General features: G+C 48.8%; 49 protein-coding genes and 1 tRNA gene (2 of these 50 only partly in view). 25 read left to right on the plus strand and 25 right to left on the minus strand.

The genetic code is table 11. The features are described 5' to 3' along the window. Positions 1-1,079 carry the 5' portion of an MATE family efflux transporter gene (locus B7991_RS05270; RefSeq protein ID WP_088629913.1) on the minus strand. It extends 256 nt beyond the left edge of the window, so the window shows 1,079 of its 1,335 coding nt (coding positions 1-1,079); its start codon is at positions 1,077-1,079; the stop codon falls past the left edge of the window. Between the two features lie 138 nt (positions 1,080-1,217). Further along, positions 1,218-1,703, minus strand: a complete 486-nt coding sequence (locus B7991_RS05275) for an acyl-CoA thioesterase (protein ID WP_088629914.1) — start codon at positions 1,701-1,703, stop codon at positions 1,218-1,220. A 61-nt stretch (positions 1,704-1,764) separates the two neighbouring features. On the opposite strand from B7991_RS05275, the gene B7991_RS14810 reads away from it, so the two are divergent. The 5 genes from B7991_RS14810 to ftsE are packed head-to-tail and all read left to right on the plus strand — an operon-like array spanning position 1,765 to position 8,798. Then, entirely contained in the window at positions 1,765-1,905 is a 141-nt protein-coding gene (locus B7991_RS14810; protein WP_012820363.1) for a hypothetical protein, read from the plus strand. A gap of 13 nt (positions 1,906-1,918) precedes the next feature. Next, a complete protein-coding gene (gene hrpA, locus B7991_RS05280; protein ID WP_088629915.1) occupies positions 1,919-5,983 on the plus strand; it encodes an ATP-dependent RNA helicase HrpA in 4,065 nt (1,354 codons plus the stop codon). Positions 5,984-6,020: 37 nt separating this feature from the next. Further along, a complete protein-coding gene (locus B7991_RS05285) occupies positions 6,021-6,824 on the plus strand; it encodes a hypothetical protein (RefSeq protein ID WP_235002831.1) in 804 nt (267 codons plus the stop codon). Next, a complete protein-coding gene (locus B7991_RS05290; protein ID WP_088629917.1) occupies positions 6,824-8,107 on the plus strand; it encodes a peptidylprolyl isomerase in 1,284 nt (427 codons plus the stop codon). Before B7991_RS05285 ends, B7991_RS05290 begins: the two co-directional genes overlap by 1 nt. A gap of 1 nt (position 8,108) precedes the next feature. Beyond that, entirely contained in the window at positions 8,109-8,798 is a 690-nt protein-coding gene (gene ftsE, locus B7991_RS05295; RefSeq protein ID WP_085491894.1) for a cell division ATP-binding protein FtsE, read from the plus strand. Between the two features lie 367 nt (positions 8,799-9,165). Here ftsE and B7991_RS05300 read toward each other — a convergent pair whose 3' ends face one another. The 4 genes from B7991_RS05300 to B7991_RS05315 all read right to left on the minus strand — a co-directional run bounded on the left by B7991_RS05300 (position 9,166) and on the right by B7991_RS05315 (position 12,848). Continuing rightward, the gene (locus B7991_RS05300) at positions 9,166-11,706 is read right to left on the minus strand and encodes a DNA gyrase/topoisomerase IV subunit A (RefSeq protein WP_088629918.1); all 2,541 of its coding nucleotides are present in this window, start codon (positions 11,704-11,706) and stop codon (positions 9,166-9,168) included. 99 nt (positions 11,707-11,805) lie between these two features. Then, entirely contained in the window at positions 11,806-12,042 is a 237-nt protein-coding gene (locus B7991_RS05305) for a hypothetical protein (protein WP_088629919.1), read from the minus strand. 254 nt (positions 12,043-12,296) lie between these two features. After that, complete coding sequence (locus B7991_RS05310; RefSeq protein ID WP_088629920.1) at positions 12,297-12,620, minus strand: hypothetical protein; 324 nt, start codon at positions 12,618-12,620, stop codon at positions 12,297-12,299. Positions 12,621-12,623: 3 nt separating this feature from the next. After that, complete coding sequence (locus B7991_RS05315) at positions 12,624-12,848, minus strand: DUF4258 domain-containing protein (RefSeq protein WP_088629921.1); 225 nt, start codon at positions 12,846-12,848, stop codon at positions 12,624-12,626. 337 nt (positions 12,849-13,185) lie between these two features. On the opposite strand from B7991_RS05315, the gene B7991_RS05320 reads away from it, so the two are divergent. Beyond that, positions 13,186-13,455: a type II toxin-antitoxin system RelB/DinJ family antitoxin gene (locus B7991_RS05320; RefSeq protein WP_088629922.1), complete on the plus strand. Its 270-nt coding sequence runs from the start codon at positions 13,186-13,188 to the stop codon at positions 13,453-13,455. After that, a complete protein-coding gene (locus B7991_RS05325; protein WP_088629923.1) occupies positions 13,452-13,745 on the plus strand; it encodes a type II toxin-antitoxin system YafQ family toxin in 294 nt (97 codons plus the stop codon). Before B7991_RS05320 ends, B7991_RS05325 begins: the two co-directional genes overlap by 4 nt. 26 nt (positions 13,746-13,771) lie before the next feature. Here the strand turns inward: B7991_RS05325 and B7991_RS05330 are convergent, their stop codons facing one another. Continuing rightward, positions 13,772-16,027 carry an endo-1,4-beta-xylanase gene (locus tag B7991_RS05330; RefSeq protein ID WP_088629924.1) on the minus strand — a complete coding sequence of 752 codons (2,256 nt, stop codon included), beginning with the start codon at positions 16,025-16,027 and terminating at the stop codon, positions 13,772-13,774. 167 nt (positions 16,028-16,194) lie between these two features. On the opposite strand from B7991_RS05330, the gene queF reads away from it, so the two are divergent. After that, positions 16,195-16,671 carry a preQ(1) synthase gene (gene queF, locus B7991_RS05335; protein ID WP_072827383.1) on the plus strand — a complete coding sequence of 159 codons (477 nt, stop codon included), beginning with the start codon at positions 16,195-16,197 and terminating at the stop codon, positions 16,669-16,671. Positions 16,672-16,673: 2 nt separating this feature from the next. Further along, a complete protein-coding gene (locus tag B7991_RS05340; protein ID WP_176421760.1) occupies positions 16,674-17,384 on the plus strand; it encodes a queuosine precursor transporter in 711 nt (236 codons plus the stop codon). Positions 17,385-17,530: 146 nt separating this feature from the next. Here the strand turns inward: B7991_RS05340 and B7991_RS05345 are convergent, their stop codons facing one another. Further along, positions 17,531-18,409, minus strand: a complete 879-nt coding sequence (locus B7991_RS05345; protein WP_088629925.1) for a hypothetical protein — start codon at positions 18,407-18,409, stop codon at positions 17,531-17,533. A 137-nt stretch (positions 18,410-18,546) separates the two neighbouring features. On the opposite strand from B7991_RS05345, the gene B7991_RS05350 reads away from it, so the two are divergent. The 8 genes from B7991_RS05350 to B7991_RS05385 all read left to right on the plus strand — a co-directional run bounded on the left by B7991_RS05350 (position 18,547) and on the right by B7991_RS05385 (position 29,513). Next, positions 18,547-21,282, plus strand: a complete 2,736-nt coding sequence (locus B7991_RS05350; RefSeq protein ID WP_088629995.1) for a TIGR02171 family protein — start codon at positions 18,547-18,549, stop codon at positions 21,280-21,282. 76 nt (positions 21,283-21,358) lie between these two features. Then, a complete protein-coding gene (locus B7991_RS05355) occupies positions 21,359-21,787 on the plus strand; it encodes a hypothetical protein (protein WP_088629926.1) in 429 nt (142 codons plus the stop codon). Continuing rightward, positions 21,787-22,911, plus strand: a complete 1,125-nt coding sequence (locus tag B7991_RS05360; RefSeq protein ID WP_088629927.1) for an NAD-dependent epimerase/dehydratase family protein — start codon at positions 21,787-21,789, stop codon at positions 22,909-22,911. The genes B7991_RS05355 and B7991_RS05360 overlap by 1 nt, the downstream gene beginning before the upstream one ends. A gap of 20 nt (positions 22,912-22,931) precedes the next feature. Continuing rightward, positions 22,932-23,696: a glycosyltransferase family 2 protein gene (locus B7991_RS05365; RefSeq protein ID WP_088629928.1), complete on the plus strand. Its 765-nt coding sequence runs from the start codon at positions 22,932-22,934 to the stop codon at positions 23,694-23,696. 110 nt (positions 23,697-23,806) lie between these two features. Next, positions 23,807-25,063 carry an FISUMP domain-containing protein gene (locus B7991_RS05370; RefSeq protein ID WP_176421761.1) on the plus strand — a complete coding sequence of 419 codons (1,257 nt, stop codon included), beginning with the start codon at positions 23,807-23,809 and terminating at the stop codon, positions 25,061-25,063. A gap of 40 nt (positions 25,064-25,103) precedes the next feature. Further along, entirely contained in the window at positions 25,104-26,015 is a 912-nt protein-coding gene (locus tag B7991_RS05375; protein ID WP_088629930.1) for a MoxR family ATPase, read from the plus strand. A 139-nt stretch (positions 26,016-26,154) separates the two neighbouring features. Continuing rightward, on the plus strand, positions 26,155-27,486 hold the full coding sequence (locus tag B7991_RS05380) for a DUF58 domain-containing protein (RefSeq protein ID WP_088629931.1): 1,332 nt from the start codon (positions 26,155-26,157) through the stop codon (positions 27,484-27,486). Further along, on the plus strand, positions 27,483-29,513 hold the full coding sequence (locus tag B7991_RS05385; protein WP_088629932.1) for a transglutaminase-like domain-containing protein: 2,031 nt from the start codon (positions 27,483-27,485) through the stop codon (positions 29,511-29,513). Before B7991_RS05380 ends, B7991_RS05385 begins: the two co-directional genes overlap by 4 nt. Here the strand turns inward: B7991_RS05385 and B7991_RS05390 are convergent. Next, complete coding sequence (locus B7991_RS05390) at positions 29,495-30,043, minus strand: hypothetical protein (protein ID WP_088629933.1); 549 nt, start codon at positions 30,041-30,043, stop codon at positions 29,495-29,497. The two genes, B7991_RS05385 and B7991_RS05390, sit on opposite strands and share 19 nt — an antisense overlap. Before the next feature lie 154 nt (positions 30,044-30,197). Between B7991_RS05390 and B7991_RS05395 the strand changes: the two genes are divergently transcribed. Then, positions 30,198-31,424, plus strand: a complete 1,227-nt coding sequence (locus tag B7991_RS05395; RefSeq protein ID WP_088629934.1) for a sialate O-acetylesterase — start codon at positions 30,198-30,200, stop codon at positions 31,422-31,424. Positions 31,425-31,780: 356 nt separating this feature from the next. Here B7991_RS05395 and tsaA read toward each other — a convergent pair whose 3' ends face one another. From tsaA to B7991_RS05415, 4 genes are all read right to left on the minus strand, one after another. After that, positions 31,781-32,458 carry a tRNA (N6-threonylcarbamoyladenosine(37)-N6)-methyltransferase TrmO gene (tsaA, locus tag B7991_RS05400; RefSeq protein ID WP_088629935.1) on the minus strand — a complete coding sequence of 226 codons (678 nt, stop codon included), beginning with the start codon at positions 32,456-32,458 and terminating at the stop codon, positions 31,781-31,783. A 144-nt stretch (positions 32,459-32,602) separates the two neighbouring features. Further along, on the minus strand, positions 32,603-35,182 hold the full coding sequence (locus B7991_RS05405) for a 1,4-beta-glucanase (RefSeq protein WP_088629936.1): 2,580 nt from the start codon (positions 35,180-35,182) through the stop codon (positions 32,603-32,605). A gap of 230 nt (positions 35,183-35,412) precedes the next feature. Next, the gene (locus tag B7991_RS05410) at positions 35,413-36,477 is read right to left on the minus strand and encodes a histidine phosphatase family protein (RefSeq protein ID WP_088629937.1); all 1,065 of its coding nucleotides are present in this window, start codon (positions 36,475-36,477) and stop codon (positions 35,413-35,415) included. Between the two features lie 94 nt (positions 36,478-36,571). After that, a complete protein-coding gene (locus B7991_RS05415; RefSeq protein WP_088629938.1) occupies positions 36,572-37,360 on the minus strand; it encodes a hypothetical protein in 789 nt (262 codons plus the stop codon). A gap of 58 nt (positions 37,361-37,418) precedes the next feature. Here B7991_RS05415 and rfbD point away from each other — a divergent pair, with 58 nt between their 5' ends. Continuing rightward, complete coding sequence (gene rfbD, locus B7991_RS05420; protein WP_088629939.1) at positions 37,419-38,339, plus strand: dTDP-4-dehydrorhamnose reductase; 921 nt, start codon at positions 37,419-37,421, stop codon at positions 38,337-38,339. Between the two features lie 66 nt (positions 38,340-38,405). On the opposite strand, the gene mqnE is transcribed toward rfbD, so the two are convergent. From mqnE to B7991_RS05455, 7 genes are all read right to left on the minus strand, one after another. Continuing rightward, on the minus strand, positions 38,406-39,446 hold the full coding sequence (mqnE, locus tag B7991_RS05425; RefSeq protein ID WP_088629940.1) for an aminofutalosine synthase MqnE: 1,041 nt from the start codon (positions 39,444-39,446) through the stop codon (positions 38,406-38,408). Positions 39,447-39,492: 46 nt separating this feature from the next. After that, a tRNA-Met gene (locus B7991_RS05430) sits at positions 39,493-39,566 on the minus strand. A 116-nt stretch (positions 39,567-39,682) separates the two neighbouring features. Further along, entirely contained in the window at positions 39,683-40,843 is a 1,161-nt protein-coding gene (pgsA, locus tag B7991_RS05435; protein ID WP_088629941.1) for a CDP-diacylglycerol--glycerol-3-phosphate 3-phosphatidyltransferase, read from the minus strand. Then, a complete protein-coding gene (gene recN / locus B7991_RS05440) occupies positions 40,840-42,489 on the minus strand; it encodes a DNA repair protein RecN (protein ID WP_088629942.1) in 1,650 nt (549 codons plus the stop codon). Before recN ends, pgsA begins: the two co-directional genes overlap by 4 nt. A gap of 18 nt (positions 42,490-42,507) precedes the next feature. Next, positions 42,508-43,260 carry a tRNA (guanosine(46)-N(7))-methyltransferase TrmB gene (locus tag B7991_RS05445; RefSeq protein ID WP_088629943.1) on the minus strand — a complete coding sequence of 251 codons (753 nt, stop codon included), beginning with the start codon at positions 43,258-43,260 and terminating at the stop codon, positions 42,508-42,510. A 130-nt stretch (positions 43,261-43,390) separates the two neighbouring features. After that, on the minus strand, positions 43,391-44,278 hold the full coding sequence (locus tag B7991_RS05450; RefSeq protein ID WP_088629944.1) for an MBL fold metallo-hydrolase: 888 nt from the start codon (positions 44,276-44,278) through the stop codon (positions 43,391-43,393). Positions 44,279-44,407: 129 nt separating this feature from the next. Then, on the minus strand, positions 44,408-44,992 hold the full coding sequence (locus B7991_RS05455) for a hypothetical protein (protein ID WP_235002830.1): 585 nt from the start codon (positions 44,990-44,992) through the stop codon (positions 44,408-44,410). 193 nt (positions 44,993-45,185) lie between these two features. Here B7991_RS05455 and B7991_RS05460 point away from each other — a divergent pair, with 193 nt between their 5' ends. After that, entirely contained in the window at positions 45,186-45,992 is an 807-nt protein-coding gene (locus B7991_RS05460) for an exodeoxyribonuclease III (RefSeq protein ID WP_088629996.1), read from the plus strand. A gap of 214 nt (positions 45,993-46,206) precedes the next feature. Then, positions 46,207-47,052 carry a porin family protein gene (locus B7991_RS05465; protein ID WP_088629946.1) on the plus strand — a complete coding sequence of 282 codons (846 nt, stop codon included), beginning with the start codon at positions 46,207-46,209 and terminating at the stop codon, positions 47,050-47,052. Between the two features lie 75 nt (positions 47,053-47,127). Here B7991_RS05465 and B7991_RS05470 read toward each other — a convergent pair whose 3' ends face one another. The 4 genes from B7991_RS05470 to B7991_RS05485 form a co-directional block, all read right to left on the minus strand. Then, on the minus strand, positions 47,128-47,766 hold the full coding sequence (locus tag B7991_RS05470) for a hypothetical protein (protein ID WP_141099840.1): 639 nt from the start codon (positions 47,764-47,766) through the stop codon (positions 47,128-47,130). A gap of 238 nt (positions 47,767-48,004) precedes the next feature. Further along, positions 48,005-49,306, minus strand: a complete 1,302-nt coding sequence (locus B7991_RS05475; protein WP_088629948.1) for a pyridoxal phosphate-dependent aminotransferase — start codon at positions 49,304-49,306, stop codon at positions 48,005-48,007. A gap of 464 nt (positions 49,307-49,770) precedes the next feature. Further along, entirely contained in the window at positions 49,771-51,189 is a 1,419-nt protein-coding gene (locus B7991_RS05480) for a sensor domain-containing diguanylate cyclase (protein WP_088629949.1), read from the minus strand. Next, positions 51,190-52,602, minus strand: a complete 1,413-nt coding sequence (locus tag B7991_RS05485; protein WP_088629950.1) for a GGDEF domain-containing protein — start codon at positions 52,600-52,602, stop codon at positions 51,190-51,192. A 146-nt stretch (positions 52,603-52,748) separates the two neighbouring features. On the opposite strand from B7991_RS05485, the gene B7991_RS05490 reads away from it, so the two are divergent. After that, a complete protein-coding gene (locus B7991_RS05490; protein WP_088629951.1) occupies positions 52,749-53,165 on the plus strand; it encodes a type I restriction enzyme HsdR N-terminal domain-containing protein in 417 nt (138 codons plus the stop codon). A gap of 59 nt (positions 53,166-53,224) precedes the next feature. Here the strand turns inward: B7991_RS05490 and xseA are convergent, their stop codons facing one another. Then, a complete protein-coding gene (xseA, locus tag B7991_RS05495) occupies positions 53,225-54,523 on the minus strand; it encodes an exodeoxyribonuclease VII large subunit (protein ID WP_088629952.1) in 1,299 nt (432 codons plus the stop codon). A gap of 190 nt (positions 54,524-54,713) precedes the next feature. On the opposite strand from xseA, the gene B7991_RS05500 reads away from it, so the two are divergent. From B7991_RS05500 to B7991_RS05510, 3 genes are all read left to right on the plus strand, one after another. After that, positions 54,714-54,914: a type II toxin-antitoxin system Phd/YefM family antitoxin gene (locus B7991_RS05500; protein ID WP_233138364.1), complete on the plus strand. Its 201-nt coding sequence runs from the start codon at positions 54,714-54,716 to the stop codon at positions 54,912-54,914. Between the two features lie 186 nt (positions 54,915-55,100). Further along, positions 55,101-56,030 (plus strand): Rpn family recombination-promoting nuclease/putative transposase, encoded by a 930-nt coding sequence (locus B7991_RS05505; RefSeq protein ID WP_088629954.1) that lies wholly within the window; start codon positions 55,101-55,103, stop codon positions 56,028-56,030. A 232-nt stretch (positions 56,031-56,262) separates the two neighbouring features. Further along, positions 56,263-57,671, plus strand: the 5' portion of a protein-coding gene (locus tag B7991_RS05510; protein ID WP_088629955.1) for an FISUMP domain-containing protein. It continues 391 nt past the right edge of the window; only the first 1,409 of its 1,800 coding nucleotides appear in the window; its start codon is at positions 56,263-56,265; its stop codon lies beyond the right edge, outside the window.

Raw genomic sequence — 57,671 nt, forward strand, 5'->3', positions numbered from 1 at the left:
GCGACGTCGCACCAGAGGCAGATTTTGCCGAGGCGGAGGACTTCGGGGTTGTCGGTGTAGAGCCTGAGCAGGTGTTCGCCGAGGAGCGCAACTGCGACGGATAGCAAGAATCCGCTGGTGATGCCCACGGCGAGAGTTTGGTGCACGCGGCGGTTTGCTTTTACGTAGTCATGTGCGCCAACGAGGTGTGCTACGAGAATCTGGTTTCCGCTGCCGAGGCCGACTCCGAGAATGACGGAAAGCGCGGCAAAGTTCCCTGCGAACACGCGGGCGGTCATTGCGGTTGTGCCGATATAGACGACCATCGCGGTGATGAACACCTGAAAAAGCTGGAAACTGATGGGTTCTGCGGCGGCGGGGAGTCCGATGCGAATCCAGTCGGGCAAAAGAACGCGGGTGCGTTTCCAGTCGCGAATTTTGCTGTGGTGGTGTACTTTGAACTTGAGCACAAGCCAAAGGATGCCCGAAGAAATGAGCCAGGAAAGTGCGGTCGCGAGGGCGACTCCGTGAACGCCCATTTTTGGAAGTCCAAAAAGTCCTTCGAGGAACACGACATTCAAGGCCGCGTTTGTGGCAATCGTGAGCGTGTTCCCGACAAAGTTCCAAATGGTAAGGCCGTGTGTCGCGATGAGGGCGGTCAAAATGGTTTGCAAGGCGCGGAAGGCGAAACCGAATGAAACAACGCTTAAAAATTGCGTGGCATATTTGGCGGGCTCATCGGTGAGTCCCATCCATTGCGGAATGTTACCGGAAAGCGGATAAATGATGAGCGTGAGCGCGATGCCGAGAAGGATGCTCCCGAAAAGGACCATCGTCTGAGTGCTGCTGGCGTGGCTGTTCTGTTTCGCGCCAATGTATTGCGAGACGATGCTTGCGCCGGATTGCGCAAAAGCGTGGAGCGCGGTGAAAAGAGCCCCGAGAATCGGGAGCATGGCGCCAACGCCCGCGGCTGCGGTTTCGGAAGTGCGCGACAAAAACCAGCTGTCCATCATGGGCTGGATCATGCTCACGGCAAACGTGAGGATTAGCGGCCACGAAAGGCTGATGAGCGAACGGTCTTTGACGTCGATCTGTTTCATGTGTAAAAATCTAGAAACAACAAAGGCCCCGTCAAAGGGCCTTTTTGATGAAAATGTTTTCAAGTGTATCCAGTGTTTTTTAGACGAGAGAATAAAATTCTTTTGTCATCCCGGACTTGTTCCGGGATGAGAGCGAATTTATTTGTTTTCTAGAGCTGCCAAAAGTTTTTTCTTAGCATCGCGGCGGATGCCGGCTTCTTCGTAGCGGCGGATTTCGTCCTCTGTTTCGGGGATGACGGAAGGAATCGGGGTCGGTCTTCCGTTATCATCAATCGCGACAAATGTCATATAAGCGTGGCAGATGACTTCGGGCTGCCAGGATACTTGCGGGTCGATTCCCAAGACCTTCACTCCGATTTCCATGGAGGTGTTGAAGGCGCGGTTTACGGAGGCCTTGATGGTGAGAATGGTTCCGACGGTCGCGGGTTTGAAAAAGCGCACGTTGTCGATCGAGACCGTTGTGACTTTGCGTCTGGAATGGGTGCAGGCGGCAATGCAGGCTGCCTTGTCGAGGAGCGATGTCAGGTGTCCGCCGAATACAAAATTGTAGGCGTTGACGTCGGAAGGGTGAACGATGTCGCGGGTTTCGACTTGAGATTGCTTGACTGTCTTTGCGTTTTCCATATCCGAAAAATAAATATTGTCGTGGGCAAGCAGGGCCTTGAATTTCTATATTCAGTGCATTATGGAAGAAAAAAAGACTTACAGAGAAGTGATGCCGGGCGAACTCCCGTGCGAAGTGCCGGAATGTGACGGCGTGATGGTCGTAGACCCCGATAACAGCTATAAACTCACCTGCGATAAGTGCGGGCATATTAAAGAGTAATTGTTATCTCGTAATGCAATTAACCGACTTGAAAATTGAGTACCCGGAGCTTCCCGTTGTTGAACATCGGGAGGAGTTTTTTGAGCTTTTAGAAAAACATCAAGTTATCATCGTCAAGGCTGATACCGGTTCCGGCAAATCCACGCAATTACCGAAGTTTTTGCTAGAGTGGTTTGTTGGGTGTAGTTCGAAGTCGAAGGATCCAGTCAAGTTCAAAATCGGTGTGACGGAACCTCGGCGTTTGGCGGCGATTTCCATTGCGGACCGCTTGCGCGAAGAACTCAAGGACGAAGAACTTGTCTCGACGAAAATTCGTTTCTGGGAACAAGGTACAAATGAAGCCCCCATCAAGGTGATGACGGACGGTATCTTGTTGCAGGAGTTCCGCAAGGACCGCTTGTTCCGGCAGTATAATGCTATCATGATTGACGAAGCGCACGAACGCTCGTTGAACATCGATATCTTGCTTGGCATTTTCAAGACGGTACTTTCTCGTCGTCCGGACTTCAAGTTGATTGTTGCATCGGCAACGCTTGACGCAAAACTTTTTGAAGAATTTTATGACAACAGCTGCGTGATGGAGGCTGAAGGCCGCACGTACCCTGTTGATGTGGAGTATTATTTCGGCGGTTCGGCAGGCTCACCGACCTTCAGTTCCCTGAGCTTGTCGAAGGGAAATGAGTCGAAGGATCTCCGCGATATCAGTGGCAAGGGCGATTCGGGGTTGATTGAAGAAGCTCGTGATGCGATTCTCGATTTGGAAACGCGCCATCGCGACCACTTGCTTTGCTTTTTGCCGACGGAACGCGACATTCAGGATTTGGCGGGCGAACTTGCGCACGAACTAGATGCCGCATCTTTTGATGTGCTCCCGCTTTACGGGCGTATGAGCCCTGACGAGCAACGCCGCATTTTCAAGCACACGGGCAAGACGCGAGTGGTCTTGGCGACGAACATTGCTGAAACATCGCTTACGATTCCGGGAATTGCTTACGTTGTCGATACGGGTATGGCTCGAATCTCGCGCTACAATGCGCAGGCGAGAATCCAAGGGCTTCCCGTCGAAGAAATTTCGAAGGCCAGCGCGCGGCAGCGCACTGGACGCGCGGGGCGCGTGAAGCCCGGCGTGTGCATTCGCCTTTACTCTCCCGAGAATTTTGAAAAGCGCGATGAATTCACGGAGCCTGAAATTCGCCGTAGCAATTTGGCAAATGTCGTTTTGCAGTTGCGCAGTCTCGGGCTGGAGCTCGAAAACTTTCCGTTCTTGCAGTCGCCTCCGCATTCGGCATTCCGTGGCGCTTACAAGACGTTGTTTGAACTTGGCGCACTCACGGCTGACAATTCTAGCGGTCATGTGACCAAGCTTGGCCGCGATATGACGCGCCTCCCGATGGACGTGTCGCTTTCGGCGGTGCTTTTGCGAGCTCGCGATTTGGGCGTTTTGCAGCCTGCACTTATCGTGTGCTCGGCTCTTAGCATCCAGGATCCGCGTGTGGTGCCGAATGACGAACCTGAACGCACCCGCATCCGTCAGCTGCATCGCAAATTCTGCGGTCATAAGAGCGATTTCCTCGTTTACGTTTCGATGTGGAATGCTTTCTGCACGGACTGGGACGGCAAAACTTGGAACAAACTCCGCAAGTTCTGTGATAAAAACAGTTTGCATTTTTTGCGCTTGCGTGAATGGGTGGATTTGTACGAACAGTTCAGCCGCATTCTCGAAGTGAAGTTTGAAAATAAAGTTTGTCCGTTCGATTCGTTCCATCGCGACAATTTGCACATTGCGCTCCTTTCTGGATTCTTGGGCGGAATTGCGCACCGTGATATTGAAAACGGCTGCTACCGCTTGGTGAGCGGTCGCGAAACGCATGTGTTCCCGGGTAGCGATTTGTACGCCAAGAGCGTGGAATGGCTTTTCAGTGCCGAAGTGCGCGAAACGAGTCGCACGTTCCTCACGAAAGCTGCCGAAATCAAGCCGGAATGGATTTTGCAAGTGGCAGAACCGTTCTGCACGCGTCGTTGGTTTGAACCGACGTGGAACAAGGAACGCGGCTTTGTAGAAGCGGTCGAAGAAGTGAGCTTTAGAGGGCTTGTGATTAGCCGTGGCCATCGTGTGGATTACGCTCGCGTGAATCCCGAAGACTGCGCCCAGATTTTCTGGCGCGAAGCGGTAGTGATGGGCGAGGTGGCAAGGCCTTTCGATTTCATGCAGCACAACGACCGTGTCGTTGAAAATCTGCATGCTCTCGAAGCGCGCAAACGACAGTTCGGGCTTGCTCCGAGCGAAGATGCACTTGTGGAATACTACACGCGAATTGCGGGTAAAGTCAATTCTATCAAGACGCTTAAAGATTACATCCGCGAGCACACCGACCAGTTCTTGAAATTCGATGAAAAGTATTGGCTGGATCAGTTGGATGGCGGCACGAGTGGAACAACCTGGACAAGTGATGCTGACGGGTTCCGCACTGGATCCTTCGCTGCGCTCAGGATGACGAATGCTGGCGATGTCATTCTGAACCCTGAAAGGGTGAAGAATCCAGTCAAGTCTAAGGATGCGGCTCCAGCTCCAACTTTAGGCGGTTCCATCGAGCATTTCCGCATTGGCGAGCGCGTTGTCACAGGTGAAATGGTCTTTGACGCCACTCGCGATTGCGATGGCATTACGCTCAATTTGCCATACGACCTTTTGACGGAAATTTCGCCGGCGAAGTTTGCCATGAGCATCCAGCAGTGGCGCGAATGGATGATTGAATCTGTGATTCGCGAAATGCCGAAGAGCGTTAAGAAATCGCTCGAAGCCAAGCGTACTGCAATCGATGACGAGTTCTATGCGGCGCTGGAAAACTTCCCGCATAAGGCTCCGCTTCTGCTTCTTTACGAAGTGCTTTCGAATACAAAGGAAATCCGCTCGGGTGCAAACGGCGCTAGTATTGACGTTCCGACGGTGAACCCTGACAAAGAAAACCATTTGCGTCTGCATTTGGTCGTCTCGAAGCCGGGCTTCCCGGAACCTTATAAACTCGAAATTTCTCCAGAATGGGGCTCTTACCGCATGTTCCTTGCGGTGCGCCCGGCGTTGGTGACGTTTGGCATTGACTTTCCGCTTGAAGGGATGCGCTTTGGCTGGCGTCTTGGGCAATCGGCGTTGATGGTGTCGGATGAATCCCGTTTTTGGCAAGCTTTCCGCAAGCGTGTGGAAGGCGCGCATCTCGAAAAAGCACTGCATCTTGAATCCGCAGCGCATCCCGAGACTGCGGTGTATCCCGCATCGCAAAAGACTTCACTCTCCGAAGAGAAAAAACAGCTCATTGCCGACCGCTTGAACTTGCTTGAAATGGGCGGTGTCTTTGCGGATAACTTTGAAACGGCTCTCAAGATTTGGGTCGCAAAATCGCTTGCTGCTGATAACCTTGATGCGACTCGCTGTGTACGCTTTACGGGGCTTGAATTCTCGCGTGGCAAAAAGATTCGCGACTTCAAGAGCCTTGCTGCCAATACCCGCAGCGAAGATGAAGAAATCCGTCTCTCGCTCGTGCGCGCTACATACGAATCGGGCCTTATCAGTGCCGAAGCTTTTGTAAAGAACTGGAATTTGCTTAAAGATTTCAGCGTGGAAATGCGCAATGGGTGCGGTAAGTCAACCGTAAAAAATAAAACCATAATTGCGATCCATACGGCGTACCAAAAAGAACTTACTTTATTTGAACGTCTGTGTGTTCTTACTGAAGTTTTCAACATAGAACTCCCGTTTGGCGCATCTCGTGAATCCGCTTCTCGTGAAACCTCATCCCGTGAAAACACGGAACTTTCTGCCAGTACCCTCCGCGAGTATTTCCGCCCGTACCTCAAGGCGCGTTACCTCAAGGACCACGAACTGAAAAATGCCCGTGAACTTCTCGGAAAAATCGACCGCACGCCAACGGATGACCCGGAATTTGCCGAACTTTACTTGCAGGCGAAGGCAATGCTTGAAGATTTTGAAATCCTCAAGTACAAGCGCAAGGGGGGTGACGCCGAAGATATCGTGGAAGAAGACGCTTTAGCAAGGTTGAAAGGTCGTTTTGGGAGACTTTAATTACTCTCGCGGCCCTGAATTTTCTAAATTTGTCGCAATGAAATCCGTTATCCGTATATTGCTTGCATTCAGTTTGGTAATGCTTGCAGCTTGTAAAACGAAAGACCCGGTGATTGTCACCGTGGGCGATTCCAAGTTGCACCAATCAGAGGTTTACACGTACGCTCCTGATTGGGATTCCTGGGGCGATCGTGAACGCATCCTCTTTTTGCAACGCTGGATTGATGAAGAACTTGTGTATCAGCAGGCTGTGAAGGCCGGTGCGCTGAAAGATTCTGCGCTTATCCGCATGATTGAACGCACGAAGCGCAAGATTGTCGCCGATTATTTCATGCAGTCTTACCTCGATACGATGATTGTGAGCGATGTCGAAAAAATTGACTTCTACCACAAGAATCAGGATCTTTACTTGAACGGAAAGACAACGGTATCGGGGGCGATTATGTCCTTTGCCGACTGGAAGTCCGCTGTTATTTATTACAAGGAATTCAAGAACACCAAGTTCGAATCCATCCCGCCTAACCATCGTTTGGTGAAGCGCATGAGGGAATTTGATGGTGTCGATGAAACTCCGGATCCGTGCATGATTCCGTCGATTCGCCGTGCAGTTGTCGGCCGTATTACCCCGATGAAGGTTTGCGATGGCGCTGCAAAGATTGCTGTCGTGACAAGTAAGCTTGATTCTGCTGATGCGCGTCCGCTTGACGAAGTGATTGACGATGTTTCTATGCATGCCTGGGTGGAACACCAGAATACGGTTGTGAAGCGACTCAAGGATGAATGGAAAACCGGAATCCCTATAATTACGAAGATGAACGTTCTTAGTGAAAAGGAAAAATAATGATTAATAATCGAATTGCCTCTTTAGTATTTGCCCTGTGTACAGCCTGTTTCGCCGAACCTGTGTTGATGGAAGGCATTGCGGCTGTTGTCGATGGCAAGCCGATTATGCGCTCGGAGTTCATGAACAACCTTTACAGGTTCCAGGAAACGCCCGAAGCGGCTAATATGACGGAACAGCAGCAAAAAGACGCTGTGCTGGACCGCATGATTGAAGAAAAGGTTTTGCTCAGCCGCATTGACCGCGATTCGATTGTGATTACGGAATCCGAAGTAGATCAGCGTGTGACCTCTCACCTCCAGTCGATTGCTGCAAGTCAGAAGATTGACATGGCAACGCTCGAAAAGGCAATCCGTGCTCAGCTCGGTCTCTCGATGATCCAGTACCGTGAACAGCTCGGTAAGCAAATCCGTAGCCACATGGAAATTTCCCGTGTGCGTCAGCTCCACGTGGGCTCGATCCACCCGACAAAGAAAGAAGTGGACTTGTTCTACAAGGATTACAAGGATTCTCTCCCGCGCCAGTTCAACTGCGTTTTGCTTAGCCATATCCAGATTCCGGTCAAGCCCGATTCCATGATTGTGGATTCTGTGAAGCATGTTGCTGAATCTTTGATTGATAGCCTCAACCTCGGTATCAAATTTGAACTTTTGGCTCAGCGCCATTCGCAGGACAGCTCTGCTGCAAAGGGTGGCGATCTCGGCTACTTTAAGCGTGGCTTGCTGGATCCGGCTTTTGAAAAAGCAATTGAAAATTTGAAGAACGGTCATTACGCATCGACTCCGGTCCAGACAGACTTGGGCTGGCACATTGCCCGCGTGCTTGGCCGTAAGGAAGATGGCGTTCGCTCTGCACAAATTCTCTTGCGCACGATTCCGACCGCAAAGGATTCTGCTGCTGTGGTGGCTCTCGCTGATTCCCTCCGCAAGAATATTAAGACGAAGGATGAATTTGCCAAGGCTGCAAAGAAGTACAGTGAAGACAAGTCCAGCAACTTCCAGGGCGGTTTGCTTGGCTGGTTCCAGCGTAACGAAATGGAACCCGCTTATGTGGATCCGGTGGCGAACTTGAACGTCGGTGAAATTTCTGAACCGGTCATTATTGATGGCGCTTACCACTTGTTCCGTCTCGATGATTCTCGCCAGGTGCGCGAACTCACGCTCGAAGAGGATTACGGCAAAATTGAAATGATGGCTGCCACTCACTTGGAAAATGAAAAGCTCCAGAAGCTCATCCAGAAGTGGCGCAAGGAAGTTCTCGTCGAAATCAGAATGACGGAATAATATGATCCATTTTACCCACGTCACGAAATCTTACGAAGCCAACTGGAAGGCGTTGAACAACGTCACCTTCCGCATCAATAAGGGCGAGTTTGTTTTCTTGACGGGGCATTCTGGCGCCGGAAAGTCGACGGTGCTGAAACTCATCTACATGGATGAGCGTCCGGACGAAGAACGCGGCGGCCAGGTGATGGTCAAATTCTCGGACAACGTCTTGTACGATAGCAAGAACACTCCGGACGATCGAATCCAGGCGCTCCGCCGCAAGATGGGGATAATTTTCCAGGACTTTAAACTTTTGCCGGACCGCAATGTTTTCGAGAATGTGGCGCTTGCGCTCCGCATTGTGGGGACTCCGAGCAACAAGATTAATGCGGCTGTCTTTGACGCGCTTGCGCTCGTGGGCATTAGCCAAAAGCGCTTTGCGATGCCTTACACGCTCTCGGGCGGTGAACAGCAGCGTGTGGCGATTGCCCGTGCGATGGTGCATAACCCGTACTTGCTTTTGGCGGACGAACCGACCGGTAACTTGGACCCGAAAAACGCTGAAGAAGTCTTCTGCATTTTCAAGGAAATCAATGCCCGCGGTACGACCATCTTGATGGCAACGCATAACCCGGACTTTTATTTGAACAGCCCGTTCCGCCGCCTTGAACTCAGTCACGGCGAATTGCTTAACAGAGATATTCTTTAAAACGTCGATTAAAAAAGGCGATGCCGCAACAAGTGCGGCATGACATCATAAACACATTCTTTTATTGCGTTGTCACCCCGGCCTGTCATCCCGGACTTGTTCCGGGACGGGATCACCATTCTCGTCTTGGATAAGAAATGCCCCGCTTCCGCGGTGCATAATTCATTAAACTCGTCATTGCGAGCCCCCTCGAATTGTCATTCCCGATTTAATCTCTTTGACTACTTGCAGCTATGCTGCTTAGTAGTCATGATCCGCGTATGGGGAGGGAATCTCCTTCTCGTCCTAAAAAAGGAGATGCCCGCTTACTTCGACTGCGCTCAGCACAGGCTCCGGCGGGCATGACATCAAAGCGGAGCTTTCTTTCTTAGAACAAGCTCGGATCTTCGCTAGAACCTTCACTTTCACCGCTGCCGTCGCTAAACGGGTCCGCCGGCGAAATGCGGCTCACGCGCTTGATTTTCTTGGCGGTGAACTTGCTGCCGAGAGCCTTGTAGCCCTTGACTTCTGCTACTTCCGTCAAGTCGAGTTCTTCTTTTTGCACTTCGCGACCCACCTGGTATTCCATCAGTTCACGAGCGTCGTCTGTAGCAAATAGCTCGATGAACTTCGTGTCCTTGTGGTCGGAAACAATGCTGAATTCCGTTGTCATGGGGCAGCCTTCAAGGTTGAAGCGCTTGACCATGTAGTTGAAATTCGAGCCTTCGAAGTAGAGCACCGTAAAGACCTGTGCGGGGTCGTACTTGTGCAGATACTTGATGTTCGAACCGACGAGAATCGGGTCTGCCATGGTGTGGACGCGAGCGCTACCATCTTGCTTGATGATGAGCAACTTGTCGTTTTCGCCAAATTCACCGAGGCAATCGCCCTTCTTCTGCGTCGAGACGATACCGCTCGGAGCGTCGAAGTAAAGCACTCTTGCGCCAAGCGTCGAAACGCCCTTGCGGAGTCTCTTGACCGTCTTGACCGGGTATTTCGAAACGATATTGCCAATGGCACCACGGCCCTTGACTTCGACTTCGCTGAAGTCCACTTCAAAGTTCAGCTTGATGCGCGGACGCGGCTTCAAGATGACTTCGACCACTTCGGCTTCGCCGTTCATGTTGCTCGACATGTAAAGAATCTTGCTACCGGGCTTGTTCTTGCCCATGTAGTAATCCTTGTCGCGAGTCACGCCGCCGACGTTGAAGCGCTTGATGTAAGCGTAGCCGTCCTTGCCATCCTGGTGGATGACGTTATAGATATGGCGTTCGTCGTCCTTGTTGAACTTTTCAACGAGAATGATGTCCTTACCGACAAAGTCCTTGTCGCTGACCTTCACGACCTTGAAGCTACCGTCGGCCTTGAACACGATCAAGTCATCGTATTCCGACACGTCGAAGAGGTATTCTTCCTTCTTCATGCCAGTGCCCACGAAGCCTTCCTTGCGGTTCACATAAAGCTTCTGGTTTGCAAGAGCCACGTGTACGGCGTTCACCTTACCGAATTCGGCAATCTGCGTGCGGCGTTCCTTGCCTTCGCCGTACTTCTTCAAGATGTTCTTGAAGTGGTTTACGGCGTAATCGATAATGTGTTCTTGGTTGTACTTGCACTTTGCAATGTTTTCTTCGAGTTCCTGCAAAAGCTGGTCGGCCTTTTCGCGGTCGTAATGGCTTATGCGGCGGATCGGAATTTCAATGAGCTTGCCGATTTCTTCGTCCGTAACGGTCTGGCGGTGCAGACGCTTGAGGTACGGCGTGAGGCCTTCGCGAACGAGACGGATAATTTGTTCACGGTCCTTAGCTTTCTTGATGACCTCGTAGACTTCCTTCTCGATAAAGATTTTTTCGAGCGTGGTCATGTGCCACTTGTCTTCGAGGTGCTTGAGCTCGTTGGCGAGTTCCCATTCCAAAAGCTTCACGGTGTGTTCCGTGTTGAGCTTCAAAATGTCAGAAACACCGACAAATTTCGGGTGCTTGTCGATAATGACGCACGTGCAAGGAGAGAGCGACTTTTCGCAGTCCGTAAAGGCGTAGAGAGCATCGATGGCCACCTGCGGGTCCGTCCCCGGCTGCAAGTGCACGAGAATTTCGACGCCCTGGCTCGTGTTGTCGTCCACGTGCTTGATTTTGATTTTGCCCTTGTCGTTTGCCTTGACAATGCTTTCAATCAAGCTCACGGTCGTGGTGCCGTACGGGATTTCGCGGATGGCGAGCGTCTTGTTATCGACCTTTTCAATCTTCGCGCGGACCTTGACCTTGCCCCCGCGTTGACCGTCGTTGTAGTCCGACACGTCGATAATGCCGCCCGTGAAAAAGTCCGGGTAAAGCGTAAATTTCTTGCCGCGCAAACAGGCGATGCTAGCCTCGCAGAGCTCGCGGAAGTTGTGGGGGAGGATGGAAGTCGAAAGACCGACGGCGATACCGTCGACGCCCTGAGCCAAAAGCAGCGGGAACTTGACCGGGAGCGTGACCGGTTCTTCGCTACGGCCATCGTAACTCGGGATCCATTCCGTCGTTTCGGGGTTGAACACGACATCGACCGCGAACGGCGTGAGGCGGCCTTCGATATAACGGGGAGCAGCAGCGCGGTCGCCCGTGTAGGGGTTGCCCCAGTTACCCTGGGTGTCGATAAGCAAATTCTTCTGGCCGAGGCCCACAAGTGCATCGCCAATGGAGGCGTCACCATGCGGGTGGTAGGCCATCGTTCGACCGACGATCGTAGCCACCTTCTGGTAGCGTCCGTCGTGGTTTTCGAACATGGAATGCAAAATACGGCGCTGAACAGGCTTCAGGCCATCTTCAAAGTACGGGACCGCACGGTCCAAAATCACATAGCTGGCGTAATCGAGGAACCAGCCGTCATAAAGTCGTTCTAGGTGATTGACGTTAGATAAACCTAGAGTAGTATCGGGTGTTTCTTGATTCATGGCTCGAAATGTAGTAAAAATTTCCTGTCAGAAAATTTTGTAGTGCTCATTAGGGCAAAAATAGGGCGTTCCCCGGATCCATCCCTAACGCAAATGCTTCTAGAATGTTATTGCAAAAACAAGACTGGTGATTCCTAGAGCTAGCATTACGGAACTTATGACAATTCCTTCTTTTTCTTTATTTTTAGGACCTTCTTCTCCATTGTCTGCATAACGAGCTATGTTTATAGGTAAGGCCATAATTCCACCAAGTACCATAACGGAAGATATAGGTCCTACAAGTGCTTTCCAGGCTTTGTCTGGTGCTGGTTTAGAAGTATCAACATTTGTTTCCATGGATTCCCTGAATACATTTGTTTGAATTAATGGTGTGTTAAGAGAAATCGCAAATGAGTGAGATGCGATTAGTGAGGTGATTAAAAGGATTTTGGGAATAACTTTATAAATCTCATAAGGTTTACATCATTTAAAAACTTTTTATTGTAAAATTTTGCAACCAACCGATTGCACGCTACGGCTCTTTCCTGTTTTATCATTATAATCAGTTGAAAAACAAAGCCCGCCATAAGGCGGGCTGAATTCATCGGACGTTAAAACAGTTCAGAGAATGTCACAGTGCCGTTAAGGTATCGGTGGACCAACGTTTTGATGAGCGTCTGGTAGTTTACCCCCATCCGTGCAGCCTTGGCCTTGATGCCCTCGATGTCCTCGCAGTCCATGCGGATAGACACCATACGGGCTTTGTTCTCGGATCGGGTCTTTGCTGCCGCTATGACCTTGGACAACGCTCCCGGGCCGGAAAAAGATAGACCATTAGTCTTCGCCCATTCATGTTCGGCATCAGCTTCTGCTTCCGTCATATTCTCGTAGTGCTTGGCGATTTTAATTTCTTTTTCGGTAAGTCCTTTGTACATTGGTTACCTCCTCGGGTAGCAGGTGATAAGTGTTTCCGTTTCCCAGTTAAAAACGAAACGCCATTTTTTCCCGTTGATTGTCTTTGTCACTATTATGGCGGTTTCGTCAACTTCGGATACGTCGTAAGATTCCCAGTCCTCGGCATCGAAAGCTCTTCGGACGACATCCTCGGGAATATTCCGTTCCGCCATCCTTTTAGCTGCATGTTCGCTTATTTTTATGTTCATACATAATATACTCTATTGTATTGACTTTGTCAATACGGTTTAGAGCTTTGACCATAAATCGGGAACGCCCCCGTATAGCGATAGAGAAACACTCCCTACCGTTATATATACACGCTTTTTTAATGCGTTTGGGCCAATTTTGAAGTGTAAAATTTTAATAGCTACCCAAAAGTGACGAATCGAAATTTTGCAATCAATCGACTGCACGCTAGAGCCCATTCCTGTGTTATTTTTGAAAAATCGTTGAATTGTGGAAAATATGACTAAATCGATGGTTTTGCAACGTAAATACCACAACCGCTTTACAAACGCAACTTTTTGTGGTATATTTAGGAGTATGAGCACCGTGGTAACAAATATTCGAATTGACAAAGAGCTTAAGGCTCAGGCAACAGAACTCTTCAACGACTTGGGACTGACTCTTTCCCAGGCGTTTACGGTTTTTCTGAAGCAGGCGATTTTGCACCACGGCTTGCCTTTTGCTGTTACAAGACCTCCGTCCAAAGAACTCCTCGAAGCTATAAAGGAAGGCGAAGAACTCGCACACGATCCTAACGCTAAAACGTATGCAACACCGCAGGAGCTATGGGACGAGTTGGGTATATGAATAATTCGTATAAGTACATTGTTCGGGCGACCAATCGATTTAAAAAGGCTGCCAAGCGAATGGCGAAACGCGGGAAAGACTCTCAAAAATTAAAGGATGTTGTTGAAAAACTCGCTAAAGGCGATTCTCTTGCGGATGCTTATAAAGACCATCCCCTTATCGGGAATTGGGCTGGACATAGGGAATTGTATATAGAGCCAGACTGGTTGCTTATCTACAAAATCGAGGAAAACATCCTGATTTTAGAGTTGGTAGATACCGGAACGCATTCCGACCTTTACAAAAAATAGAACTGGGCAGAAATGCCCAACGCCACTTACTTCACGACCCCAACACTCTGCATTTTTCCTGTACTGCGGTTGCGTAAGAAGTAGATTCCGGACGATTTCGCGGCACTTGATGTGCGAAGCGACTTTGCAGCGTCACTAAAGTCGTAGGCTGAGAGCTTGCCCAAGCGGACTCCTTGCACGTCGAATACGTCGTAATTCTGGAGCGTGTTCTGCTCTAAGCGAATCTTGCTATGAATGGCAATCGGATTTTCCAAAGCAATTGAATCTAGAGAATCCAGCGGATTTATAGGAATGCTTCTAGAGTACCACATGTTCTTGGCATCGTAAAAATGTTCCTTGAAGTAATCCTTGAGCCAAGTCATTGCCGGAAGGTCCTTGCCATCCTTGATAAGGCCAGGGTTTGCGGATTCGTCCCATCCTCCAATTTCGTAAATGTAGCCTCCAATCGTCACGCCGGCGATGTATTCTGATTCCATGAAAACTGGAATTTGTTCGGAATAGCACGCTTTTTTCAGGCTGTCGTTGCCTGTATTGACACTGTATTCCGAAATAAACAAAGGTAGCTTTGTTTGTTCGTAAATTTCCTCAATCCCTTTCTTGATTTTAGCGGCTGTCATGCACGATTGATTGCCTGTTCCTTGAAATGTTTGGTTGTAAGCCGTCAATCCGTAAGCATCAACGGGGGCGTGTTGCGCCTTGATTTTTTGGATAACTTCGGCTCCCAAATTATTTTGCCATACGTTTGCGTTCACGTCATTGTAAATCAAGGTGGCGTAAGGCCAGCGTTTGCGGGCCATCTTGAACGCCGTGGCTATGAATTTGTAGTCATCATTGTCGCCACCGAGAGCTTCGATGATTTTATTGCCGCTCCCGAATCCAGAATGATAATGACCATAGCTGTCGCGGGAACCTCCGTTTACCACCTCGATCATGTAAGGTGCGGGGTAACGCATGGCAGCTTTGTCGAACCAGTTTTCAACGGCTTTCTTGGTTTCGTCTATATCAAGGTTGTTGAGCCAGCTGGGGGTATGGGTTCCCCAAAGCAAGCTACGGAAATTGAACTTTACATTGTTTTTTTGCGCCCAATAGTAGATACGGTCGCAGCCTGACCAATCGTACTCGCCACGCACTTTTTCAATAACGGTCCAAGTGCATGCGTTTTCGGGCGAAACCTGGTTCCAGTAGGTTTGAAAATCCTCGGGGATTTCTTGCTTGTCGGCAATCATGTTCCCGAAGAACTTGGTCGCTCCATCGGCAAGGCCACGGCCGTAACGGGCGTTCGGATTTTTGAAATATTCCTTGAGCCAGGTCAATGCCGGGCGTTCGATGCCGTCTTTGATAAGGCCGGAACAACCTTGTTCCAAACCGTTACAAGAAAGCCAAGTTTTGCCATAAATGTATCCCCAAAGCGTTATGCCTGCAACATAATCCGTTTCCATTAGGATTGGGAGATGTTCTTGGTAGCATTTTTTTTGAAATTCATCGTCTATGGAACCGACATCGTATTGAGTAATATATATGGGGAGTCCTGTCTGTTCGTGTGCTTCGTAAAGGGAGCGTTTAAGTAAGGATGTATTTAGGCAATAATTGCCTGTCCCTTGTGCGGTTGTCTCGTGGAACTGCATTCCGTAAGCGTCAACTGGCGCCCCCTGGGCCTTTATTTTCTTGAGAAGGTCGATACCCTCTACTTTTTGCCATTGGATGGTATTGTAATCGTTATAAATCAGGATGGCTTCTGGCCATCGTTCTCGTGCCATCTTGAAAGCGGTCACTACAAATTCGTAGTTGCCGCTATCGCCGCCAAGCGCCTCAATCAGTTTGTTGCTGGAAAAACTGGAATGATAGTTGTTGCCGCTTTTGACGGCTTCGTTGACCACTTCAATCATTTCGAGATCGGGGTAACGTTCCTTAACAGCGTCGATCCAATCTGTCCAAGCTTTTTTAGTTTCGTCAACATCGAGTTCCCTTAACCACTGCGGGTTTTGCGAACCCCACAACAGGGTGTGAAACGTAAAATGCGCATGATTCTTTTTTGCCCAATTATAGGCGAGGTCGCAACCGGTCCAATCGTATTCACCACGTGTTTTTTCGACATAGCCCCAAACGCACCCGTTCTCGGCAGTAATCTGGTTCCAGTAGGAGCCAAAGTCTTCGGGAATTTCTCCAAAAACGGGAATGTTGCCGAGGAACTTGGACGCGCTGTTGGCCAATGCCGCAAAAGAAAATGTTGATGCGGCGAATGTAAAAGCGAGTGCCTTAAATACCGTTGATTTTATACTCATTGCGACCCCTGAAATTTGATGGCTACAGCATGTAATAATAAAACTACCTCGAAAACGTAGGAATGTATCCATTTTAGAAAACTATTTCATTGACAAAACATCTATATTTGTACCTAAAATGGTCAGTTCGAAACCCATCCTGACTTAAAACAAAACTAGGAGACTTTATGCGTTCAGAAGCTGAACTCGAAGGTGTTACGCTCTTGGGCAACAACAAGACCCAGTACAAGACCACTTACAGCCCCGAAGTGCTCGAAAAGTTCCCGAACAAGCATCCGGGTAACGACTACATGGTCACGTTCAACTGCCCGGAATTCACGAGCCTTTGCCCGAAAACTGGTCAGCCGGACTTTGCCGAAATCAAGATCAACTACATTCCGGACCAGTATTTGGTGGAATCCAAGTCGCTCAAGCTTTACATGTTCTCGTTCCGCAATCACGGGGATTTCCACGAAGACTGCGTGAACATCATCATGAAGGACTTGGTGAAATTGCTCGACCCGAAGTACATCGAAGTCGAAGGCATCTTTATGCCGCGCGGTGGCATTTCTCTTTATCCGTTTGCAAACTACGGCAAGCCGGGTACCGAATTTGAAGCTATCGCCAAGACACGCCTCTTTGCTGCGATAGACAGGAGGAAGTAATCGTGCAAAACGAACTCCTTATGATTGCCTCCATTTTTGCGTTCTTTGGAGGCTTGGTTGCCTTTTTCCGCTTTTTCGGTAAGCAGGGCATTTTCGCCTGGACCGTCATTGCGACAATTGCTGCAAATATCGAAGTTTTGATTCTCGTGCACGCCTTTGGGCTCGACACGACGCTCGGCAATGTCATTTTCGCATCCTCCTTCCTCGCAACGGACATGATGAGCGAAATCTTTGGCAAAAAAGAGGCTAGCCGCTGCGTGAAAATCGGCATTCTCGCGAATGTGACGTTTATTCTCATTTCGCAAAGCTGGTTTCTGTACATCCCCGCCGAGGGCGACACCATGGCTGAACCGATCCGTACGGTGTTCTCGAATACACCTCGTGTGATGCTCGCGAGCTTGTTTGCCTACGCCATATGCGAAATGTTCGACGTCTGGGCGTATCACGCCTGGTGGAAATGGACCGAGAAAAAGTTTAAGGATAAGAAGGGCTACTTGTGGGTCCGCAATAATGGGTCGACTCTTGTAAGCCAGCTGATAAACGTCGTTGTGTTCAACTTGCTTGCGTTCGCTGGCGTTTTCCCGTGGAATACCATTGGCGAAATTCTCGTGTTTGGCTACGGCATCTTTGTCATCACGACTCTTATGGACACTCCGTTTGTGTACCTTGCCCGCCGCATCTCCGAAAAACACCCGGAACTGCTGAAAGATTAAGAGCGCCCTGTTGTCATGCCCGATTTAATCGGGCATCTCCATCTCGTTTTGCATTGTCGTCCCGGCTTTTTTTGTCATGCCCTGCTCCGACAGGGCATCTCCTTTTTATAGAGCAAAAAAATCCCGCTTTCGCGGGAATTCCATAATTAAAATTCAATTCCAAGTTTTAGACTGGCGTCACCATAAAAATAGGGTTTCGTGTCCTCTAAGATTTGAAGAAGGATCCCTGATTGGAGAGAAAAGTCTATGAAGAATCTGTTGTTGAAGCGTAATGTGTAACCGCCAGTTAGAGCGAATATGTATTGGGTGATTGGTAAGTCGAGTATTGCGTCACCATAGGTGGTATAATAATCGCGGTCCATGTAGGAATCGTTGCTTTTCGCATAGCGGTCTCTGTATTCAAAACCAAAAGAATCATTGAATTTTATTGTTGCTATTTCAAACAGAAAACCAGTATGCCAGTTTCCGTGGATTGTGGCGAATAGTTTGCTGAATTCTAAACCAATGCCAAAGCCTTGGTCGAAATAGCCTCTTTCATAATGAGAATATCCATCATAATACTCATACTCGTAATCGTCGAATGTTTCATCATTAAGAGGAAATTCTCCGTTATAATATCTCACGTAAGCTTTGACATCGAAATTTGTTCCCATGCGGATTGACATACCGACCATCGGGCCCCATTGGGCACAACCTAGCGGATCCATCCAGAAGCCGAGTTTTGTTTCTCTGGCCTTAGTCCACCAGATGGAATTGGGATCTTTATCAGGGGAAAGCCTTTTTTGCGCGTTGTTAAAGGTTTCTTTGGTTCCATTCTTGTAGCGAATCTCGCTGATGTTATCTTTTTTTGCTGTGTAAGTTGGGCCTTCGGGATTGTCGAATTTCTTATAGCGGATGGAGTTGTCGTCGACTTCAAGGACTTTCGCGTCGATGCTAGTTCCGTTTTTTAAGATGACGATGTCCTGTGCAAATGACGGAATGGCAAAAGCGGCGGCTAATGCGAGTGACAGTAATACTTTTCCCATAAAAAGTTCCTGGTAAAGGGTGTTTTGAATTTGATGAATTGTAAAAATTAAATAAACATATGTAAACTATACAAATGGGCAAATAATAGCCAATTTATAATTACATCTGGTTTAGTATAAGTTTGTATATTTATACTATGCGTTTCTATATTCTTGGACTCTCCTGTCTTTTCTTCCTTGCTTGCTCGGAATCGGGCTCGAATAGCTCTTCTACAGACAATCATGATGATTTGCCGGCTTTTCTAGAAGGAATGTTGCCTATTTCTGCATCTAACGCCAAAGTTACGCTTGGCACGGACAACGAAAATGCGAAAGCGACTGAACGTCCGCAGATGAAGGTCAAATTCGATTACGATTTCTACATGGGCAAAAACGAAGTGACTTGTGGCGAGTTCGATAGCCTTATGCGCGCAGAAACAGGCTTTGTCCTGAAATGCAAAAACGATAGTTTGCCTGCAACGGACGTTTCTTATTACGATGCGGTTCTCTTCGCTAATGCCAAAAGCAAGGCCGCCGGCAAGGATACCGCTTACACTTACAGCAAGAGTTCCTTCGATAGCGAGAAACATTGCACCAGTTTGGAAAGCCTTGAGTTTGATCCCGATAAAGAAGCTTTCCGCTTGCCGACCGAAGCCGAATGGGTCTATGCGGCAAATAAGTTTGGAAAAAAGAAGAATAGCTGGACTTCCGATAATTCAGGTTTTGAACTGCACCCGGTTTGCGCAAAGGTGACTGAAAAAAATGAACTTTGCGACATCATGGGCAATGCCTTGGAATTTGTAAATGACTGGATGGGGTATTTCCACGATACAACTTATCTGAACTATGTCGGTGCTTTGGAAGGGCGTTCCGTTGGTCAGCGTGTTGTTAAAGGGGGTAGCTATCACGATGCTGCCGGTGCGATAAACCTCTTCAGTCGCGGGGATGTTTATGCGGTCACTTCTGGAACTCGTGCGGAATATGTGGGTTTCCGTCTTGCTTATGGTGCAATCCCTAATGCTTCCTGGGCTGCTGATAATGGTGATAATCAGGCTGGGCTTGTGACGGCTGTTGCCAATTTTGGTACAGTGCGGTCCCAGGTGGGAACATATAAAGTTAAGCTCGCTTTCCGCAATGATGTTTCTGGAAACCTTGTGTTTATCGATTATTCAAATGGCTATTCCAATGTCGTTGAAATCAAGGATACGATGGAAGTTTATCATCCAGAAATTTCTCCAGATGGCAAGCGTGTTGCTTTCTGTACGCAATTTGAAGGCTCTTCTGAAAAGTCGACCGTCTATGTGCGTGATTTGGCAGATGCTGGAACAGGACTTAAAAAGCTTGATTTCGAAAATGCGGCAATCCCTCGCTGGCGTGTTTTGCCCGATGGCGATACGGTCATTGTATTTGTGAGCGACGCTGGCGATAACAGCGTTGACGCAACGTTCAAGAAAAACTCGACTTGGCAGGTCTCGTTTGCTGGTGGAAAGTTCGGGAAACCGGAAAAGTTGTTTGATGGTGCTTATCATGGTGGCGTCAGCAGCGATGGTTCGTTGGCGGTTACTGGCTCCAAGCTTTTACGCGCTCGAATAGCTTCGTCAAAAGGTTCTGCTCGTGACACGGTCTGGTATAACGGTGAACAGGCTTGCAATGTGTCCTTGGCTAAGGACGATTCCCGCCGTACATTGTTCCTGGACTTTGGTTCAGAAACTGGTGCGAAATTTGTGGGCGAAAGCTATAGCGTGCATGAACGCCTCTTCATAGCAGATAAAAACGGCAAGTTGATCAAGTCTTTGACTACGCCCAAGGGATTTACTTTTGATCATACTGAATGGGTGAGCGGCTTGAAAGACTACGCTATTGTAACTTTTGTTAATGCAAATGGTGCTCATGCCAAAATTGTTCTTGTCAATCTTGAAACTTCTGATATCTTGGAACTTGTCAAGGGCGATGAACTGTGGCATCCGAGTTTATGGGTGAACCCGATGGATGAGGCCCATTATGATGAACTGGATTTGGATAGCGCCGGTATGTACTACGTTGGACAAGATGCTCCTCTTATTACGTTCAAGATGAACGCTTTTTGGACGGTATCTGATACAGCCGACATTATTGCTCTTGGCTCATCTCGTGTAAGTTCTGGGTTTGTGGCTCAAGAGATGGAGTCTGGCTATGCGTTCAATATGGCGACTATTCCAAACGACATGGATGTTATTGGCACTCTCGCTGAAAATTACGTCTTGCCGCACAGCAAAAAGTTGAAATACCTTATTGTCAGTCTTGATTTTGATTTGTGGTCTAAAAAGGAAGGTGAAAATTTCAATAAGAATGCTGCTGGCAATCTTGGCTTTGAATACGATAAGAGCCACTCTTATTGGAAAGATGGCGTCCCGTCACAGTATAAGGAACTGAATGCGGCTTATGCAAACGGTATCGATTTCTTGAGAGAATTCATGAATGGAAATCATGGATGGATTTGGCTGGAATCACAAGGCTGGACGGTAGGCGGCTTTAACGAAAACCCGATTGTCGATGATTCTACGTGGAGCGATAGCCGCGCTTATGCAAAGGACATGGAACGCCTTAAAAAGTTGATTGCTGCTGCCAAGGAAAAAGATGTTGTTCTCATTGGCGTTGTATTCCCGCAATCTCCTTATTACAAGACGACTGGTTCTTATGGGCGTCACGGAATGCGCCGTAGCACCGCCGATTCCTTGATTGGGGTCTTGCACAAGTGGGATGAAAAGTATTCGAATTTTGTGTTTTTGGATGAAAACAAGATGGGTGATCACGACTATAGTGATGAAATGGCTTATGATTATGACCATTTGAGTTATGTCGGTGGCCAAAAACTGACTCGAAAATTGGATTCCTTGATTCAATCCATGAAATAAGGAAATCATCTTTCTTGTAATCCCGTCAAATTTGTATATTGTAAACAATTAAACGAAACATCTATAGAGGTTTTTTATGAAGTTTTCTCATGCTTTGCTCTTGGCTAGCTCCCTTGCGTTCCTTGCTTGCGGTGATGACGATGATTCTTCGTCTAACGCATCTGACAAGTTCGATTGCACGGTAAGTGACGGCGTCAAGGTGGTTTATCCGACCAAAGGTGAAACTTTCAAGATTGGCCAGAAGATTACCGTTATTTACGGTTCTACTGTTGATGACTCTGGCTATATGATCAAGTTCAAAACCGACAAGGATGATGCAGGTAAGGATTTGACCCGCGGTTCTGTTGGTTTCGCAGGCAAGGGCGATGGCAAGACCTGCTATGAAGTCGAAGTTGTCCTTGATGCTAAAAAGGTGACGGAAACCACGACAGGTATTATCCGCGTCGTTCCTTACTATAATACGAATAAGGGCGCGAACTCCGCTGAGTTCACGGTCAAGAAGTAATGAACCTAAAGTTCAATGATCAATGTATCACCGTAGCCATTGTTGGTTGCGGTGGTTTTATTGGTTGTCACCTTCTCGACGCCATTTTGACGCGCACGAAGTGGCGCGTTTTTGGCGTTGATTTGGACTTTTACAGGATCCAGCATAGACTAAACGATGAACGTTGCGAGTTTATGGTGGCAGACTTGGCTGATAAAAGTGTCGTTGAACGAATTGCAAAATATCCGATTGTCGTAAACCTTGCAGCAATTTGCACTCCGAGCCGCTATATGGCAGAAGCTCCGGAGGTGATTCGCAGCAATTACGACCATCCGGCTGCATTGGCTGATGCTTGTGCAAAATCGGGCTCCTGGCTGATTCATTTTTCGACGTCCGAGATTTATGGGCGCACGTCGGCCGATTCTGGCTTGCTCGTCGAAGATGAATCCGAGCTGACATTTGGACCGGTGACGGCGAGCCGCTGGAGCTATGCAACCGCAAAACTCTTGACGGAACGCTATATTGCTGGCCTTAAAAATTTGAAGTGGACTGCGGTTCGTCCGTTCAACTTTGTCGGGCCTTACATGGACTTTATGCCGGGCGTCGATGGCTCGGGCATTCCGCGTGTGCTTGCAAATTTCTCGTCGGCGCTTGTACGCGGCGAGCCTTTGAAACTTGTGAATGGCGGTGTTGCCAAGCGCAGTTTCACGAGTGTGTTTGATGCGGTCGATTTTATGTTCGCGCTGTTTGAAGCGGGACTTTCGGCGAGTGCTGTTGGAATGGCTTCGAGTGTAACTGAAAATGATGCAGAAAAATCGCCTTTGTCGCAGGCGTTTAATATCGGGAATCCGGATAACGAGCTTACGATTGCTGAACTTGCCTGTAAAATGCGCAATATCTTTGCAGAAATCAAGGGCGTGAACATTGAAACCATTCCAGAACCCGAGATTGTATCTGGCGTGGAATATTACGGCGAAGGTTACGAAGATTCCATGCGCCGTTTGCCGTCTGTAGAAAAGGCAGAACGCTTGCTTGGCTTTAAGGCCAAGACTCCAATTGATGTGGTGCTTCGCGAATCGTTAACGTGGTTTGTCGGACATTATAGCGATACAAGTCATCCTGATACTGATTCTACGCCATCCTGAGCTGCGCGAAGGATCCAGTTATGTCTTGTTCTGCGATAGATTATTTTGTCTTTGTCCCTGCGTACAACGTTGAGCGTACGCTCGTCGAAGTCCTCTCTAAAATTGATGCGTCTGTTTTGGCGCGTGCGCATGTGCTCGTGATTGATGATGGCTCGCGTGATGGGACGGCGGAGGCCTTCGAACGCTTTATGTCGAGTGGCGCGGAAAATGCGAGTCAATCAGAAAATGCGCGCAATCTCAAATCCCATTTTGAGTATTTTAAGTTTGAACAAAATAGCGGCTATGGTGCCGTAGTCAAAAAAGGACTTGCAGAAGGCTTGGCTTCGGGGGCGGCGTTTGTCGCTTGCTTGCACGGAGACGGCCAGTACCCTGCAGAAAAACTGGGTGAGTTCTTTGCAGAAATGGAAAACTGCAATCTCGATTTGTTGCAGGGGTCGCGCCATGCGGTAGCGGGGGATGCCAAACGCGGTGGCATGCCTTTGTACAAACGCATTGGTGGCGCGTTCTTGACGGCGCTTGAAAATTTATCATTCCGCGTAAAACTTACGGACCGTCATAGCGGCTTTATCGTCTATTCATCGTGGTTCCTGAAAACGGTCGATTTGAATCGCTTAAGTGCATCGTTTGATATCGATTTGGAACTCATTTCTATTGCGGATGCTTGCCGTTTTGCGATTGCGGAACTCCCAATCCCGACACGTTACGCTGGAGAAAAATCGAACCTCAATGTGGTTACGTACGGCATGCGTGTTTTGCGCCAAGTGTGGCGAAGAATGTGGAAATAGCAGAAAAAATTTTTTTTATTTTTCATCTTTTTTATAGAAATACAGTAAAAAAGGAATGAAGAATGAAAGGCCAATTCTTTTCTCGAGCTCTAGTGTACTTTTCTCTCTGTATGGCTTGGCTTACAGCTTGCAGCGATGAAAGTTCAGTGATTACGAATGTTTCGTATTCTGGAATTGAGGCTGTAAATGAATTGGAACCATGTACTATAAAAAATGAAAAATGGATTGTATTCCTTTTGGATTCTTCATCCTTTTATACCTGTTCGAAGGGAAAGTGGATTCCTGTAGATTTGAGTCCCGATTACCAGCCGATTAAAGACACGATTGTTGTTAGAGATACCGTGATTGTGAAGAATACGGTTCAATCCAAAGACACCGTATTTTCGTACGATACTTTAGTTGTTAAGGATACGTTGTTCAATAAAGATACACTCATCTCCAAAGATACTGTGTTTTCGTATGATACGTTGGTTGTAAAGGATACGTTGTTTACAAAAGATACGCTGTTCTCCAAAGACACTGTATTTTCTTTTGATACCTTGGTCGTGAAAGATACACTAGTTTCGAAGGACTCCATCTATTCTATCGATACCGTTTACTCGTTCGATACGCTTGTCGTGGACCATTACGATACGGTACGAGTGTATGATACGACGACAGTTGTTTTTGTTCCTGAGTACGATACTGTAACTACGGAATTCTTGAATCAGGAAATGCTGAAAGATGGAAAGTATGGTATTCTTGTAGATAAACGCGATAATAAGGTTTACAGGACGGTAAAGATTGGTACCCAGACGTGGATGGCACAAAATTTGTCGTACGCTGATGGTGGAGTAACAAGCTATTGCCGAAATAATTCTGTTCAAGGCAATGGGGATGAGTATTGCCGTCGCTTTGGGCGCTTGTATACATGGGCTGCAGCACTGAATTTGGATGATATGTACAATTCTAGTCGAGCAACAGAATCAGATGGCTCGGATAAGTACTTGTATCATCCTGCACAGGGATTATGTCCTGATGGTTATCACATCCCGCAAAAGTCTGAATTCGAAACGCTTATAGATTATGTGGCGGCCCAAAATACGGTTAACAACATCAAGACGGGCGTTTCTCCATCACTTGAATCGGTTAATGGCTTATGGGATATACCTGCCGGTGATTCATATCCAACGAATACCACGGGTTTCTCTGGTGTGGCAAATGGTTCTTTGTTTAGTGGCTACTCAGCAACGCTTTCGATGGTTTCGTCTACGGAAAACTCGGCAACCACCTTTACAGTGTATACATTACACCATGCATCGACCTCTTTCAAGATTGAAGCTCATGAAAAATCGAGTTTCATGTCTATTCGTTGCGTAAAGAATTGATGGATTGAGTTTTATCAACTAAAAAACATATATTATAAGCATGGTTAAAGATTTAATTCATGCTTTAAATGGGGTGCTGCTCGGAAAATCCGAGGCGGTAGAACTTTTGGTGATGGCGCTCCTTGCCGATGGCCATGTGCTTATCGAGGATGTGCCGGGAACGGGCAAGACGACGATTGCCAAGGCGCTTGCCGCTGCAATTGGTGCGGATTTTGCGCGTATCCAGTTTACGCCGGACTTGCTCCCCGCCGATGTGACGGGCGGTGCTGTGTTCAAGGCAAATACAGGTGAGTTTGAAATTCGCAGGGGGCCTGTCTTTACGCAGGTGCTGTTGGCGGATGAAATCAACCGTGCATCTCCGCGAACGCAGAGTGCGCTTTTGGAAGCGATGGAAGAACGCCAGGTTTCGCTAGAAGGCGAGCGCCATGCGCTCCCGAAACTCTTCATGGTGCTTGCGACCGAAAACCCTGTGGAATTCCATGGTGTGTTCCCGCTGCCCGAAGCGCAAATGGACAGATTCTTGGTGCGCCTTTCGCTCGGGTATCCGACTGCGGAAACGGAACTTGGCATTTTGCGTGCGCATCGCGATGGGCGACCGCTTGACACGCTCAAGGCTGTGATGACTCCCGATGAAATTATTGCCGTGCGCAACGATGTCCGCAAGATTCACATTGATGAATCGCTTGAAACGTACGTGGTTTCGCTGGTGCAGGCGACGCGTGTGAATCCGGCGGTGCGTTTGGCGGCAAGTCCGCGTGCGGGAATCAACCTCATCAAGATGGCGCAAGCGTGCGCGTATGTGGCGGGTCGCGATTTCGTGAATCCCGATGACATTCAGCATGTGTTCTTCCCGGTGATGGAACATCGCGTGTTCGCAAAAGATTCGAATACGCCCGGCGCCTCTAGACAAATTCTCGAAGGAATCTTGAAGCAAGTGCGAGTGCCTAAATAATGAGCGCCATCATCTTGAGTGAATGCACTTGTCATCCTGAGTGAATGCACTTGTCATCCTGAGTGAATGCTCTAGTCATCCTGAGTGAACGAACAAGTCATCCTGAACGAAGTGAAGGATCCAGTGAAGTCTTGAAAATATGTCTCTCTTCCATTTCTTTATAAACGCCATTCCCAGAAGTCCCAAGCGCAAGGGACTCTTGATGCGTTTGTACTACATTTGGCAAGAAGGCTTTACGCAGGTGGGGCATGCGGCGGCAGCGCTAATGCTATTCTCGATGTTTGCGGGAGCAGTGCCTGGATTCTGGGCGGCGTGGGTGTTTTGCGGCTTGGATTTCATGTATTTTTTGGCGCTTGTACCATGCTTCTTCATGACCGCACGCAAGAGCAAGTTCAAGGCGGGCGACATTTCTGTTCGGAATGTTTACGAGGGCGAAACATCGGCTGTTGATTTGCACGTTACTGCCGAAGACAAGCTGAATGCGGTGTCGCTTGGATGTTTCCGCATGGATCCATCGCTCAAGTGCGAAGAGTCCGCACTTGTGGCGATTGTTGCGGGCGAGACGGCGAAACTCACTTGCAAAATTCAGACGAAAAAACGTGGCGCATTTGAAATCTCGAAAGTGGCGGTGATTATCCCGGAAATCAATGGCGCTTTGCGTTATGCGGCAAATGTCGGGAAAGCAGAATTGCTCGTGTTCCCGCGCCCGTTGCGCGTGGGGGCTTTCCCGTTTTTGACATCGGGCGCGAGCGGTGTTGTTTTTGCACCGCTATTGATGCCGAGTCTTACGCGCGGGATGGATTTTGTGGGCGTGCGAGAATACCGCGAGGGCGATTCCTTACGCGATTTGCATCATAAGGCTTTTGCACGTTACGGCAAGCCTTTCACGAAGGAATTTGAAACGGAACGCGGTGCTGGTGCGATTCTCGTGCTGGATGTGACTGCCCGTAGTTTGCGTGAAAAATCGGTTGTTGAAATGCTGATTCGCTTGGCGGCTGGCGTAGGCTTGTGGCTTTTGGAGCGTAAGGCGCTTGGGCGATTCTTCATTGGCGATGACGAGATTGCGCTTGTGCAGGGCGATGGCGGGGTGAGCTTCTTGGAAGCGCTTGCACGAATCCCGGCTGCGTCTTGGCTGGAAACGCGCACTTCGAAAGGTCCGCGTGCATCTCGAAATACTGTAAATTCTCGAAGTGCGACAGGTGCGCAGAAGCTTTGGTCGCCGGCGGCACGCCCGCTTGGCCCTGTGCTCCGCATGGGGCTTTTCGCGACTGAAGATCCGCTTGTGCATAAGCAAGTGATTTTGGATGCGCATTCCAAGTTGACAAATGAGTCGAAGACCGCAATTTCTGACGATGTTTTGGCTGTGAACGCGGCGCATCTCGAACGCGTTTTTAACGAACGTTTGCATCGTGAACGAACGATTTCCGAGCGTCCACTTGGAAATTCTCGCGATGCGGAGATGAGTCTATGATGAACTTCCGTGAAATTAGCAAGACGATTTTCTTTTGCATCGTTTCCATCAATTTGGGCGTTTCATGTGGACTTGAAATTCTTGGCTTTGTTTTTGCAGCCTTGTTTATCGCTATTCACGTCAAACAATATTTGCTTTCAAAGTCCGCGATGGGCCAAAGAAAAATCCCGCGTTACAGAAAAATTTTCGCATACGGTGCGATTGTCCCATGCGCGTTGTGGTGGGTGCTCACGCCGAGCGTTGAAATGGGCGTCTCGCCGTACTTGGTCTTTATCCCGGCATGGTATTTGCTTTACTTGGCGTGGCTCCAAAAGCGGAGTCTCGGGAATGGCGGTTACGAAGTCTTTGTTGTGTTCAATGGCGTTGCCGCACTTTTCATGGGGCTATTCCAAGCGCCTCGCGCAAGCGTCATCAGTGCCGTTGTGGCGCTATTGCTTGCGGTATATGCGTTTGGCCGTCCGCACGTTGCTCTTTACAAGCGGCTGCTTTTCGTTTTACTTTATGCGAGTCTGTGCGGCTCGTCGTATCTCGGTTTTAAATATTGGAAGAGCAATCGTTATTACAGTGGCCGCTGGGCCGAAGAATATTACGTCAAGAATCGCGTGATGGGTTTCGATCCCGTGGCTGCATTGGGTTCCTTCTCCAGTAATTACAATTCCAAGTACAATAGCGAAATTGTCCTTCGCGTTTGGGATACTCTTGCTCCCACGTACCTGCGTGCTGCCGCCTACGAAAAATATGTGGCGGGCATTTGGAAGCTCCCAGCGACGGCCGAAAAGAAACTTTATCCGGCGCGTTATCGTGTGGATTACGCCGTCTTTGAATCCGAAGATTCTGCTGCGGCCGCGCCAAATGTCAAAGCTGTTTGGGTGCAAGCGACTCTCAACAATTTTGGCTTTATGTTTGCGCCTGCGAATGTTGTGGGCGTGGCGAGCAAAAATGCAGATTCTTTGAATTACTATTCAACGAATGTTTTTGCAGATGCAAACGGTACGCGTAGCGATTGGTATTATTACGTGCCTGATTCTGCGAAAACTCTTGCGATGGCAACGCATTTACCCACGGATTCTTCGACGGTATCTCCGGCTACTATTGAACATAATTCCGATTTCTTGCAAATCCCGAATAGAGAAAAAGCTCTCCTAGATACAATTGCCGCAGCGATGTCACTCCCGCCCGCGCATCCGGTCCAAACTTTAAAAACAATAGAATCTTATTTTATCCATAATTTTAAGTACTCGTACATCGTTCCTGGTCATCGTGCAAATTCAAAAGTGGACCCCATTGCTCTTTTCTGGAAAACCAAGGAGGGCTTTTGCGAGTACTACGCAACGCTTGCGACGCTCCTCTTGCGTCATCAGGGAATTCCTGCGCGATACGTGACGGGCTTTGCTCGCCCCGAACGTGTTCCTGGGCGTCCGTATGCGACTTTCCGCCGCCGTCATAGCCATGCCTGGGTTGAAGTCTACATAGACCATCAGTGGTACATTTTTGACCCGACTCCGCCTGTCAGCGAAATGGTTTTTGCGGAACCATCTTGGCTTTCAACAAAATTCGAAGGCCTGAAAGGTCGTTTCTCTTATGTGATGCATTTGCTCAAGGACGGTGAATGGCGTCGTATTGTCGATAGTTGGCAAGTTGCTTCGGAACGCTTCATTTCAAGCCCCGTGCTTTATATTGCCCTCGTGGCCTTGCTCCTTGTTTTTGTGCTTTTCAAGTTCCGCAGTTCTCGGCGACAGCGCAAACAGCAGGCTATCTCTAAAAATGCGGCCCAATGGATTGCGCTCCTTGCGGATGCCGAAAAACGCCTTGCCCGCGTTGGCTTCAATCGAGCTCCCGGCGAGACGGTTTCTGTTTTTGCCAAACGGATTGAACAAGCCTTGAATGCCATGCATGCGAATGCGCTGGCCACAAAAAAGGCGAGCCCCAAGGACTCGCGCTATGAAAAAGAGATTTCTTTTGCTCTAGGGCTGTTACGTGAATACGAAAACAACCGCTGGCGTAAAAGCTATTTCACGAATGTATAAACTTCGCTCTTGCCAATCAATTCCGTTGTAGAGGCGCTATTGCCGTATTCCGGCTTCATAAAGAAGAGCTGGCCGAACGTCATTGTGACAACGCCTGCTTCTGCCTTGATCACAGGTGCAATGATGGCTTCGTCATCAGGCTTTGGCATGCATATGGTGTTTGTCGTTGCTGTAAGGTGCAACGATGTTCCAAGAATTTCCCAAGTGCCGTACGTTTTGCCCAAGTCGCAAGTTGCCTTGGTGGCGGTAGAAAGCGTGTATTCAAAGCGGTTGACCTTCTTGTCGTCAATGTAGAATTTGACGGTTGCCGGGGCTGCGCTCAAATTGTGGCTCGGGTCGATGATGATGGATCCGGGAACAGTAGGATCTTCACTTGACGGGCCGTTGATGCTCCAGGTGCCCATGAGGCAGTCTTTGGAGAGGCCGGCGGCGCATTGTTCAGCTTTGGTGGGCGGGGTAGTCGTTGATTCGCTACAGGCGGTGAAAATCGATGCTGCGATAGCAAGGGATGCCAAGATTTTGATGGTCATAGAAGTCCTCGTTTTATGGTTGGAATATAAATAAAAATAATGATGTTGCAGAACCCTACAACGCGATTTTCCAAAGATTTAACATTCGATTGTGAATTGAAAATATATTAGGGATAGTTGTTGGGAGGCGTTTTGGCGCCTCAAGGAGTGTTCGATGAAAGTCTCGCGTTTCGTGAGCTTGTTTTTCGGTTTGGGCCTTGCTGTTTCGGCAAATGCTGCTCCAGACCCCAATTTCCACATTTATCTTGCGTTTGGCCAGTCCAATATGGAAGGCCAGGCCAATATCGAAAGCCAGGATAAAACGGTCAATAAACGTTTCCAGGTGCTTTGGACCACGAACGAGACTAACTGCGGCAAAAAATTGGGCAAATGGTCCGATGCCGTTCCGCCGCTGGCGAGTTGCAGCAGTAAACTTGGACCGGCAGACTATTTTGGCCGCACGATGGTTGAAAAAACGGACTCCCAGATTCGGGTCGGTATCGTAGATGTGGCCGTGGCTGGTTGTAGTATCCAGTTATTTGATTCTCCGATTAGCCAGAGCTATATGAATCAGCAGGCCGGCTGGTTTAAGCAGAGGGTCGAAGCCTATGGCGGCAAGCCTTATGAACGCTTGATTGAGATGGCTAAAAAAGCTCAAGAAGATGGCGTCATCAAGGGTATCATCTTCCATCAGGGCGAAACGGATGCTGGCGATGGCCAGTGGCCCTCTAAAGTCAAAGCTGTTTACGATAGAATTCTTAAGGATCTAGGTCTTGAGGGCGATATCCCGTTCTTGGCGGGCGAAGTGTTGCGCTCCGGCATGAGCAAGGGGGCGAACAATAACATTGCAAAGCTCCCGCAGCAGTCTAAAAACTTTTATGTGATTTCATCTGAAGGCTTTAACCAGGCGCTTGGCGATGGGCAGAATGTGCATTTTACATCGCAGGAATACCGTGACTTTGGCAAGCGCTATGCCGAAAAGATGATTGAAGTTCTTGGCGATAAGATCAAGCCTGTCGCCGAATCGAGCAGTAGCGAAACGCCATCCAGTTCGTCTGTAGAATCGAGTTCGTCAGAAAAGGTAAGCTCATCGAGCGTTGATGTTTCTTCGAGTTCGACGTTGGGCGGAATTGTCATCCCGAATGCGACCTACGCGGTGCGTGTTGGCAAGGTCCATTTTGAAGGGGACTTTTTACAGGTGCCGGTGTCGTTGGCTCATTCAGGCCTTGTGAATATCCGCCTTTATTCTGTGCTGGGTACGGAAGTGGCTAATGTGGGCCGTTTGTTAGGCCCGGGTTCGAATAACGTTTTGATTTCTAAGAGAAAGGTCCCTGCAGGTGTTTATATGATGAGCGTCATGACGGAATCATCACTCATTGTGCAGCGCGTGAATTTACAATAATAAGTTCTCCTCAATGCTAAGGGCTCCGTGATTTTCACGGGGCTCTTTCTTTGTGTTTTTTGTGGAAAAAAGAGCGAAATGTGTTAAAATGTGCTACTAAATCATTGAAAACTTGATTTTAGTATCATGATTTTGATACAAAGTAATTGAAAATTCGAGTGTAATAGCTGAAATTTGATTTGAATATGCTACTGAATATCAAAAAAAGAAATATTAGTAGCATGAACAGGTTTGTTTATGCCCTTTTAATTACATATAAAGTTGAAAATAGTGCTACTAAATCGCTGAATTTCGTGTTTTAGTAGCATATTTTTGGGAAAAAATCCTTTTGAGAACGAAATATTGCGGAAATATTCTTATTTGATACTCACAATTTCCAGTTCGTTGCCGATGACTTTGAACTTGACTTCGTATTCGGCAAATGGGAATCCGTAAACGCGCTCGGGATCGTTTTGGTAAGCTGGGCGCGGATCCTGTTCCAACACTTCAATAAGCGAGGTGCGTTTTTCTTCGCTTAGCTTTGCAAGTGCTTCGGGATTCTTGACGTGAACTTTGTTCTGCTTCACGGCATCTGCAAAACCGCCAATCGCTTCGGGGTGTGCGTCCGTGTAGGGGAGGTACGGCTTGATGTCGACAATCGGGGTGCCGTCCATGAGGTCTGCGCCGCTAACGACTATTTCCGGGCCTTCAGGACCGTCGAGGTTGATGTTTTCAATCTTCACGCAAGAAAGTGCCACCGGATTCGGGCGGAAGCTTGAACGTGTGGCGAAAACGCCGAGACGCTTGTTCCCGCCGAGTCTTGGCGGTCGCACAGTCGGGCTCCATGTACTGCGGATGTTCTCCGAAAAAATCCACATGATCCACAAGTGGCTAAAGCCCTCGAGGCCGCGGAGCGCATCGGCATTGCGGAATTCTGGCTCAAAGCGTATCGTCGAACGCAAGTTCTGTACCAGCCCGCTTTGCCGCGGGATTCCAAACTTTTCTCGAAAGTCGCTCTTGATTCGCGCAATAATTTTAAATGTCAGTTCTTGCATCGCCTAACAACATAGCAAAAAAGAAAGGCCAGAGTTTAAAAGCATTCGCTTTGCACTCTAGCCTTTTTAAGTGTGGGATTGATGATTATTGAAACTTTTGTTGTTGTCATGCCCGCCTTGAGCGGGCATCTCCTTTAATGCGTTTTATTTAATCGCAATCGCTTTTTTTAAAAGCAACTTGCCGTTGGCTCCGACAACCTTTGCGATGTACTTGCCGTTCGGAATCTTCTTGAGGCTAACGCTTCTGTTGCCGTTCACATCCACAGAGAGGAGTGTCTTGCCGTTCATAGCGATGACTTCAAGTTTGCCTTCGCTCGGGACGTTCACTTGCAAAGTCCTGTTCTGCTGAATGAGCGAAACCTTGCCCGGATGCATCGAAATGGTGTTGATGGTCGTTCCCGGATTGCCTGGGATGATGACGTCAACAAACTTTGTGCCTTCAGGAGCGCCCACGATGGTGCCACGGCCCACGGTGCTCATGTAAACAACGCCGAAGTTGTTCATGTCGCCCTGCACGAAGTTTCCGTTGCCCGGACCGCCGAACTGGTGCAAGTCGTCGTTCACGCGTTCAAAGGTCTTGCATTTGTCTGTACTGCGGTAGATGCCGATTGGATCGCCGGACTTTGCCGCGCCCCAGATGAAGATGGTTTCGTAGTCGCTGCCTTCTTTGGCCTTGCCGATGCCCACGGCGATTGCGGTAGAAGCGCCTTCGCAACGGTTCCAGCTCTTGCCGCCGTCTTCAGTGTAGGCGAGGCCGTATTCCGTGAAGCCCTTCGGCTGCCAGACTTGAGCTTGGTCCATCGGTACCCACAGATGTCCTTCTCTCTTAGGAACGGTGCGGATGAGTCCGCCGCCGTTGTAGTATTCGCCAGCCTGTTCGTTCTGCAAACGGGCTTCAGCTTCTGCAAAAGTCTTGCCGCCGTCAGTAGATCTGTAAAGCGATCCCATGCCGCCCATGACGTAGAACGTTTTGGGGTCCACCGGGTCAGCAACAATGCGGGAATAGTTTGTCTGGGTGCCGGTTTCAACAGCAGTCCAAGAGGCGCCATTGTCATCGGAGCGGTAAACTGTTGCGCCCTGGTCTGGGCGGTGCAGCATGATTTTGCCGTCAGCGGAAAGTACCACCAAGCCCTTCGGGCCTTTGAGGGTGGTCTTTACGCTGTCCCAGGTCTTGCCCATGTCATCGCTGCGGTACATCACGTTGAAATTCTGAGAATCGTACTTGCCGTAAACGGTAATCACACCTGTGCGAACCAAGCTTCCGGTGAGCGGGGCGTAACCCATGCTTTCGGTGGTGCCGATGGTTGGCTTGTGGCGCTGTGCGCTCTGCTTGATGTCTGTATAAACGGCGCCGTCGTAGTCGCCAATAGCGGTGACCAGCGGGCCTCCCGGAATGCTCACGATGTCGAGGGGCACAGTCTCTTCGATACCCTTGGACATAAACTTCCAAAGGGGAACCTTTGCGGAGACGTCTTCGGTCATGAAGATGCCGTTACCGCTAGTGACCCAGGCCTGCTTGTTGTTGAACGGGTTGATTTCAAGAGAACCCGCCCAGTGGATGGCGTTGCCCGGGATCCAGTCGGTGCCGTTGGCGTCAATGTTCGGAATGTCGTTGTAATGCTGTCCGTGATTCCAGGTCTTGCCGCCGTCAGTGGTGGCATAGATGCGGTCGCCGTAGTTTTCCTTTTCGTCTTTGGTCACGTGGCGGCCGGTGTACTTGCCCAGCGTCGAAATCACAATGTGGTTCTTGTCCTTGGGGTCAATGGCGACGCCGCCGTAAGAGCTCTTGTCCTTTTCGTAGCTCTTGGTGGTGCTGCCTTCGTGTTCCACGGAGTCACTCGGGGTAAGGTCGGTCCACGTGCCTCCAGCGATATTGTACTTGTAAAAACCACCACTTGCGATGTTATACGGACCGGGGCCGTCAGCAAATGTCACGTACATGTCGCCGTCGACAATCTTTGCGCGGTGCGGCATGAGTCCAGTGGGAACGCCCTTGATGGGTTCCCAGGTAGCGCCGCCGTCGTGGCTTACTTGCAAATTATCCTTGGTTTCGGAAATGCCGATGTAGATGGTCTTGGTGGAACCGTCGGCGTTCTTGCCCTGCGATTCGTCGAACATCACAAAGCTGATGCCGTTCACGCCGTTCAGGCTGGATTCTGTGGCGGTAGAAAGGGCGACCTTGTAGGCGCTTGTCCAGGTCTTGCCGTAGTCGGTACTCTTGTAAAGTCCCTTGGTGCGGCTACCGCAGAAGATGATGTTTCCCTTGTTGGGGTCCACGGCGAGCTTTTCGCCGGTCTGGCGGCCCATGCCGTTACCGTGGGCGAGCATTTCCACATAGCTAGTGTCCCAGGTGGCGCCGAAGTCTTCACTGCGGAGCACGGCCGTGCGGCCCTTGCTGAAATAGCCGGTACCTGCGAGCACGTAAATGCGCTTGGGATCGTTGGGGTCGAGAGCAAAAGCTTCGGTACCGTAAAGGCCCTTGTCGTTTTCCGAGATGAAGTCCATCAGCGGAATCCAGGTTTTGTTTTCAAAGTCAAAGCGGTAAATGCCACCCACGTCGGTGCGGGCGTACAAGACGTTTTCAGCCTTCGGGTGGAACATTACAGCGGAAACGAATCCGCCGCCATCGAAGCGGACGTTGCCCCATTCGTACTTTTCGGCGTTAGCGGTCGTGGCGAGAGCTGCCAAAGTGGCGATGCCGATCATTGAAATTTTACCAAACATATCGTCTCCGTTGGAATTTTGAGAACAATTAAACCCTTACAACTATAGTTAATATATATAAATATTTGGAAAAGTGGTTGTTATATTAACCTTAATTTGAGAAATTTTTTGAGAACATTTGGAGCGTGCAGAGAATTGTGCTTCGAATACAAAAAAATCCCCGAAATCAGTCGATTTTCGGGGATTCTTGCTAAAAAGCCGTTTTTAGCTATAAAATAGCCGGATGGTTGTTATTCCACGCCGACGCCAAGTCCTCTGAATGGCACGTATCTGATCTGGTCCTTGTTGTCGATAATGACAGCGACACCGGTGAGGAAGTACGGCCAGTGGCTTGTGACGTGGTATTTGTAGTTTACGGCTCCGTTAGAAACGTATACGCTGAACGGGAGTATAAAGTCATCATGAGTGCAAATGACGCGGTACTTGTTCATGGAGGCATAGCTCGGGGCGATGTCTTTTTTCACGATTTCTTCGGATTTTTCCTTGAGATCGTAGAATGCGTCGGCATAGAGGTTGTCGAATGCCCAGCCTGCAATGACGAGACGGACATTCGTTGTAGAATCATCGTAGAACTTGTAGCGTTCGCTATCCTTCTTGAACCAGTTGATGGAATACAGACTGGTTGTGTCGTGCGGGAATGTCGCTTGTCCACGGCCGAGGGCTATGTTTTGGCATGTCTGTTCTGTGCGAACGAAGTTGGTGTGTGAAAATACGAATTCTTCTGCGCTGATGAGTTTTTTGCCGACTGCGAGGGCTTGACGGACTCCGTCTGTGGGCTCTCCGCCGATGGAGTCTGGTTCACCTTCATAATAGGTGAGGGGGACTTCTTGACCGGTTTGACCGTCTACGCGTTCTCCGTGGCGGATGATGAACACTGCCTTTTCGTTGCAGCGGACGCTCTTGAATACGTCGGCGATGTCAGCAAGTCCGTTGGTGTCAAGGGTAATTGTGGCGACTGGTGTTTCGACGCAGCCCGGATCGAGCGGTGTTGCTTCTGCCGAGGAGCTGGACTGTGACGGCGGAATTTCTGCAGAAGAGCTGGACTCTCCATTTTGAACGATTGCGGAACTGGAGCTAGCGGCGTCAGCAGAGCTTGCGATATCTGCGGAACTTGCCGGAAGCAAAGTCGTGGAAGAACTTGAATTTTGCTCTGTCAGCGCGTTCGAAGAACTCGAAGCCACGTTGCTCTGGTTGTCAAATGAGGTGGGCGAGCTGTCGTCGCCGCAGGCTGCCAAGAGCGAGGCTGAAAGAATTGCGCCGGTAAAAGCTAAAGAAATGCGAGAAATTTTATGCATTGCGTGAAATTCCTTGTTTTTATCCCTCTAAATCTATTTATGTTGAGGGGTTTCTTCAAGTAAATTTTTCCAAAATCCGTGAATTATGCGCTTTTTACGCTTTAGCTTCGGCTGGCTTGTCGGAATTGTAGTTGATTTCGTTGCGGCGCTTGAGTTCTTTGTTGAGCGGCCAGTAAATCAGTGCAAAAACTATGTAGCCGATGAGGAGTACAATCCAGTGATTGAGCCCGAAACCGATTTCCACATAGCGCATGGTGATGAACATGAACGGACCTGCGATGAGGAAGAGCGGGAGCTGTCTGCATTGGTCGCCTAGCGAGTAACGGCTCTCGTAGCTTACGATGGAGTTCATCATCGGGAAGCTGGTGCAAAAACCGCCCATCAGGCGCTTGATGAACATGAGTCCGGAAACGACGCCTGCAATGGCGGGAGCCTTGATGTAAACCGGGAGCGGGGTCTTGTAGCGCACGCCGGCTTTGTACTTTTGCTTCTGGAAGAAAATCACGCCGATGACAAAGTCGAAAACGCAAGCGCCGATAAAGTACGCTTCGCCTTCCGGGATGCGCGCGTGCAAAAATGTTCCGAGCGCGACAAAGAAGGCTAGGCCTGCGATAATCGACGGTACAATAGGAACTTTTACTTTGTAATGGAGAATGCGAACGATGTGTACGTATAACATGCACATGAAACCCGAAACAGCATTTTCGGTGCCCATCGGGAGTCCGACGGCGATGTAGGCAAAACCGCAGGGAATAGGGATCGTCGCCGTGACCGCCTTGAGTTGCGGGTCCTTCAGGTAGGCGCTCAAGGTGCCGAGGGCGGTGACCATGAAAACGAGCAGCCAGTCGTATGCCGAAAAATGAAAATTTAACGCTTCAAACATCGAGCCCAAAGATAGAAAATAGTGGCTAATTGCTATATTCACACGCAGAGGTTTTATTATGAAAGTTTTGGTAACTGGTGTCGGTGGCCAGCTGGGTCACGATGTGATGAACGAACTTGCAAAGCGTGGCTACGAAGGTGTCGGTAGCGATATCGCTCCTACATATTCCGGTGTGGCCGATGGAAGCGCTGTGACCACGATGCCTTATGTTCCGATGGATATTACGAATGCTGCTGCGGTTGCAGAAACGATCAAGAGCGTAAAGCCGGACGTGATTGTGCATTGCGCTGCCTGGACGGCAGTGGACCTTGCCGAAGACGATGACAAGAAGGCGAAGGTCTTTGCAATTAACGCCGAAGGCACGGAAAACATCGCCCGCGTTGCAAAAGAAATTGATGCAAAGATGGTCTACATCAGCACGGACTACGTGTTTAATGGTCGCGGCACTTCTCCGTGGAAACCGGACTGCAAGGATTACGAACCGCTCAACGTCTATGGCGAATCCAAGCTCAAGGGCGAACTTGCCGTGAGCGGAACGCTTGAAAAGTATTTCATTGTGCGTATCGCTTGGGTATTCGGCCTCAATGGCAAGAACTTCATCAAGACGATGCTCAAGGTGGGCGAGACTCACGATACGGTCCGCGTTGTTTACGACCAGATTGGTACGCCGACTTACACGCTCGACTTGAGCCGCCTCCTCGTCGATATGATTGAAACGGACAAGTACGGCTACTATCACGCCACGAACGAAGGCGGATTCATCAGCTGGTACGAATTCACCAAGGAAATCTACAAGCAGGCTGGGCTCCCGACTAAGGTGTTGCCGGTGACGACGGCGGAATACGGACTCTCGAAGGCCGCACGTCCGTTCAATAGCCGCTTGGACAAGAGCAAACTCGTGGAAGCTGGTTTCAAGCCACTCCCCACATGGCAGGATGCTCTCGGCCGCTACCTCAAGGAAATCGGCGTCCTCGCGTAGGTGCGCCGCCATTGCTACTTCGTCATCCTGAGGGCGAATGCCCGAAGGATCCAGTTAAGTCTTGAATTACGAGAATCTTTCGTACAAGGCGTCTCGTTCCACCGGAACGAGGCCTTCTTTTTTGATGAGGTCTTGCATGCGTTCCGGGCTCATGCCCACGGGGACCGTGGCGCCAGCAGCATGCGTAATCTTCTCTTCGATAATCGTACCGTCCAAATCCGATGCGCCGGCATGGAGCGCCTTCATGGCAGTTTCGATGCCCATCTGAATCCAGTATGCCTTGATGTGCGGGAAGTTGTCCAAGAACAAACGAGAAACAGCGACCGTGCGCAGGATGTCTTCTTCGCTTGTGATGTTCGGAACAATCTGGTGGAGCGCATTGTGTTCCGGATGGTACACGAGCGGAATGAATGCGAAAAATCCCGGAGCCTCGTCTTGCAAGTCGCGGAGCATCTTCATGTGCGCGATGCGGTCTTCAATCTTTTCGATATGGCCGAAGAGCATGGTCGCATTCGTCGGAATGCCGAGCTTGTGCGCGGCGCGATGGACGGCGAGCCATTCTTCGCCTGTTTCTTTGCCCGGGCAAATCTTGTCGCGTACACTTTGTACTAAAATCTCGGCACCGCCACCGGGGAGTGCGTCAAGGCCTGCGTCCTTGAGCGTTGCCATAATCTGTTCGGGTGTCTGGCCAGAAATCTTGGCGAAGTGGCAAATTTCAACGGCGGTAAAAGCTTTCAAGTTTGCAGACGGAAATTCCTTGCGGAGCTTGCGCAACATCTCGATATAGTAATCGAACGGATGGTCGGGATGGAGCCCGCCAACAATGTGCAATTCGCGGGCGCCTTTGCTAATGGCTTCGGCGGCCTTGTCGCGGATGGTTTCGTAATTCCAGTCGTAAGCGGTCGGACTATCTTTCTTGATGCGGCTGAATGCGCAGAATTTGCAGTGCAGCACGCACACGTTCGTGTAGTTGATTTGGCGGTTGTTCACCCAGTAAACGGACTTGCCGTGGCGCGTTTCTTTTTCAGCATTGGCGCGTGCGCAAAGTTCATTGAGCGGTGCGTTCAAAAATAAATCGAGAGCTTCTTGTTCTGAAATGCGAGACATGCTACAAATATAAAAAAAGACTTAGATTTAATCTAAGTCTTTTTAGTAGCGGGGGCAGGACTTGAACGCTGCGACCTTCGGGTTATGAGCCCGACGAGCTACCAACTGCTCCACCCCGCGTCGAGGTTGTCCCATATATAGAAAATTATAATGGGTTTGGCAAGACTAGGGAACAGAGTAAATCGCAGAATAAGTTTTTTTTATGCTTTTTCCTGCGATTTTTGCGAAAAAATCAACTATACGAATTTTTTCAAAATGTGCTTGCTGGCGTAGAAATAATCAATTCCACTGATGATTGTAATGGCGGTTATGACGCCCATCACCACAATCGGGAACTGCTGCCAAATGTTGTTGAATCCTGGAATCAATTCGCGGATGGGGTCAATTGCTCCGAGGAGAATTGCTACAATGCCAATCCCCTGCAATGCAGTTTTCCATTTGCCACTGCGGCGTGCGGGCATCACAAGGCCTTCGCTTGCGGCGAGAGTTCTGAGAGTCTCCACGCTAGATTCGCGGAAGTAAATCAGGGCGACCATCCACACAGGCGCATAACCTGTGGCGATGAAGCACATGAAAATCGTCATGTTCGAAATCTTGTCGCTGAACGGATCGAGGTACTTGCCGAGTGTGCTGACTTCGCCCATCGCGCGGGCAAGCTTGCCATCCAAAAAGTCGGTGAGCATAAAGCCAAGCACCATCACGAGAGCCAAGACTTTGAAAACGATATTGTTGTTGCTGTAGTCCAGATCGTTATCGTAGAAAAATACCCAGAGGAAAAACGGCGTGAGCACAATGCGGCTCATGGTGAGCTGGCTTGCAATCGAAAGCGGTTTTCTGTGTGCTGGGTCGCGGTAGTACCAGTAAGCGTAAGCGGCTGTGGATGCGGCGATGAGCAAAATGGAAATCACCATCATAATTTGTTGGAAATTTTCCAAGTTCAGCAAGTACACGCCCATCGTAATTGTAATGGATAAATTGGCGAGCTTGCTCCAACGGCGCTTGCGGGGGAGTTGCTTGCCTTCGCGGAGAACTCCGAGCGAGAATAGCGTGTGCGCGATTAATCGCCCCAGTAAAACGGCGCAACCGACACCTAGGATTTTTTCGGCACTTTCGTTTTGGAACAGGTCTCGGACGAAAATACTAGTCATCACGATGAACTGTAAAAAACCGTCAATGGTATTAAGCCAAAGTCTGTAATACGGTTTTTCAATTTCCTGGCTCTTGAGCTGGAACAAGTTGACCCAACCCATGATAAGAGCGATACCCACAAAGGAACATGCCATCGTGGTCCAGTCTTTCCAGATGAAGATTATGACGCAGATAAATATGAGTGCTCGTAACACACTCCAAATGCGTGAACGTAAACGAACATCAGATGTATTTTCTGGTTCTGTCATAAATTATTCTCCAACAGTTGCTTTGCATGGGTGCGGACTGTTTCCGAAGTTCCACCTAACATTCTAGCAATTTCTTCGATACGTCCGTTAATGTCGAGGTCAATAATGGACGTAAATGTCCTTCCGTCAATCTCTTTCTTGCTCACAGCGAGCTGATTTTGGGCTCGACTTGCGACTTGATGCAAGTGGGTGATGGTGAGCACCTGATGATGCTTGCCCAAATTGCGCAGAGCTTCGCCAATGCTATTGCCCGTTTCGCCAGAAATTCCGGAATCCACTTCGTCGAAAATCAGGAGCGGGACCTTGTCGAGTTCTGCCATGACGCTCTTGATGGCGAGCAGCACACGGCTGAGTTCACCGCCGGAGACTGCCTTTTGCAACGACTTTTCGCCTTCGCCCGGGTTCGGGGCGAGCAAGAATTCGATGCGGTCTGCGCCGTTTGGTGTCGGGTCCTGCTCCGTGATGCTCGTAAAGAATTTGGCTTTCGGCATGCCGAGGCTGTGCAAGATTTCTTGCACGGCCGAGTCAAAGCGCTGGGCAGCTTCTTTACGCTTCTCGGTGAGATTTGCCGCAAGGCGGTAGGTCTCTGCTTTGTGGGCTTCAGCTTTGCGTTTGAGCTCATCGAGGTCGGCGTCGAGATTCTCGAGACTGTCGAGTTCCTGCTTACGTTGTTCGGTGAGCGCGATAAGCCCTGCCACATCGGTGCGGTACTTGCGCTTGAGTTTTTGAATCGTTGCAATTCGAGAATTGGCGCGGTCGATTTCGACGGGGCTCATGGACTTTGACGGGCGGAGCCTCTGCAGGTCCTTGCAGATTCCTTCGAACGGGTCCGCGACTTCGACGAGTGCGTTCAAGTCTTCTTCGTAATGCGGAATTTTTTGAGCGAGACTGCGCAACTTGTACTGAAGGTTCTGGACCTGTTCCAAGATGCCGTTATCGCAACCAATCAATCCTTGAATTTCATTCAGCAGATTGTGTTCCGCTTCGCTTTTGCTTGCGACGTTGACTTTTTCTTCAAGCTCTTCTTCTTCGCCATCGCGGAGTGCCGCCTTGGAAAGTTCATCGTACTGGAATTTCAAAAAGTCCTTTTGCTGCGCCAGATCTTTGGCGTGCGCTTCAGTCTTTTGAATTTCGGCGAGAACGTTGTTCCAGGCGTTGTAGCTTTTTGAATAGTTTATCAGCAATTCGTTGTTGCCCGCGTATTCATCGAGCATCTTTGCATGTGTGCGGATGTCGCGCAATAACAGCTGTTCGCTCTGCCCGTGCATCTGGATAAGCGATTCTCCAAGCTCCTGCAAATCCGAGAGACTCACAACGGAACCGTTCACGCGGGCGCGTCCCTTTCCGTTTTCAAGAATCTCGCGGCGGATGATGAGTTCATCGTCGTCATCGAGTTCTAACTTTGCAAGAATTTGTTTGACTTCGGGTTCGTTCGAAATGTCGAATGTCCCTTCGATGACCGCTTTTTCTTCGCCTGTGCGGACCATCGACGCTTGCGACTTGTCTCCGCAGACCATGCGGAGCGCTTTCATCAAGACTGACTTGCCGGCGCCAGTTTCACCCGTGATTGCGGTAAAACCTTCATGGAACGGGACGCTTGCTTCGGCAATGAGTGTAAAGCTGTTTATTGTGAGTTGCTTTAACATAAGACCATTGACTAAATTCTACTTCTCAAACTCAATAATACTTCTGTAAATAGGTCTGCCTTCTTTCTTGTACTTGCGTTCGAAGCCGGTCGTAATGCCTTCGGTGGGTTCTGCCGTATTGCGGACAAGCACCTTGCAAGTCGGATAGGCGTCGAACGTCTCAAGTGCAATTTCGTTGTATTCCTTGTGGTCGGTACCCCAGTAGAAAATGCGCTTGCCCGGCTTAAGGCAACGTGCGACTTCATCGAGGAAGTCGGGGCGGAGCAAGCGGTTCTTGTGGTGGCGTTCCTTTGGCCACGGGTCCGGGAAGTACATGTGGAAAGCATCGACAGTGTTGTCCTTCACGGCGTCACGCAAGAAGTAGAAAACGTCACCGCGCAACATGGCGGCATTGCCCTGTGCGACGATACCGCGCTTTTCCATGCGTTCGTGTGCAAATGCTGCCCACGTGAAGTCCCATTCGCTACCCATGATAAAGTAGTCCGGATGCTTCTCGGCATAGTCCGTCATGAAGTTGCCCTTGCCACTTCCGATTTCGACTTCGATGTGTCCGTTTTCGTTCGGGAACATGTCCTTCCAGGTGAAGTCGAGCTTGTGCGGCTTTCCGTCCGGAGTCTTGATGGGCTTGCGGTCGCCATTTGTGCGGAACACATAATGCCACAGCGCCTTCATTTGCGGGTCCTGACTCAAGTCGCGGTAAAACTCCGGAATCACGACTTCCTTCGGAGCCTTTTCTTCTTCTAAAATTTCGTTGTTGATTTCTTCTGCCATGTTGTTTGTTTCCTATTAAACTTTACTGGATCCTTCGTCCCTGCGGTCCTCAGGATGACGCTGTCCGCGCATTTCGCTCACTCTCGCTTTATGCATTTGTCGTCTGTAGGCGCTTGCGCCGTTCTCTCGTCTAAATAAACGCTATGATCCTCTCCTTAAACTTCTCCGGGATGGCCTTGTCTAGCATCTCGCGGATGTGCCTTTCTGAATACTTCATCGAGAAATGACTCAAGATGATTTTTTCGCACTTGATTTCGTCGTCAAGTTCGTTGAGCGCATGCACGATGTCTTTCAAGTGGCTGTGGCCCTTCTTTTTGCTCATCGCTTCTTCGCCATCGTCGAGGAACGTGCATTCTGTAATCAGCACCTTCGACTGGAAAACGCGACTGTTGTCGAGCAGGCTTTCGCCAAGGCAATCGCCCATAAAGCTTACGAGCGGCTCGTAAACTTCACGCGTGATTTCGACCCCGTTCTTGCGGAGTTCAATAATTTCGGTCGGAGTCTTTCCGAGGAATTCGTCCTTGAGTTTCTTCTTGTAAAAGTAGAGCGTGCCGCCCATTGCCGGGATGGAGTGCTTGACTTCGAACGCTTCGAGTGCGAGGTCCTTGCGGTATCTCAAAAATTGCAATTCGCCTGCGACAACCGGTTCAATTTCTGGGTAGCGGAATTTCGCTTCGCCAACACCTTCGAATAAAGCTTCTGCCTTGATCCAAGCCTTTGCGTTTTCGCTCACGCATTCAGGCATGTAATAAACGCTGTCGCGTTCCACGCCCATCATCTTGCGCAAACTGTGGTGACGCATCAGACAACGGGCATGGTCGCCGTGGGCGTGCGTCAGGAACACGTGGTTCAGGGGAATAGCCGAGAGCGGGCATTCGCCCATGTCAATGCAAAAATCGAGCTCTGGAATTTGGATGTATGTTGCAAGTCCGGAAATCGAGAATCCGGAAATGGGAGAACAGGGCGTATCCACATGGATCTGCCGCAGAGCGTTGTGTATGTACTTGTTTTCGTTCACTTTTTTACCGCCCGATAATTTAGCAAAAAAGAGAATCGAAAAAATGACACTTTTCTGTCATTCCCGCCACGGAGCGGGAATCTCCATCATAAAAAAAGCAGCTCTTTGAGAGCTGCTAAAAACTTGTTCTTATCGGTTCGAAATGATTCTGTCGAATTCCGTGCACGACATGGTTTCGATGTTTACGCCCATGGCCCTGCTGCGAGTCCTGTCGTTACCCTTTCTTTCTGGGATGCGGAAGCAGAAGTTGTACTTGTTTCCGCGGTCGGTCGGGATGCCCATCTTGAAAATGCGGAGGCGTTCGGTACCAGGATTCGTGATTTCAAAATAATCGTAAGTGTTCTTGATACGTTCGAGGCGCTTTTCCTGGTTAAAGACGAGTTCCTCAGTGATCGGACCGTCAAGCGTGATCGGCAGGGAGTTCTGGAAGCGGAGCTCGAGCTTGTCGTTTGTCTTGACGATGGACGTCTCGGACGGCTTGATCAAGTAGCGTTGTTGAGGAATGTTCTTATAAGCGATGTTGTGACGGCTTGCCTTGCGGACTCCGCAGACTTCGCGCATGTCAGGGTTCGCGACAAAGTCGATATCGCGGCAAATTGGCGGAAGGTCGGTCGGAACTTCGAGTTCTTCGCCGTTCTGGGCAGAGGAACCTGCGCAACCAATCAGGAATGAAACGGCAAGGAGGCAAGAGGACAACAAAAATTTATTCTTCATGCTATCAAATATAAGATTATTAAACAATATTGCGTAAATTTTTTTGAAAATGAACGAAATCGATGTAGTTTTTTGCTCATAAAGACAAAATTGTAAAGTTTTATTAACTTTATGGAGGGGATGATAGCTTTCTACCCTTTGGAGTTTGAAAAAATATTCTATCTTTGGCGTGAAAATTGAGATTGGGGTCAAAATGAAGATCTACAGCTGGAACGTCAACGGTATTCGTTCCGTACTGAAAAAAGGCTTTGAAGATTGGTTCACTGCGACCGATCCCGATGTGCTTTGCCTTCAGGAAGTCCGCGCTGAAAAAAGCCAGGTCGCTGAAGTTGCAAGCCGTGAAGGCTATTATACCTACTGGAACGCTTGCAAGCGCAAGAAGGGTTACAGTGGTGTGGCCGTGTATTCAAAGATTGAACCGGATGCGGTCAACTACGGCTTTGATATCGAGGAATTCGATGTTGAAGGCCGTGTGCTCCAGCTGGTGTTCCCGGATTGGGTGCTTAATTGCATTTACTTCCCGAATGGTGGCCAAGGGGACGATCGCCTGGATTACAAGCTCCGCTTTTATGACGCATTCCTTGAAAACTGTAAACAATGGTTGGCCGATGGCAAGCATGTGGTGACCGTAGGGGATTACAATACCTGCCACAAGGAAATCGATATTGCACGTCCGAAGGAAAACGAGAACGTGAGCGGTTTCTTGCCGATTGAACGCGCCTGGATGGACAAGTACGTCGAAAACGGCTTTGTCGATACATTCCGCACGTTGCATCCGGATACCCGCGATGCCTATTCCTGGTGGTCAAATCGCTTTGGCGCCCGTGAACGCAATGTCGGTTGGCGTTTGGATTACGGCTTTGTCGATGCAGCGCTCATGCCTAATGTGGTGAGCTCCGAAATTTTGAGCGATGTCAAAGGTTCGGACCATTGCCCGATTTGCTTGGAACTGGAACCGCCGTTCCTCCCAATCCCCATCAAGAAATCGGAAGACATCTAGTTTGTTTCTCGAGAATCCCGCACAAAAGAGCGGGATTCTTTTTTTGGACGCAAGACGAAAAATTTGGTTGTAAGTTTTTGTCTATAAGAATTGCTATAACGTTTTGGTCCTTTACAACAAAAAAATTCTAACATATGAAAAAAATAACTTGTTTTTAAACGCTTTTTAAACTACATTGACGGTAAGTTTTTAAACTCTAGAAAGGAGAAAATATATGCTTAAAAAGCTCATTTTGGCAGCTCTTGTTGTGACGAGTGCTGTATTTGCACAGAATAACTTTAAGTTTGGTGCTCATGCTGCCGGTAGTTTTGGTACAGCTTGGGGCGACAATACCGACTTGCTCGAAATTGGCTGGGGCGCTGGTTTTAATGTCGGTGCTGAAGCTAAGTATGTTGTGAACCCGATGTTCTCTGTTGTGGCTGGTCTTGGTATTGATTATCGCCGAATTTCTTGGGATTATGGCGAAATGATGAAGAAAACGTTTGGTGCGTTTATGGATGAAGATGATTTATATAGCCAAATTGAATTTTATAGCCAATTTAGTGGATATAGTGGAATTAATAGAGCTCAAGCAGAAAAGGTGATGGATATGTTTTATAGCATGAAAGTTACGTTCTCTTTCCTGTACATCGATATTCCTGTGGTAGCCCGTATTAATCCGGTCCCGAATTTCTTTATTGATGCCGGTGCTTATTTGGGTATTAACGTAAGTGCTAGCGCAACGAGAGAAGTCGAATCGCTTGGTATGGAAGATACTGAAGATATCGATGGTGATATGAAGAGCACTGTGGACTTTGGTCTTATTGCGGGTCTTGGCTATTCTATTACGGATAAGATTGATATCAATTTCCGTGCTGTATTTGGCTTGACGAATATGATTGACATGGATAAGGTCGGTTCTTCTGCTGTAAACTTTGCTAGCAACGCCTCCAGCTATGGTTCTAGCTACTATGGCTTCGATGAAGAAGACGAAGAAGATGAAGAAGATGAAGACTCTTCTACAAGTTTCGGCTTCAAGAACATGCGTTTCCATCTCGGTGTGACCTTCTGGTTCATGTAATCTAAGACTTGTACTTAAAAAAGAGCTCCCGACACTGATGTGCCGGGAGTTCTTTTTTTTAGAGAAAAAATCTAATTAGAAGTTATAGAAAACAGTGACGTTGAATATGGTCGGTTCATCGATACCTTCAATATTGTAACGGTCGCCTCCAGTAATCTCTACGGATGCATCCAGAGTCACATTATCAGAAAGCTTGAACTTTGCACCTATATCAAAGATAACACCGTTGTTTCCGCCTACGTCGTCAGAGGAACAGGTGCCGCCGTAACAGTTACTGACGCTGGCTTCTTCGCCCTTGATGATGTTGAGGGCTGCATAAATAGTAAAGTTGCTGAACAAGACGTCGACTTCCGTACCAAAGTGGAGGTATTGATTATTCCAGGCGTCGCCCAGCATATAGCCAATGTACTTGGCCCATATAACGCTTGTGAAAATGTTTGAGTGCTGCAGACCAAAATCAACAGCGAAATTATCTTGTCCCATATCGTTACTGCTTGGCAGGTAACCGTCTACGTAGAGGCTGAATCCCGTTGAAAGCTGAAATTTCAAACCGAATTGAGGGTTCATGATACCGCTCAGATTGGACTCGTCAATCCCCTTGTGGGTGCCGTCGATGCTGAAGAATCCAAAAGGAACAATTGTAGAAAGTTCAAGCCAGCTAAACGGTGAAAAACGAGCGCCCACAGCAAGCATCGGACCTGAAATTGGATCCATGGTCATGTAGCTAATTTGACCTGCAACTTGGATAGATCCTTTTTCTTGGATGGGAAGGTTGTCCCATGATGCGTGAGACAAAGTTGCCAATAAGGCAAAACCGGTGATTAATTTTTTTATCATACATTCCTTCTTTTATTTGTTTTGGTACAATATACAAAATAAAAATCCTGGCACTTTGTGTGTCAGGATCTTTGAACTTATAACTATTGGTCGATAAATAATTAATGACCAACAACTAACTATGCAGGTATTCGATGATGGCGTCGTGAATCGTGGTGAACACGCTTCTGAGCTCGTCTTCGTCTTCTTCCAAGAGCGTCACGCGGAAGCCCTTGAGGTCCGTGCAGAAGCTTGTACTCGGCACAACGCAGATGCCCTTTGCGCCCAAGAGATAGTACACGAAACGATAGTCGAGATTCGTCGTCTTGCTGCACCATTCTTCGACTTTCTTCTTGATAATCGGATTGTCGATCTTCAGTGTCTGGTGATTGTTGAGAGTCCCTTCGCGGAAGATGATGGTGTTGTAGAATGCGCCGTAAGTCGGGTTGAAATACAGCTCCGGAATGTCGGAGAGGATTTCGTTGATGATGGCGCTCCTGCGGCCGATCTTTTCGTTCAAGGCCTTGCGGTGTTCCATAAAACGCTTGTCGCCGAGAACGCGCGGAATCGTCATCTGCGGGAGCGTCGTGGAGCAAACTTCGACCATCTTGGCGTTGTCGATAGCGCGGCAGAAGGCGTCGAACTGTTCGTCCTTGTCACGGTTGTAGTATTCTGCCCAGCCGCAACGAGCACCCGGCCACGGGTATTCCTTGGAAATGCCCTTGAGCGCAATGCCCGGGACATCGCCGATGTATTCAGCGAGCGCATAAGCATGGGCGCCATTGTACGTAATCTTGTTATAGATTTCGTCGCAGATGATGAAGAGGCCGTAGCGCTTGGCAATGTCAACAATCTTCTGGAGGATTTCGAGCGGGTAGACCATGCCGGTCGGATTGTCCGGGTTCAAAATCAAGATGCCCGCGATGCTCGGGTTGTACTTCACCTTGTTCTCGAGTTCTTCGAGGTCCGGGTACCAGTGGTTTTCCGGCTGCAGACGGTAGGTAATCGGTGCCGTGTGAGCATGGGCGGCTTCGGCAGAGCTATGCGTAGAGTAGGCCGGGGCCGGTCCGATGATACGGGTGTTCATCGAGAGCAGGCCATAGATGGTGGCGATGGCGTCACCGAGGCCGTTGAAGAACAGGATGTCATCGACGTTGATCTGTGCACCGCCGAGCTTGTTGTTCTCCTTCACCAGGAATTCGCGGGTCTCGAGCATGCCCTTGGAGGGGCAGTAGCCGTAGCTGCGGTTTGTGCGGACGAGGTCCACAACAATGTCCTTGATCCAGTCGGGAACCTGGCATTTCTTTTCAATCGGGTCGCCGATGTTTTCCCAATGGATTGGCAAGCCGAGTGCCTTGAGCTGGTTCGCCTTCTTCACGATCTCGCGGATTTCGTAAGAAAGTTCCTTAGCACCTTCGCTCAACAATCTTCTACGCATTTTTGACTCCTATAGCGGTATCGAAAATTCACATTTTACTGCGTAATTATAGAATAATATTCATTCTGTAATGTTATGCCTGCGTCATCCAGAGCCTTGAATCTTATTCCAATGTCATCCTGAGCCCTGTAAAGGGCGAAGGATCCAGTGTATTATTCGGTAAGAACTTTCGATTCCTTGTTTTATGGTTAAAGTTTTGGGTATAAAAGTTTGGATATAAAAAATAGGGCTGCCTTTTTCGGGGCTGCCCTTGAAACTTTTAATCTGAGTTTTTTGCGTTAAGCTTTACAGATTTTGGTTTCTTTGGACAGCCCCATAATAGCTCGGGCTGCTGCCGGGCTTGCTGCCTTTGCTGCGTTAGCTGCAAATCTTGCATCTGCTATTGCGATGTTGTTCTGTCCAAAGATATTCATGTGCAAAAATATAGTTCCGCCTAGTGCAAATGTCAAGAGCGTTTTGTGACTTTATAAAAAGCGCTTTCTGTTGGCGGGGAACCGGTCATAGTAACGCTTCTTGTCTTCGTACATGCGGACATCGGCTTCGTGCATGGCTGTGCGGATGTCTCCACCGTTTGCATCGTAGTAGAATCCGACGGCAAAACTGACCTTGCCCGGAATCATCGATTTTTCGCGGAGAGCTTTGACTTTGGCTTCGAGCTCTTCTTTCGACTTGTCGAGTGCGATAATCAAGAATTCGTCGCCACCTGCGCGGTAGAATTCGCAACCGTCGAACGTGAATTTTAAAAGCTGTGAGGCGTCTTTTAAAAGCTTGTCGCCAGCGTCGTGACCTTTGTTGTCGTTGACTGGCTTGAGGCCGTTCAAGTCTGCAAAGATGATACCGAGCGACTTGTACTGCACTTCGCCATTCAAAAACTGCGTCACGCGATTGTTCATGGAATTACGGTTCATGACGCCCGTCAAGAGGTCCATGCTGCTGAGTAGTTCTAGCTGGTTCAAAAGCTGGTAGTTCGCAATTTCCGAGGCGACAAAGAATGCCGAAAGCTCAAGTGTTTCACGTATGTAGAGCGTGTTCGACGTGTCGAAATTCGTGGCCCAGAAAAAGCCTAGAGTAAGGCCGTTGTATTCGAGTGGCAAGAGGACAAGGCTACGGACGTTAGCGGCTACAAGCGAATTGTACCATGCCGGGTTTTCCAGATGGATGACTTCGAGGTCGTCCTTGTTCTTGATCATCAGGCAATTGCTTCCGTTCAGTGTCTTTATCCAGGACCTTGCGTAATCGACAAAGTTCTCGGATTTGAGTTCACGAATGGAACGGATCTCGGAATCCGGCTTTAAGGCATCGCTAAATACGGACCACGTGTTGTCATTGAAGTCCGTCAGCATCACGCAGCAATAGCTTGCATCACAGATTTTGCGGATGTCCTCGATGACTTCGTCCATGGTCTTTTGCAAGTTTTTAGTACTGCACAACTTGATACAAGTCCGCAATACGTTGGATGAAGTCTTAGCCGAAATGTTCGACATCGCGTCGACATTTTCTTCGAACGTAATTTCCTGGGAGTAGCTACAATACGCCTTTTTCGGGTCGTCAATAGCGAGTGGCATCATGTACAGGTTGATGCTGAAGGTGTAGCGCTCGGGGCGGATGTAGGCGTGTACAGGTTTCTTTTTGATGGCACATTCGTAGCAGAAGTTCTCGAAGTTGAGTTCCTTCTTCATGTAGCGTTCGTAGCTACTGCCGGGGACAAACTTTTCCTTAAAGACGACATTGCCATCTTTGTCGACATTTTCCATGGCGCGGATATACAGGTCATTTGCGGCCTCGATACGGATGGTGCCGATTCTGTCATCATCGCGTTTTTCGACCGACAAGATGCTTGTCATCGTGTGGAAGTTATCTACAAATTTCTGCAAATCCATCATTTAACGATTCCTGCACTCAGGGTGCCTTTCATAAAAAGCTTTTTTATCGTTGTACATGTTAGCGTCGGCTTCGCGCATGGCTTTTCGGATGTCGCCACCATTTTCTTCGTAATAGAATCCGACGGCAAAACTGATTTTGTTCGGGTCGTCCGATTTCTTTCGGAGCGTCTCAACTTTGTGGCTTAGAGTTTCTTTGGTGTTCTCCATGTCGATAATCAGGAACTCGTCGCCACCGGCGCGGTAAATCTCTGAATTTTCGAAAGTCGACTTGAGAATTTCTGCACCGTCTTTTAGCAACTGGTCGCCTGCACCGTGGCCTTCGCTGTCGTTGACGTATTTGAGGTTGTTCAAGTCGGCAAAGACAATCCCATAGCTGTTTGGAACTCTTTCGCGGCCGGATAATATCTTGAGAATGCGGTTGTTCATTGCGTTGCGGTTCTTGACTTCGGTCAAGAGGTCCGTAGAACTCAGCTTTTCGAGTTTTTGCAGCAGCTGGTAGTTGGCTATTTCCGATGCGATAAAGTACGTCGAAAGTTCGAGCGTTTCCTTGATGTGGTCCGTTTCTTCGAGAGCAAAGTTGGTTGCCCAGATGAATCCGATGATGTCATCGTTGTACTTGAGCGGGAACAGCGCAAGCCTTTCAATGTTTGCTGACCGCAAGGACTTATACCAAGCCGGGTGACGGGCCTTGATATCTTCCTTGTCTTGTTCGTTCTTGATGAGCAAGCAAGTGCTCCCGTTGATGATGTCTAGCCAGGACTTGGCGTAGTCGATAAATTCATCGTTCAAAAAGTCTGCAAGCGTGTGCCTGCCGATTTCGGGGGCGGAATTTTCGCTGAGCAAGGAGCATTTGCGTGCCTTGAAGTCCGTCAACATGATGCAGCAGTAATTTGCCTTGCAGATGTTACGGATGTCGGCCATCACCTCGTCCATGGTCTTGAGGAAGTTCTTGGTGCTGCGGAGCTTGATGCAGGTCTTGAGCACATCGGCAGTTGTCTTTGCCGAAAGGCCTTGCAAGGAATCCGTGTTCATATCGGTCGACAGTTCTTGCGTGTAGGTGCAGTAGCACTTGAACGGGTCTTCAAAATCGAGGGGCAGGCTGAAGATATTGAACCAAACATCGAACCTTTCTGGGTGAATGTAGGCGTGCATCGGCTTTTTGAGGACGGCGCTGCTATAGATAAAATGTTCGAAGTTCAGGTCCTTGGGAATATACGCAGTGTATTCCTGACCTGGGACAAACCTTTTGCCAAACGGCATGTCGATAAGATTGCCACTATTTTTTTCGAAGGAATCGATATATGCCTTGTTCCCGACTTCGATACGCATCTTGCCGTAGCCGTTCGGCTTTTTTTCGACGGACATGATGCAGGTCATCGAATCGAACTGATTGACATATTCCTGTAAATCCATATTTGCTCCTTCGTAGGCTTTTTGTAAATAAAAAGTCATTATAAAGATAATATGAAACACGCAAGTTGGGTTGACTTGTTTAACTTTTTTTGTAATTTCGCTTTGAAATGGGGTGATTTTCCTCACGTTTTTTTATATTCACGCCAATGACCCACGATACGCTATTTGACCCGATTCGCAAAAAGGATGTCCCTGCAACGCCCGAAGAACATGTTCGCCAGGCGACGGTGCGCTATTTGGTCGATGTAGTAAAGGTTCCGGAGCACTTGATCGCGGTGGAATTTCCGCTTTCGTCGATTGATGTAAAGACGTCGGACCGCGTGGATATCTTGGTGCATAATTTTAGGGCGGGGGCGCCTCTGAACAAGCCATGGCTCCTGGTGGAGTGCAAGGCTCCGGGTGAATACACGTGGCCAGTGTTGCAACAGCAATTGAACAAGTATTTGCAAGTGCTGACACCGAATTACGTGATGCTTGCGCTTGGCGATTGCGTGCGCTATTTTGAGCTGGACTCCGTGACGCACCGTTTCAAGAAAATCGAAAGCTTGCCGGTGTTTGGCTAGGTGCTGTGCGGAGCTTGTCATCCTGAGCGGAGTGCGCAGCACGAAGTCGAAGGATCTAGTTATTGCACCACGGATAGGACGTCCCCGTCGGCGAGTCGTGTTTTGATGGTGTCGCCGCTCTTGAGCTGGCTTGCCTTGCGGATGAATTTTCCGTTTTCGTCTAGCGTGAGCGAATAGCCCTTGGCAAGCGTTGTTTGCGGGTCTGCATTTTTGACTTTTTCGTTGACGAGTTCGAACTTCGATTTTGCGAGGTCGAGAATTTTTCGGGAACCTTGCTTTAAACCTTCATGGTTGCGGTCTAAACGCTCGTGCTCAGACTTTATATAAAATGCGGTGTCTTTTTTTATGGAGGCGGCGATGAGCACATGTTTCGATTTCTCGTTTTGGATGAGCCCGAAAACTTTTTGCTGGAGCTGGTTCCCCATCGTGCCGAGTTGCTTGTTGCTTTCGGTGAGCAAATCGCGTGCGCCATCGGCAATGCTTGCCATCGCTTCAGTCATTCGGTTCCAGCTATCCGTGACGCGTTCCACGAGACGCTTCGCGCAGTCCGTGGGCGTGATGCACGAGAGGTAAGCGACTTCGTCCAAAAGGCAGCGGTCGATTTCGTGACCGATTCCCGTAAAGACGGGGGTGGGGTAGTTTGCTACCGCTCGGCAAAGCGCTTCGCTATCAAAGAAGTTCAAATCAGTTTTTGCACCGCCACCGCGCACAATGCAGACAACGTCTAAATTGGGGTCGCTTTGGAGCTGTTCCAGTGCGGCGATGATGCTCCCTTCTGTTTCGTTCCCTTGCATCCGCGCATAGACCGTCGTGACTTCGAATGCGAACGGAGACGCTTCAAGTCGCGTGGTGAAGTCCTTGTACGCGGCCGTATTTTCGCCGGTGATAAGCCCCACGCGGAGCGGAACGTCGGCAAGTTCGAGTTGCTTGTTCTTTTCGAGCAGGCCTTCCATCGCAAGGCGCTTCAAAATGGCGCTTTTGGTGAGTGCAAGTTCGCCAATCGTGTAAACCGGATCGATGTCCAGAATTTGCGCTTGCAACTTTCCGTACGGGATGTACAGTTCTGCGCGCACGAGAAAATTGACTTTCAAATCGTGCTTTAGCGTAAACGGTTGCGAAAGGCTTGAAATCTTGGCGAGAATCGCATCGTACTTGGCGGTGTAGCAGTAAAGGGCGAGGGTGGCCTTGGGCTTCACGTCGCCATCGGCAAAGTCCGCAATGCTCAGGTAAACGCCCGACGGCTTTTCCGCAATTTGCGAAATGACCCCATGCACCCACACCGCAGGTGTTGATTCTACGGTGTTCTTGAGCGAACGCATGTACTGCGTGACCGAAAATGTGCGAACTTCTTGATCCATTTTTTGATGTCACCCCGGACTGTCATCCCGGACTTGTTCCGGGACGGGGTCACCTTTTGCATTGTCATGCCCGCGAAGGCGGGCATCTCCTTTCAAACATTTTGACGTTAATTATAATAATAATTAAATTCTGTATGAAAAATTATGGATCCTCCTAGCGGAGGATGACGTAGAGGGAAAAGGACTCGCCGTGTCGAAAGTAGTTTCTGCAATGGATATGCGTCAGAATTTTGGGACGCTCTTGAACCAGGTCGCCATCAAGGACGAAGAAATCGTCATTGAACGCGCTGGCAAGCCTTTGGCACGCCTCGTGAGCATGAATTCTGCCACAAGTGGCAAGCTGGACTTTCGCGATATCGGCAAGTTGCCCAACGACATCTGGAACGAATAGTTATAAACACAATTAAACTAAAAAACTCACCCGAAGTCTACCAAAGACCTCGGGTGTTTTTTTATAAATCGCAATTTTACAATAAATTTGTGGTCTAAAATCGCGAAAAATGCGTGTTAATATAATGGATGGGGAGCAATTTTCTGTCTATGAGCCGACATTTTCGGAATTTAATAATGGATATCTATGGAAAACAACAATAACATTACAGAAGCCCATTGGGGAAAAACAATTAGCGAGGCAAGAACTTATGAGGAATATAGGGGAGCGGGAGTCTTTGCAGACCTTCTTACGGACAGGACATTCAAGAAAGCCTTCAATCCCGACACTAAGAACAAGGTTTGTCTGATAGCGCTCTTGAATGCTGTGCTTGAAGGAGAAATATCATCGCCGATTGTGGACGTTCAGTCCCGCGATAAGGAATTCAATAATGGGTCAAATGAAAACCGGACAACAGTCTTTGACTTGTACTGCATCGATTCGGCACAGCGACGCTTTATTATCGAAGTGCAGCTCCTTATGCAAGAAAACATTGTCAACCGTGCGATTTATTACGCATCGCAGACTGTCATTGCGCAGGGCGAACGTGGACAAAAGTACAATTATGAGCTGAAACCTGTTGTTACAGTAGTTTTTATGGAATTCAATGTATTTGTCGATGACCGCTATATCCGCCGTGCCAAGATCCGTGAAATCAATGGGGCTAGCGTTAGCGATGTCCTTTCTTTCGCTTTTGTGGAACTTCCGAAGTTCAACAAGCCTCTGGACCAACTTGAAACAACGCTAGACAGGGGGCTTTACGCGCTCAAGAACATGAAAAACATGACGCAAATGCCCAAGCAGTATGCCAATACGGCATTTGAGCTCTTGTTTTCAAGTGCATATTTGGCTAAATTATCGAAAGAGGAACAGAAAATGATTGATGAAGCGCAGAAAGCCAAATGGGATGAATATGCAATCAACAAGGCCGCCCTTGATCGAGGCCGTAATCAAAAGGCTCGCGAAGTGGCAAAAGATTTGCTTATTGAAGGTGATTCTGTAGAAAAGGTCGTACGCGTTTCAAAGCTTTCTGAAGCTGATGTCTTAGCGATTAAAGCGGAAATCGATCAAAAGTAATTAATGCTCTAGGCATTAAAAAAGCCAATGACAGTAAAACTAATCCGAGGTCAATCAAAGACCTCGGATGTTTTTTTTCATTGATTCTGCCACTTGCGACTGTGGCAATTTGTTGTCAAAATCCTTGACAATTTCATTGGTATAGCTATATTTTGTCCGTGATGTTTTTATTCTTACAAAACACTTATTTTTATGCGGTTTTGTTACAAGTTTAACCAAAGGGAACAATGACATGAAAACCAGAACCCAAAAGATGCTGGTCGCGCTTGCAGGTGCGCTGTCTGCAACGGCTCTTTTGACCTCTTGCGGCGAAGAACTCGCTCAACTTACAAATTCCGACTTAAATACGGTCGCATCGCTTAAGGACCTGGGCAATTGTAATTCTAAAAACAAAGGTCGTATGGTTTATGTTGATAGTTCCGATGCTATTTACTTCTGTGCCGACAGTGTCTGGAAAGAGGTGAATTTCTCGGAAGCCAAGGGTGTTGACGGCAAGGATGGCAAAAACGGCGCCGACGGCAAGAATGGAACTAACGGCAAGGATGGGACAAATGGAACATCCTGTATTGTAGAGGCTCTGAAAGACGGCTCTGGGTATGACGTACTATGTGCTGGCAAAAAGGTCGGAACAATCACGAACGGTAAGGACGGCGCAAAAGGTGCTGACGGCAAGAATGGCACTAACGGCTCAAATGGCAAGTCTGCATACGAAATAGCCAAGGAAAACGGCTTCAAGGGTACAGAAGCTGATTGGCTTGCTTCGCTGACGGGTGCGCAGGGTTCAAGTTGTTCCGTCAAAGCCAATGAAGAAAAGAATGGCTTTGATTTGGTTTGCGGTGATAAAACCGTTACGCTTACGAATGGAAAAGACGGCAAAAGCGTTACCGGACCTGCGGGTGAAAGTTGCTCGGCTAGATCTATTGAAGGTAGCGTTGTAATTACCTGTGGCGATTCGGAACCGGTCGTAATTCAGAATGGCACGAACGGATTAGACGCAAGTGATGATGGCTGCAAGATCGTTAGCGACAAGGGTGGAGTTGTTACGTTTGAGTGCCGCGAGGGCGAGGACGTTCGGACTAAAAAACTCTACAAGGCCACATGCAACAACGAGCCTTTTGATCCGGAAACCCATTTCTGCTATTTCAATGAAGAAGAACGAACCTTTTCTGTCGTGGAACTGTGCGGTGGAAGGACCTATATTCCAGGCGATGACCTCTGTGAAGAAGGTAAGCTGCAGAAGTTGTGCCATTTGGAATGTAATTCTGAAGGATGCACTTATCACCGTTATGATGTAGATGTCCAGTTCTGCTATGGTATTGATTTGTATGACCTGTGCGACGGCAAGGATTACGACCCCACGATGTACAGGTGCAAGAATAACAAGTTGGAAAAAATTGTTTGCGGAGGAAGCAAATTAGACCTAGAGAAGCAGTTCTGTGCAACGAGAGGCGGCGTGGAAGAACGTGCCTACAATATTGTGAAAATCGGCGAGCAGACCTGGATGGCCGAGAACCTGAACTATGAAACAGAAAATAGCTGGTGTGGTGGCGGATCGGGAACGACAGATGGCGATTGCGCGAAGTACGGCCGCGTGTATACTTGGGCTGCCGCTATGGGCAAGACTGAAGAAGAGTGTGGCGG

Origin of the sequence: Fibrobacter sp. UWB3 (genome assembly GCF_002210405.1) — a bacterium.
Lineage (GTDB): Bacteria > Fibrobacterota > Fibrobacteria > Fibrobacterales > Fibrobacteraceae > Fibrobacter.

Excerpts from the sequence above, each read along its gene's own strand:
- B7991_RS05275 (WP_088629914.1), bottom strand. The coding sequence starts at position 1,703 with ATGGAAAACGCAAAGACAGTCAAGCAATCTCAAGTCGAAACCCGCGAC.
- B7991_RS14810 (WP_012820363.1), top strand. The coding sequence starts at position 1,765 with ATGGAAGAAAAAAAGACTTACAGAGAAGTGATGCCGGGCGAACTCCCG.
- hrpA (WP_088629915.1), top strand. The coding sequence starts at position 1,919 with ATGCAATTAACCGACTTGAAAATTGAGTACCCGGAGCTTCCCGTTGTT.
- B7991_RS05285 (WP_235002831.1), top strand. The coding sequence starts at position 6,021 with ATGAAATCCGTTATCCGTATATTGCTTGCATTCAGTTTGGTAATGCTT.
- B7991_RS05290 (WP_088629917.1), top strand. The coding sequence starts at position 6,824 with ATGATTAATAATCGAATTGCCTCTTTAGTATTTGCCCTGTGTACAGCC.
- ftsE (WP_085491894.1), top strand. The coding sequence starts at position 8,109 with ATGATCCATTTTACCCACGTCACGAAATCTTACGAAGCCAACTGGAAG.
- B7991_RS05300 (WP_088629918.1), bottom strand. The coding sequence starts at position 11,706 with ATGAATCAAGAAACACCCGATACTACTCTAGGTTTATCTAACGTCAAT.
- B7991_RS05305 (WP_088629919.1), bottom strand. The coding sequence starts at position 12,042 with ATGGAAACAAATGTTGATACTTCTAAACCAGCACCAGACAAAGCCTGG.
- B7991_RS05310 (WP_088629920.1), bottom strand. The coding sequence starts at position 12,620 with ATGTACAAAGGACTTACCGAAAAAGAAATTAAAATCGCCAAGCACTAC.
- B7991_RS05315 (WP_088629921.1), bottom strand. The coding sequence starts at position 12,848 with ATGAACATAAAAATAAGCGAACATGCAGCTAAAAGGATGGCGGAACGG.
- B7991_RS05320 (WP_088629922.1), top strand. The coding sequence starts at position 13,186 with ATGAGCACCGTGGTAACAAATATTCGAATTGACAAAGAGCTTAAGGCT.
- B7991_RS05325 (WP_088629923.1), top strand. The coding sequence starts at position 13,452 with ATGAATAATTCGTATAAGTACATTGTTCGGGCGACCAATCGATTTAAA.
- B7991_RS05330 (WP_088629924.1), bottom strand. The coding sequence starts at position 16,027 with ATGAGTATAAAATCAACGGTATTTAAGGCACTCGCTTTTACATTCGCC.
- queF (WP_072827383.1), top strand. The coding sequence starts at position 16,195 with ATGCGTTCAGAAGCTGAACTCGAAGGTGTTACGCTCTTGGGCAACAAC.
- B7991_RS05345 (WP_088629925.1), bottom strand. The coding sequence starts at position 18,409 with ATGGGAAAAGTATTACTGTCACTCGCATTAGCCGCCGCTTTTGCCATT.
- B7991_RS05350 (WP_088629995.1), top strand. The coding sequence starts at position 18,547 with ATGCGTTTCTATATTCTTGGACTCTCCTGTCTTTTCTTCCTTGCTTGC.
- B7991_RS05355 (WP_088629926.1), top strand. The coding sequence starts at position 21,359 with ATGAAGTTTTCTCATGCTTTGCTCTTGGCTAGCTCCCTTGCGTTCCTT.
- B7991_RS05360 (WP_088629927.1), top strand. The coding sequence starts at position 21,787 with ATGAACCTAAAGTTCAATGATCAATGTATCACCGTAGCCATTGTTGGT.
- B7991_RS05365 (WP_088629928.1), top strand. The coding sequence starts at position 22,932 with ATGTCTTGTTCTGCGATAGATTATTTTGTCTTTGTCCCTGCGTACAAC.
- B7991_RS05370 (WP_176421761.1), top strand. The coding sequence starts at position 23,807 with ATGGCTTGGCTTACAGCTTGCAGCGATGAAAGTTCAGTGATTACGAAT.
- B7991_RS05375 (WP_088629930.1), top strand. The coding sequence starts at position 25,104 with ATGGTTAAAGATTTAATTCATGCTTTAAATGGGGTGCTGCTCGGAAAA.
- B7991_RS05380 (WP_088629931.1), top strand. The coding sequence starts at position 26,155 with ATGTCTCTCTTCCATTTCTTTATAAACGCCATTCCCAGAAGTCCCAAG.
- B7991_RS05385 (WP_088629932.1), top strand. The coding sequence starts at position 27,483 with ATGATGAACTTCCGTGAAATTAGCAAGACGATTTTCTTTTGCATCGTT.
- B7991_RS05390 (WP_088629933.1), bottom strand. The coding sequence starts at position 30,043 with ATGACCATCAAAATCTTGGCATCCCTTGCTATCGCAGCATCGATTTTC.
- B7991_RS05395 (WP_088629934.1), top strand. The coding sequence starts at position 30,198 with ATGAAAGTCTCGCGTTTCGTGAGCTTGTTTTTCGGTTTGGGCCTTGCT.
- tsaA (WP_088629935.1), bottom strand. The coding sequence starts at position 32,458 with ATGCAAGAACTGACATTTAAAATTATTGCGCGAATCAAGAGCGACTTT.
- B7991_RS05405 (WP_088629936.1), bottom strand. The coding sequence starts at position 35,182 with ATGTTTGGTAAAATTTCAATGATCGGCATCGCCACTTTGGCAGCTCTC.
- B7991_RS05410 (WP_088629937.1), bottom strand. The coding sequence starts at position 36,477 with ATGCATAAAATTTCTCGCATTTCTTTAGCTTTTACCGGCGCAATTCTT.
- B7991_RS05415 (WP_088629938.1), bottom strand. The coding sequence starts at position 37,360 with ATGTTTGAAGCGTTAAATTTTCATTTTTCGGCATACGACTGGCTGCTC.
- rfbD (WP_088629939.1), top strand. The coding sequence starts at position 37,419 with ATGAAAGTTTTGGTAACTGGTGTCGGTGGCCAGCTGGGTCACGATGTG.
- mqnE (WP_088629940.1), bottom strand. The coding sequence starts at position 39,446 with ATGTCTCGCATTTCAGAACAAGAAGCTCTCGATTTATTTTTGAACGCA.
- pgsA (WP_088629941.1), bottom strand. The coding sequence starts at position 40,843 with ATGACAGAACCAGAAAATACATCTGATGTTCGTTTACGTTCACGCATT.
- recN (WP_088629942.1), bottom strand. The coding sequence starts at position 42,489 with ATGTTAAAGCAACTCACAATAAACAGCTTTACACTCATTGCCGAAGCA.
- B7991_RS05445 (WP_088629943.1), bottom strand. The coding sequence starts at position 43,260 with ATGGCAGAAGAAATCAACAACGAAATTTTAGAAGAAGAAAAGGCTCCG.
- B7991_RS05455 (WP_235002830.1), bottom strand. The coding sequence starts at position 44,992 with ATGAAGAATAAATTTTTGTTGTCCTCTTGCCTCCTTGCCGTTTCATTC.
- B7991_RS05460 (WP_088629996.1), top strand. The coding sequence starts at position 45,186 with ATGAAGATCTACAGCTGGAACGTCAACGGTATTCGTTCCGTACTGAAA.
- B7991_RS05465 (WP_088629946.1), top strand. The coding sequence starts at position 46,207 with ATGCTTAAAAAGCTCATTTTGGCAGCTCTTGTTGTGACGAGTGCTGTA.
- B7991_RS05470 (WP_141099840.1), bottom strand. The coding sequence starts at position 47,766 with ATGGATCCAATTTCAGGTCCGATGCTTGCTGTGGGCGCTCGTTTTTCA.
- B7991_RS05475 (WP_088629948.1), bottom strand. The coding sequence starts at position 49,306 with ATGCGTAGAAGATTGTTGAGCGAAGGTGCTAAGGAACTTTCTTACGAA.
- B7991_RS05480 (WP_088629949.1), bottom strand. The coding sequence starts at position 51,189 with ATGATGGATTTGCAGAAATTTGTAGATAACTTCCACACGATGACAAGC.
- B7991_RS05485 (WP_088629950.1), bottom strand. The coding sequence starts at position 52,602 with ATGGATTTACAGGAATATGTCAATCAGTTCGATTCGATGACCTGCATC.
- B7991_RS05490 (WP_088629951.1), top strand. The coding sequence starts at position 52,749 with ATGACCCACGATACGCTATTTGACCCGATTCGCAAAAAGGATGTCCCT.
- xseA (WP_088629952.1), bottom strand. The coding sequence starts at position 54,523 with ATGGATCAAGAAGTTCGCACATTTTCGGTCACGCAGTACATGCGTTCG.
- B7991_RS05505 (WP_088629954.1), top strand. The coding sequence starts at position 55,101 with ATGGAAAACAACAATAACATTACAGAAGCCCATTGGGGAAAAACAATT.